Raw genomic sequence first — 57,671 nt, forward strand, 5'->3', positions numbered from 1 at the left:
CACTGTCAACGAAATGACCAAGATCGCTTAGTTAAAAATTAACGTATTTAAACATTCAATTATCAAAATAGATTTGAAAGTATTTACAATATAAGTCAGTAATTGAGTGTAGTACCTGTACTACATTTAGTGAGTAACTCAATATGACATGACGAGTTGCCCTATCACTAAAACATTAAAGACATCAAAATTACCGACGATTTCGGTATCAAATTTAAAAGGAACATCCCATGACTACATTAACGATTGTTGCAAACATCAAAGCTAATGACGACAAAATTGAACTGGTGAAAGCCGAGCTACTAAAGCTTATCGACATTACTCGCGCTGAAGAAGGTTGCATCAACTATGACCTTCATCAAGACAACGAAAACCCAGCGCATTTTACTTTTTATGAAAACTGGGTATCACGTGAACTTTGGCAGGCTCATATGGGCAACCAGCACCTTGCGGACTACATGACAGCAACGGAAGGCTCTGTCGCAAGCTTCACAGTCAACGAAATGACTAAGATCGCGTAACGACAACATAAAACAAGCTTGTTATAGCACTATGCCCTGACTAAAACGGTTTGGGGCATCAAAGAACACCAATGAGGCTCGACATGAAAAATATGAAAATCTTACTAACACTTGCGACTGCGATGATAGTTAACACAGCGCAAGCGGCTGATATCGAAGTGGTTGCCAAGCTTGATGGCACACGACCAGGGAACATTACAGTAACGAAGCAGGGGCGTACTTTCCTTTCTATGCAACCCCTTGATGCACCTGAACTTCGTGTTGTTGAATTGATGAAGGATGGCTCAACCAAAGCATTTCCAACCCAAGACTGGGCAGATGGTCCAGATAAAGGTGAGGTTGGTTTGGCTTCAGTAATCGGTATTGATAGTACCGATGATGGTGTTGTGTGGGTGTTAGATATGGGCAGTGAAACTTCGCCTTCGCAAATTGTTGCATGGGATACCGTCAACGATAAGCTATTTAAACGCATTGAAATTGGAAAAGACGTACAGGTCGGTAACTCTTTTTTACAGGATTTTGCATTAGATACACTGCGTAACCAGATGTACATTGCCGATACGAGTTTAGGTAATCTGTATGGCGAAGCTGCGCCTGCCTTTGTTGTTGTAGATTTAAATACAGGTAAATCTCGCCGCGTTTTGCAATCAAATAAAGCACTGCTTTCACCTGAGCATGAAGTTGTGATTGATAGTTCTCGTATGGCGACAAAGCGTGAAGATGGTAGCGTTGATGCGATTTATCTTGGTGTGAATCCAATCACTATTGATGCAAATAATGAATGGCTATATTTTGGTACAGTCAATGGTAGTGCTATCTACCGTATTCCTGCCGCTGCTCTTGCTAACACAGCGCTTAGTGAAGATGCATTGGCCGAGCAGATTGAATTTTTCAGTGAAAAACGTCCAAGTGATGGCATGATTATCGCAGATAACGGTGATATCTATGTCGGTGATATTGAGAAAAATGCTGTTGGTGTGGTGAATAAAGACGGCTACAAAATCTTTGCACAAGATGACAAGTTATTGTCATGGGCAGATGGTTTCTCTATCCAGGGTGATTACTTGTACGTCACTCAAAACTCTCTTCACTTCCACCCTGCTTTCAACGAAGGCGAAGAAGGTTCAACCAAGCCATACCATGTGCTTCGAATCAAACTTAACTAATTGATGGTCTTTATGGCGGGAGTCATTCTCTCCTGTCCTTATTTTTCAATTCAATAGCGAGCCCATCATGAAAAATTCACGATAAAACCGAGTCGAGACCTTATCCAGATGTCTGAATTTGCCTCATCTGCTGTTGGCGGAGGTGATGTGATTGCTGACGGTAGCAAGGTTACACATCTTCAGGTTGGAACCGCGTGGTTGGTCTGTTTTTTCCGACTTGGGACACTGTCGCGATCAATCAAGGTAGCAACGATGTGGCCAGAGGCGGAGGCAGTACTGATGGTATGTTAGCTCAGGAAGTGGTTGGTCATGAAGATCGCTTTATAACTTTTCCAGATCACCTTTCTTACGAAGAAGCATCAACTGTAGTGGATCAGTAAATTTGGCCACATAGTCAGAACTCTAGACATAAGGAAAAGTAAGTCTAATCGCGTGTCTTGAAATTAGCCTCAATCCTGCTCTAGCTTGTTTTGGGGCAAAAATGAGTTATGTCACTACTCATTTTTGCCTTTTTCATTAGCATTAAAACTCAATCTATCGACCGTATTGCTCAATAATAAAGTGCTCAAAATCATCACACATTTGGTCATTCGACTTTGCATTATTCGCTAATTCAGTTGCTCCATCAACGATCGATACCTTCGCATTCAAATCCGCGACTGGTGCACGTTCTCTTGTCGACAGCTGTTTGATTTTTTGCTCCTCAATCGCCCAAGCCTCCTCTGGCGATAAGTTACACTCGTCAGCGAGATATTTGGCATTAAAACCTTCCCCAGTCAGGCTTTCGATTGTACCGTTATGGTTCACGCTATTGCCTTTATGCCAATAGTGTTTCGCCAACAAAGGCCCGATCTCTGGGTTATCTGTTAAGTAACCAAACTTGTCGGTGAAATAAGCTCGTGTTTGATACACCGCCATATGAGCCAATAGATAACCTTGGTATGAGCAAGATGCTTCATCAGACAATAAGTGAGGGATCGCCATCAGTGGACGAGGGCTGCAAGACAATCCAAGAATTGCCTTTTCACTGCTACGAGCAAGTGTCGTGATTTTTTCAGGCGTGAGGTCTTCATCAGCTAATTCGTACAGGGCTCGCTCGAAATATGGAACCACAAGAATGCTGCGTTCTTGGTAAGCTCGGAAGGGCTGTTTATTGTCGATGATGGCTTTAATTAGATCATCTGGCACAGGTTGCCCGTCCGCATTTAGAGCGTACTGTTTTAGCCAGTCAGCGTCATTTAACAAGCTGTCGCAGAACATGGATTGTGTTTCAGCATAAGCCATCGAAGTCGGCGCAAACTCTTGAGAGAAACAAGGGGCGTTCATTTTTACATTAGCAAAATGCGCCGCGTGACCACCTTCGTGAAATAGTGTGTTAATCCCATCATAGCCACTGCCTATTTGATCGGGCTTAGCGTTGCTAGTGAAATTAACTTGGGCCGCAACCCAAGCATCTTGGTCATAGAAAGAAGGGATAGGGCCATGGCAGAAGCCATTAGGGTACTTACCTTTACGATCAAGCAGATCCAATTTTAATGTCGCTTGAGAGTATTCGATGTTGAGGCGACCAAAAGATTCAATCCAGCGTCGAAGTGACTTTGAGAACGGAACATAAGGATCAAGATCATTCATAACGTCACCTGCAAAAGAGTAGGTAAAGTTATGGGCTTGAAGTGCATTCTCGCCTTTCTGCTCTGCCAAATTGGCTAGGCTTTGCTGATGGCTATCACGCGTGCGTGCTTCGAAGTCATCCAGAATCGTAAACAGTTGTTCTGTCGTCATCTGTTCGGTTTTTACCACCGAGTAATCAAAGAAGGTTTTAAACCCCAGTGATTGAGCAAATTGGTTACGTTTTTTGATCAGCTCAATAAAGCCGTTAGCCAGCAGCCATTGCTCTAAATCTAATAATGCTTGATGTGCAGAAAGCCTAACTTGTTCATTACCATTACTTCTAACGGCTGAACCTAAAACAGGCAGTGACCCTTCCGTTTCATCGCCTGTTTCATTTACGTAAGTCATCGCATGATTCTGCTTTTTCTCAAACAGTTCAGCCTCAAACTTTATGAGATCGGCTTTGAGCTTCTGAGACTGCTCAGACTCAATAGCGTGAGATCTAAAGGTCGCTAACCAACCATTCAAGCCTGTTAGTGTACTCTCTTTTTCGAGAGGATCTTGAATTTTATCGATAGCAGCAAGTTGCGTTTCGATAGCAGTAATCTGTTCGGCAGCGCTTAGAAATTCCGTCCACTGAGTCTGTGCGAGTGTCGAACCATCGTGGTCGTCACTGATACCCATATATGTATCCCAAAAGAAGTCTTCTTTCGCTTTATGAGTCGCAAGATACTTTTGATTCAATTGGTTGAGATAGTTCGTTGCAGTCATGACATTCCTTGAAATTTAACCAGTAATTTCAACATTATGACACATTCATTGAATGTATTTTGTGACGTTAAGTATAACGGCATAGAAGTTACCTTTTCATCAAGGCGTGTTGAACCAATACGGCTTCATCAGTTTACCGCCAGAAGCTATTCAACGTAACAAAGTGAGATTGTCGCTTGAAGAGCCTGCGATTGAAGGTGGCTATAATTAATTAGTACGGCGTGTTGCAACTGTTGTGGGAGAGTGATATTCTCTCTTTCGTAATGGTTCTCAACGTGACGGATTACGTTATTCGGTGATGAATTTATCTAGCGGGCATGTATGCCCAGGGCAAGATCATGAAAAACCCATATGGAATAAGGGGTAGCGTGAAGTGATGTTTCCACTAATTTGTACACTGAAGTCACAACAAATTCAATACATTCAAGATCGATTTGATGATCAGATTTAGGTGTGATCATATACTGTTTTTTAACAGCAGATATTTAGCCATAATGAATGGATTAAGCCTTTTGGACCATATTTCAGTTATTCGAGACCCTCGCCAAGCTTGGAAAATAGAGCACACGCTAACCGACATTATCTTCTTAACAATTGCAGCAGTGATTGCTGGTGCTGAAGGTTGGGAGGATATTGAAGATTTTGGTGAAGATAACTTGGAATGGCTTAGGCAGTATGGTGATTTCAAACAAGGCATACCAGTACACGATACCATTGCCCGAGTTATCAATCTTATTTCCGCCAAGCAACTGCAACGATGCTTTACTGCGTGGATGAAAGACTGTCATGAGACGACAGAGGGTGAAGTGATTGCTATCGACGGCAAAACTCTCAGAGGCACATACAACAAAGACAAGCGTTGTGGTGCAATCCATATGGTTAGTGCCTTTAGTGCAGCAAACCAAGTTGTACTAGGACAAGTGAAGACTGCGGATAAAAGCAATGAAATAAAAGCGATCCCTGAACTGCTTGAAATGCTTTCCTTGCGAGGTTGTTTAGTGACTATTGATGCTATGGGATGCCAGAAGGATATAGCTGAAAAGATAGTCGCTCAAGATGCAGATTATCTCTTAGCGGTAAAAGGTAATCAAAAACGATTGGAGCAAGCGATTAGCCAAGTGTTTAATTCTAGTATGATTAATAGTTTTGAAGGTGATAAATACGTCACTCAAGAGAAAGGGCATGGTCGTACAGAAACGCGTTTGAGTATGGTTGTTCACAATACAGATTTCTTAGGCTAAAGCTTTACTAGAGAGCACGCGAGCACATTGGAGCATTGAAAATCAGATGCACTGGCGATTAGACGTTGGTTTTAAAGAAGATGAATGTCGGATACGTCGAGAGCAAGCCGGTGAGAATTTAGCAGTTATAAGACATATAGCTTTAAATCTGCTGACGGAAGAAATCAGCTTCAAAGCAGGGATCAAAAGAAAGCAGAAAAAAGCGAACCGCAATAACGCTTACCTTTCGCAAGTCCTTGCAGGGCAAGGGGCTTCGTAATCTTGCCCTGCATGTATGCCCGTTTTTTTTCGCCTAAAATTTGCGACTCGAGCAGTTGTTTGTCGTTTGGTCACGTATAATGGACACTTCATATAGCGCTAAATAAGCCCAGTCGATGAAAATCTTTCAAGTTCTAATCTTGCCTCTAATGCTGTCCCTCAATGCTATTTCATTTTCAGCGCAAGCAACCGAAAGCTGGTGGCTAAGAACAGTATTTAACAGCAACCCAAGTCTGCCGAATTCTCAAAACTATATTAATGATATCGAGTTGATGGATTGTGGTGAGATCGAAGGTACTTTGTTGTGCAGTGACTTAACCCAATATTACGACCTGGATGTGTATGTTGAACTGGAGTTGGGGGACTCAAGTGTCGAAACGGTTCGCTTAAACCTGCCATATTCGGACCTAAGTTACACAAAGCTTCAGGCATACCTTCGCCAAGATGGCTTTGCTCTCAGTTCAATTCGTATTGGTGAAGATGAATTCGATGTTACAGCTCAACTCGAACAAGCTCGAAATGAAGGTGTTGGTTTCGATAAGGTGGATAAACAGCTGGTCGAATTCATCAACGCGCCTCACGGTTCAGCAGAGCAACTGAGTGTGTGGAATGTGCCTAGCTTATCTTCTTCTAGCTCTACTTCTCCTTGGATTCAGTTACAGAGTGATGGTGACAACTTAACGGTTGAACTTAATCGTTTTTAATTGCTCAAATTTATAGATAGTTTCGTTATTTATTAGGCTAAACAAGCCTTTCAGGAGAACGGCTCGCGGGCAGACAGCAAGTTATAATTCATTTAAGTGTTCGTTTTTCTGCGGCTCTCACATTTTTAATAAGCGTTTAGCTTTGCCATTTGTTATACGTTGAGCCTTCGGTAAAACGAGATTAGGATACGTTCAGTATTGATAAAGGAGACAACCCATGGTTGCAAGAGTAACGATAGCGCCACAAGGCCCAGAACTTTCTGAGCTGGTGCAAGGATACTGGCGTACAGCAGAGTGGGGCATGACCCCGCAACAACGCCTGACTTTCCTGAAGCAACATATTGATCTTGGCATCACAACTGTTGATCACGCGGATATTTACGGTAACTACCAATGTGAAAAGTTGTTTGGTGAGGCTTTAGCGCTTGAACCAAGCCTTCGTGATGATATTCAAATCGTCACCAAGTGCGATATCAACCTATGTGGTGACCACACTCCAGATCGTAAGATCAATCACTATGACACCAGCGCGCAGCATATTTACCAATCAGTAAATAACTCATTAGAGCACTTAGGTGTTAACGATATCGATGTATTGTTGATTCACCGCCCAGACGTTTTAATGGATGCCGATGAAGTAGCAGAAGCGTTCGCAGAGCTACACAAAGTAGGTAAAGTTAAGCACTTCGGTGTTTCTAACTTTTCACCGCGTCAGTTCGAACTGCTTCAATCTCGACTCGGTAAGCCGTTAGTGACCAACCAAGTTGAAATCAACCCATTGAACTTCGAAGTGGCTCATGATGGCACGCTAGATCAACTGCAGATGAACCGCATTCGCCCGATGGCGTGGTCTTGTCTCGGTGGTGGTAGCATCTTCAGTGGTGATTCAGCGCAAGCGGTTCGCGTTCGTGATGAGCTAGAGGCGATTCGTCAAGAAGTCGGTGCAGACAGCATTGATCAAGTGATTTACGCTTGGGTTCGTCGTTTACCATCTAGTCCAATTGCAATTATTGGTTCTGGTAAGATTGAGCGTGTGAAGACGGCCGTTGATGCACTGAAAATCGAGCTGACGCGCGAACAGTGGTATCGCGTATGGGTGGCATCTAAAGGTCACGGTGTGCCATAGAAAGCAATTCGTATAGAAGTTAAAGCCAGCTAACAAAGCTGGCTTTTTTGTGTTCGCCTAACATGTTTCTCCAAAACTGTGATTAAGGTGGAATAATTTTCAAAAACACTCATAATGCACTCTGTTTTTCACCAGTTGGATATTTCCATTGAGCACTTCAAAATTCTCTTCAATCGCCCTTAAACCAGAGCTTCTAAACACGTTAGATTCTCTTGGTTATACTGAAATGACGCCTATCCAAGCGTTAAGTCTTCCTACTATCCTAAATGGCAAGGACGTTATCGGTCAGGGTAAAACGGGTTCAGGTAAAACAGCTGCTTTCGGTTTAGGCGTGCTGCAGAACCTACGCGTTAAGCGTTTCCGTGTTCAGTCTTTAGTGTTATGTCCGACTCGTGAGCTTGCAGACCAAGTAGCAAAAGAGATTCGTACTCTTGCTCGTGGTATTCACAACATTAAAGTGCTGACACTATGTGGCGGTATGCCAATGGGCCCACAGATTGGTTCACTAGAGCATGGCGCACACATTCTTGTAGGCACACCTGGTCGTATTCTTGATCACCTAGAGAAAGGCCGCATTGACCTGTCTGAGCTGAACACACTTGTGTTAGATGAAGCGGATCGCATGCTAGAGATGGGTTTCCAAGACGCTTTGGATGCTGTGATTGAAGCGGCGCCAAAAGAACGCCAAACTCTGCTATTCAGTGCGACTTTCCCTAAACAGATCAAATCTGTTGCAGACCGCATTATGCGCAATCCAGAAATGGTGAAGGTTGAATCAACACACGATCACTCAAGCATCCAACAACACTTCTACAAGTTAGAAGGTTCTGAAGCTCGTGATGACGCTCTAGAGCTGCTGTTGTTGCATCACCAACCGGAGTCTGCGGTTGTGTTCTGTAACACTAAGAAAGAAGTGCAGAACGTAAACGATGAGCTAAGCCACCGCGGTTTCAGTGTTATCGAACTTCATGGTGACATGGAACAGCGTGAACGTGACCAAGCTTTGGTTCAGTTCTCAAACAAAACCATCTCGATTCTAGTGGCGACAGACGTTGCGGCTCGCGGTCTTGATGTTGATAACCTAGATGCTGTGTTCAACTTTGAATTGTCTCGCGACCCTGAAGTTCACGTACACCGTATTGGTCGTACTGGCCGTGCAGGAAGCAAAGGCGTAGCGATCAGCTTTTTTAGTGAAAAAGAGATGTACCGTGTTGCTCAAATTGATGAGTACATGGACATGCCAATCGAGCCATCTGAACTGCCAGCAAAACCAATTGCTAAGCCGTACTACTCAAACATGGTTACCATCCAAATTGATGGCGGTAAGAAAGCTAAGCTTCGTGCTGGTGATATTCTTGGCGCACTGACGGGCCAAGGCGGCATTGATGGTAAATCAGTAGGTAAGATCAATCTGTTTGCAATGCGTGCTTACGTAGCGGTAGAAAGATCTGTGGCTAAAAAAGCACTGAACAAAATCGAATCAGGTAAAATGAAGGGTCGTCAATTCCGCGCCCGAATCCTGAAGTAATTCGAGACTGAATCCCTTTGCTGCGATATGTCTAATTAACGACATTGCTAATTAATGGCATTGCAGTAAAGGGTGTTCCACAAAATGCCACTTAAGTTTCTTATCTTAGGTTTATCGACCTAGTCCTCTATACCAAAGCATTATTCATCGGGTCTTATCGAATAAAGATCGTTGATATGTTTTCCTTCGCTAAGATACCAAGTCATCGCTTCCTGTCGATTGTCAACCAATATCGTGATTGTGGTTATTGAACCATCATCAAAATAACAAAGCTCATATTCTAAATCGCTTGGATGATCAGGAATAGCGGCCATAGCTTCCCTCCCAAATATCAATCATTTTAAATACGTCAACCCAACTCATTTATAGGGCTCGTATCACGTCAAATGAGTAATAAAATCAAGTTACATCACTGCCATTAATTATTTTTAGTTTAATCATTTGCCTAAATAGCTAGATTAGCAAGTTTGGGTCTCAATTTATCTCAAAGTTTTTACGACCACTGTTTATTAAGACTACTTTTATAAGAGCTAGAATTAGCGTTATAAAAACTGGGCTAACCTTAAAGGGATGAGTTAATCGGTTTGTGGCTTTGTTGAATGTCGTGAGAGGGTAGAATGAGAAAGTGCCGGTGGTTAGTTTTAGTGATCTGTTTTCTATTTACTGGGTGCGGGACCAAGTTCGCCTATAACAATATAGGTTGGTTTGTCGTTAGCTATATAGAAGATTTTGTTTCCCTCTCAAATAGCCAAGAATCAGAGCTTGAAGAGCGATTAGATATATTACAAAAATGGCATAAAGAAACTCAGCTACCTCTGTACATCTCGCAATTAGAAGCGATTCAAAACGTAGATCGGTCGGATATGAATCCCGCTTTTATTGTGGGCCAAAGTGAACAAACGAAAGAGCATATTCGCACAATCGTCAATAAGTTCGCTCCAGATATTTACGCCTTGAGTATGCAGCTTAGCCCTAAGCAAGACAGGGAGTTTTTAAAGAACTTTCGTGAAAAGCAGCAAGACTATTATGAAGAAAGGTTGTCGTTGAACGATGCCGATTCGAGAGAGCGATACCGAAGCAGAATAGAAGAGCGCGCAGAACGGTGGTTAGGTTCAGTATCGAAAGAACAAAAACAGATTATTTTGGCTTGGTCTAAAGAGTGGGTAAATACCAATAGCAGTTGGCGACAATATCAAAACAACACCTATCAAGAGCTAACGACGCTGATGGCAAAGAAGAGCGATCTGCATATTGCTCAGCCGATTATCATGAAGTTGCTTTTAAACAATGAAGCTTATTATCCTGATGAACTTGAGTCACAACTCAACCAAAATATGGAAACATCAGCCAAGTTTTTAGTAGATATCGCCGCGACCAGCAGTAACAAGCAGTGGGCGTATTTTATGAATGAATTAGAAAGCCTCAAAGGAACGTTGAAGTCATTGCAAGAGTAGAGCGTCCCTTTTAAAGGCTAGCGGTTATTGTCGAGCTAGCCTTTCATCCCACTTTAAGGTGAATTTCGGAACCTAACCCCTGTTGCTCATCAGTAGTTTTGGAATCGAACCTTTGGCTGTCTTCGATATTTTCTGCATCAATTGGAAGCTCGGCTGTTGAATACCGTGGTCACTCTGCAGCTCATCGATCATTAATAACCACAACCTTGCTGTCATTTCTGAATCGGCTAACGCTCTGTGGAAAGTACCGTCGTTGTCGATATTTTTGAAACGCACAAGGTCGCCTAGCTTATGAGTTGGTGCGTCTTGGATTAGACGACGAGCTATCAACATTGAGCAAGCGAACTGTCCATTGTAATCGCGACCAATATTATCTAATTCCGCATCAAGAAAGCGCTTATCAAATGAGGCATTGTGAGCGACAAGTTGGCTGTCTTGAATGAAGTCTGCAAACTCATCCATCACTTCACTACAACTGGCCGCTGTGCTTAACATACGGTTACTGATTCCGGTATAACCTTCAATGAATCCACTCACACGAAATCCCGGGTTCATGAGCTGCTGGAAGGTGTCGACGACTTCGCCGTTAACGAGTTTAACCGCACCGATCTCAATCGCTCGGTCGCCCATATTTGGTGATAAGCCTGTGGTCTCGAAATCGAGAACGATAACGGAATCTGCGGAGTTTGGAGCCATCGTGTTTCCTAATTGCTGTTTGGTAGTATCGCTTTGTATGGGGCGTTTGGTGTTGCTATGGGTAAATCAGTTATTTGCTATTGCTGATAGTAAGTTCAGTGTAACCCGTCGAATCGTCATGCTCTCTGTTGAAGGTCAAGGTATCGTAGCGGTGAACAATCAATTCAGCCGTGGTCGCGATAATCGTCCCTTCAAGCAAATGCCCACCAATTACATTGCCATTCTCATCAGCAACGGAGATATGAATATGCTGGTGGTTTGGGGTTAGCGTTGCCATCACCGAGACTATTTCGAACGGAGCTGTGATTAGCTTGGTGTTGTTGGCATTAGCTAAGCGAATATTGAGTTGAGAAACACATCCGACACAAGACGCAATAGAGCCCGCGGAGATATTGTGCGCTGTCACTAGCCTCTGGATCTCTAGCTTTAGGTCTTGGCCGCGGGTTAATCTCGTTGCGATAGGAGTGATCATCTTATTGCCTCAACGTTATATGTATTTCAAAGAACAAAACGAAGCCACATAGGGCTTCGTTTTATTTTCATTTTGGCTAACGCGACTTTTCTTTTGGTTAATGCAACTTTGCATTTTCTGTCGCTGAAATTACTTAGTCTTGTTGCTGTTCTCTTTTCTTCTTAGGAACGAAGTTCAATACTGAAATGGGTACTTCTTTGCGTGGTTCGAAACCTTCAACAACGCGACGTTCAATCAAGTGACCAAGACGCTTTTCAATAATGCACAGGTTTTTGAAGTTATCTTTTGATAGGAAAGAGATCGCTTCGCCAGATGCATCAGCACGGCCTGTACGACCAATACGGTGAACATAATCATCTGCTGGGAATGGCATGTCGTAGTTTACTACGCGGCTTAGGTTGTCGATATCGATACCACGAGCAGCAACACCCGTCGCGACTAAGTATTTTAGGCGACCTTTCTTAAAGTCAGCCAAGATCTTTTCACGAATCGCTTGGCTACGTCCACTGTGGAAAGCTTCCGCTTGAATACCACGTTTCTCAAGTTGAGCAACCAACTTAGCCGCGCCGTGCTTGGTTTCGATAAAGATAAGCGCTTGGTCCCAGTTACCTTCGGTAATCATGTGGCTCAATAGTGCTGACTTACGGTCTTTATCTACCGTTACCAACCATTGCTCAATGTTCGCTTTAGACGCATCAGTCTTGGCAATCGAAATCTCTTCCGCTTCACTGATTGCACTTTTCGCTAGTGCACGCACTGGCGTTGAAAGCGTTGCCGAGAACAGCAGGTTTTGGATGTCTTGTGGTAGACGCGCGATGATCTTGTTGATGTCTTCAATGAAACCCATGTCTAGCATGCGGTCAGCTTCATCTAGAACCAGTACTTCCACTTCATCAAAGTGAACGGCACGTTGTCCGTACATGTCGATCAAACGACCTGGTGTTGCCACAAGAATATCCACGCCTTCAATAAGACGATCTTTCTGGTGTTGGTAAGACACGCCACCGTACATCGCTAGTGATGTTAGGTTTAGGAACTTCGCGTACTTAGTGATGTTCTGTTCAACCTGAACTGCCAGCTCACGCGTTGGTGTCAGGATAACTGCGCGGATACGTTTTTTACGCTGCGTTTCACCTTTGCTTAGCATTTCTAAGATAGGGAGAACAAAGCTCGCAGTTTTACCTGTACCTGTTTGTGCTGCAGCAATAAGGTTCTTACCAGAAAGAACAATCGGAATTGCTTTTTCTTGAATAGAGGTTGGCTTTTCATAGCCTTGTTTTGCAACGGCTTTAACAATAGGTGAGCTTAATCCAAGCTTGGAAAATGGCATAAGTTTCTCGGTATGATTTGGCTAAATAGCGATGGAAAGGTTTAACAATCTTATACAAGGATAAGATTAATGGCGGCATTCTACCATGTTGCTTGTGTACCGCTAGTAACATAGACACTTTAGTTGGATAATACTGGCTCAATAGCACAACGATAAGGCAGGAATGTAGAGCAAATAGCAAATCCGGTGGAGGATTAATCTCCCACTTATTTTTGCCACTGAATATGCACGATCAGTGATTATTTTGTTTGCTAAAAGAGGTGTTTATAAATTAAGTTGGATCTTGATATTATTTATATCAACAGTTTCATACAGCATATTCCAACTTGAATGAGTAAATAGACCTCCCATTTGGGTTACAGCTATTCTCGTTCCACTAGACGCTTGATTCGGATATCCATTGAACGACGCTAACTTACGTAGACTTCAGCAGCTTATTGCAAAGTATGAATTAGGTGAAGAGTATCACCTAACGATCGATGATCTTGAACACTCGCTATCGACCTCTCGCAGAAACACTTCGATCATTCTTAAATGCTTATCGGAATATCGCTGGATTTGTTGGATTCCGTCCAAAGGAAGAGGGAAGCTTAGCCAGTTTAGAATTTTGGTCAGCTTTCCCGAAGCATTAGAACAAGTGTTAGCGCTTCAGTTAGAGCAAGGGTGTTTTAACGTTATTCCCCGCCTTCTAGAAAGCTATGGTGATGCTGCAATAAAGGCACTGACGCTAGCGACTGAAAAACATAGTCTGTTCAATCAACAACATGACCATTTACTGATCACTCAATATCCGTGGGTTGATAACCTTGATCCAGCAAAAACATACCGAACCGCAGAACATCACATCTTAAGAAGTCTATACAATACGTTACTCGTCCAAGACCATGAGGGAAATCCCCAAGCGAGCCTCGCGCACCATTGGAAGGTGGAAGGGCGATTTCTGCATTTTTGGTTGAGACCGAATGTGTTATTCCATGACGGTGAAACTTTAACGGCCAAAGATGTTGCTCAATGTTTGTTGCAGCTAAAAAATATCGAAGGGCCAGTACAGTCTTTATTTGATCAGGTCAGTGATGTTCAAGTGGTGGGTGATAAACAACTGACTATTGAGCTGACACACGCAAACCCAATGTTTCTCTATGCTTTGACTAGCCCACACGCGTCTATTTACCGCTGCAAGCGTACTTATTTTTCGAGCGGGCGCAGTGCCTATATCGGAACCGGACCTTTCTCATTAGACGATTGGAGCGAAGAGTGCTTGGTTCTTAAACGTCACCGAGGTTACTTTGCTCAAAATGCCTTGTTAGAACAGATAACGCTCACCGACATAGAAGGTTTGAATGATCACACCCTGAGTTTTAATCAATCTGGCGTAGCAGAAGAAACCACAATCAATGCACTTTCGTATCTTGCGGTTAATCGTAGAGAAAACTCGGGCATAACCCCTGAAGAACTCGACAGGTTGGTATCGTTTATCAAGTCCAGCAGTAAAGAGTTTGATGCTGATATGGTGACGGATGATCTGTCTTTCTCGCCGAGTAAATTAACATCCAGCAATCCCATTCCTATTTTGACGGGCACGGTTGTATTAACACGACCTAGAATGACGATTCCTTTACTTCAAGATATGGCGGACTGGCTGCAACAAACGATTGTAAAAACGGGTGTCGCTATTGAAGTTGTTGAGCTTACCAATATCAGTGACCCTAGCTCCATGAGTGAGTCGGCAGACTTGTTATTCATTGAAGAAGTTATCGAACAGCCAGCCGATTATGGCCTTTACGATTGGCTACTTGCTTCCTCTGGGCTCAGATTCATTTTCAACAATTCTGAGATGAAGGCGCATTGCGAGAGAGTTAGAGCTGCTGTCAGTGGCGAGGACCCAATGCGCGAGTTGAAAGAGATTGAAGGTTCGCTTTATCAACAGAAGTTACTTTGTCCGTTATTTCACGGCAAAGAGAAGGTTTTTAATAGTGTTGAGGTTCATGGGGTAGAGATTAACCAAACCGGTTATAGTGATTTTTATAAGCTTTGGATAGCTTCGAACGAGAAGTAATTAGTCCATTTTTAACCCCATTTCCCTATCTTTTAGTTTCTGTTCAAAATGAAAACATGCACGAATCGGCTATCACCCTTTCGTGTTTCTTTCTAATGCCAATCGCTATTATGGCTGGCTATGACTATCACAGTCATTTCCGGTCATCCCCCCAATGACAATTCCATTGATAATGTATTTCATTAGGATCTAATCGAATGAAACTTAAGCTTATTTCTATCGCACTTATAGCTGTTGGCCTTACGGCTTGTGGCGGAGGAGGCGGTGGTAGCAACACAAGTGCTCCTGCTCCTCAAACGAGAACCTTACAAGGTGTCGCCATTGACGGGTATATTTCCGGGGCGACCGCGTTTCTAGATATCAATTATAATGGCGTATTAGATGAAGGTGAGCCTAGCAGTGTCACGGACGATGAGGGCAGCTATGAGCTATCTTTGACGGGCTCTAACTCAGACTGTATGGACTACGCTCCAATCGTAGTGAACGTGCCAGTAGGCGCTATTGATGCAGACAGCCCAAACACACCGATTACTGAACCTTATCAGTTAATCTTTCCGCCAGTCATGACGGTGAGTTCTGAGCAAGAAATTAAGTCGACTACGCCACTGACAACTGTTTTATGGAATCAGATCCAAGCCGACTTGTATAAAGGTGGTTTAAACAGTTGCTCTGCTTTGAAGCAAGCCGTGAACACCCAAAATAGCATTATCCAAAATGTGAAAGAGCATGACTTCCGAATTGCGAACCGATACAACATCGCAGTAGAGGACTTGTATGGTGATTTCGTTAAAGATCAAAATACTGAGCTCTACGATTTAGCGCAGAAGATGATGCCTGCCATTAAAAAGTCGTATCAAGAGACCAAAGAGATTCAAAAAGAGAACCCGACAGCCCAGCAAGCTTATGTTGACTATTACTGGCAGCATTGGGATTACTCCAAGAAGAACGAAATTAATAAGTGGTATAAAGTTAAAACAGTGATGACTGCGGATAAGCTGATTGTCATTGAACATGAAGTTTCAGCCGACCTGCAGACAGAACTGGCGTTAAGTGAACATTTTGAGCGTAATGGTCAGAAGAAAGATGGCTTAGAGTATGACAGAGCAGCTTGGTTCTCATTGAATAGTGATGGAACGGAATATTCATGTTCAGTGCAAGAGACCATCAAGCAGCAGGTTCTGCCTAACTCATTGACTACTTTTGGTGTGATTAACCGTAGCGGGTCTCAACAACCTGATTGGGACAGCTGTTCTCGTCAAGAGGTGGGTGCGGGCTTCATGCAAACCTTGTCGGCTGATGTTGTCGGTGACTACAAAGATCAGTTTACTCAGGTACAAGCGAAATTTAATTTTGAGAATAATGCACCACATCCAGAGTGGGTGAATTTGGGTGATTCATTGGGTAGCGTTTCACGCAGCGACTTTGATGCACTCAGCTATCTCTCGGTAGACTTTGATGACAATAGTTCTTATGGCTCTGATAGTTGGAACAGACATAAGTATGCGTACATTGAGAATACACCGTTTGATTACACTCAAACGATAACGTCTAAATACTCTCAAGGTAACTGGACCAAAGGTTATTATTACCAGAATGGAACAAGTCGAATGGAATGTTCAGATGATGGTGTGAATTGGTCAAAAGATACTTGTAAGTAACGCTGACGAAGTCGTTACTCAATAACTATAAATAGCTTTACGCAATAAAAAAATCCAGTGCCATCAGACACTGGATTTTTAGCTTTAGATAATATTAAAACGCGTTGTTAAGCGATCTCAATCTTCTCTGCTTGGTTCTGTTCTACCATTGACAGTGCAAGTGCTTCCGCAACCTTAATACCATCGATACCAGCAGACAGGATGCCGCCTGCGTAGCCTGCGCCTTCACCTGCAGGGAAGAAGCCCTTAAGGTTGATGCTTTGGTAGTCTTTACCACGCTTGATACATACAGGAGAAGACGTACGAGTCTCAACACCTGTTAGTAGGCCGTCTGGTGTAGAGAAACCTTTGATTTTCTTCTCGAACGCTGGGATTGCTTCACGAATCGCTTCGATAGCAAAATCAGGCAGCGCTTTTGAAATGTCTGTTAGATGGATACCCGGTGTGAAAGACGGTTGTACTTCACCGATTGCACTTGGATCGCGACCTTTCAGGAAGTCACCGATTTTCTGTGCAGGTGCATCGTAGTTTTCACCACCAAGAACATAAGCGCCACTTTCAAGTTCACGTTGTAAACGGATACCAGCCAGTGCGTCACCTGGGTAATCACGCTCTGGGTCGATACCTACAACGATCGCGCTGTTTGCGTTACGTTCTGCACGAGAGTATTGGCTCATGCCGTTCGTTACTACGCGGCCTTCTTCAGACGTTGCAGCAACCACAGTACCACCTGGGCACATACAGAAGCTGTATACAGTGCGGCCATTCTTACAGTGGTGAACCAGCTTGTAGTCCGCCGCACCTAGAATTGGGTTGCCTGCGTTTTTACCGAAGCGAGCTTCATCAATCATTGATTGCTTGTGTTCGATACGGAAACCAACAGAGAAAGGCTTCGCTTCCATGTAAACGCCACGGTCGTGTAGCATTTCGAATGTGTCACGAGCACTGTGACCAACAGCCAGTACTACGTGGCGAGATTTGATCTCTTCGCCGTTAGAAAGTGTTAGACCAGTGATTTGGCCATCTTCCATGTGAACGTCGTCTACGCGAGTGCTGAAACGGATTTCGCCACCGAGTTCAATGATAGAAGCACGCATTTTCTCGATCATGGTAACCAGTTTAAAGGTACCGATGTGCGGCTTACTTACGTATAGAATTTCTTCTGGTGCACCCGCAGCAACGAACTCTTCAATTACTTTACGGCCGTAGTGCTTTGGATCTTTAACTTGGCTGTACAGCTTACCGTCAGAGAAAGTACCTGCGCCGCCTTCACCAAACTGTACGTTTGATTCTGTGTTCAGCGTACGCTTACGCCAGAAACCAAAGGTATCTTTCGTACGCTCACGAACTTCTTTACCACGCTCAACGATGATTGGGTTGAAACCCATTTGAGCAAGCACTAGGCCAGCGAATAGACCACATGGGCCAAAACCGATAACCACAGGGCGCTCAGTTTGGTTCTCAACCGCTTTAGCAACAAACTTGTACTCCATATCAGGAGTCACTTTTACGTGCGGGTCGCTAATGAATTGTTCTAACAACTCAGCTTCGTTTTCAACGAGAACGTCAAGCGTGTAGATAAGTAAGATCTTTGATTTCTTACGAGCATCGTAGCCACGTTTAAAGATATTAAAAGAGAGTACCTGATCAGAGTTAATACCAAGTTTCGCTTCAATAGCGTCTTGAATAGCAGACTCTTCATGGTCTAGTGGGAGTTTAATTTCGGTTAAACGTATCATTTCGATGTCTCGTTTTTATAGGTGTCTTAGCTAGATCGTTTCTTAATACAGAGTTTGATGGAAACGCTTATGTTCAAAGAAGCGATAAGCTCACAATGGCGCGCATTTTACGAGAAATTGATTTATCTGTCATACTAATTTGGAAACATGGAGCAAATAGACACGATATTAGAGCCGTATGATGTTGAATTTTGCTTTGGGATGAGTATTATCCCCATTCTTCAATTTTGACTAACTTATAGAGCAGAGCATCATGGCATTTGTCGTAGGCGATAATTGTATTCAATGTAAATACACAGACTGTGTGGCAGTGTGTCCCGCAGATGCGTTCCATGAAGGCCCAAACTTCATGGTAATTAACCCGATCGAATGTATCGATTGTGGTTTATGTGTACCTGAATGTGATGCTCAAGCGATCTTCCAAGAAGATGAACTGCCTGAAGATCAAAAGATTTTCATTGAAGTGAACGCAGAACTTGCTGAGATTTGGCCTGTGCAAACAGAAGTAAAACCAGCGATGGATGATGCGGAAAAGTGGAATGGTGTGCCTGATAAGTTGGCAATGCTAGAAAAGTAATTGTTGAAAAGAACTCAAATAAAAAGGCGTACTGATTTAATCAATACGCCTTTTTTAATATCTGAACACTGTCGATTGGCTAGTTAGCTTAGAGGTCTAGCAGTGCTGACGACGCATGTTGTCGAGAATAATGCCTGTCGCCATTGCCACGTTCAAAGACTCTGCGCCACCGAATGCTGGAATCGTAATCTTATCAGTCACGTATTTAGCCGCGTGTTCACGGATGCCGTGAGACTCACTGCCCATCAATAAAATGCCGTTAGCAGTAAACTCAGTCTTATGAACACTTTCGCCTTCTAAGAAAGCACCGTAAACCGGTAGGTTCGCTTGCTCTAAGTAAGCTGGTAAGTCTGTTTGGCTTACGTGTACGCGGCCAAAGCTGCCCATAGTCGCGCTGATCGTTTTAGGGTTGTATGGGTCTGCGCAATCGCTGCTCGCAACGATATGCTTGATGCCGTACCAGTCTGCTACGCGAATAATCGTACCTAGGTTGCCAGGGTCTGAAACGCCATCAAGCGCAATCATCAGTCCTGTCGCTTCTGGTAGTTCAAACGTTGGGATCTCAACAACTGCAATCGCGGCATTGTTACTCACCAAAGTACTTGCTTTGGTTAGATCATCCAGCGAGGCTTCAACACAATCAAACTCAATCAGTGAAGCATGATTTTCAGATAAGAAATCAGCGGTAGCAAAGACGTTCTTCACGACTAAGTCACTATTGAACAGCTCAAGAACGTTCTTTTCACCTTGAACTAGAAACAGGCCGTGGGCTTTACGTTGTTTCTTTTGGCCCAAAGCACGAAGGAGTTTTAATTGGTTTTTTGAAATCATGTTTTTATCCTAGATATAAGCCCGCGCATTATAGAGCAAAGGTTAGCGAACCAAAAGCGTGATGACTCAATGCGATCTACATAAAAAGCAAAAGCAACTCACTTAAAAAAGAAAAGCGCACTAAATAGCGCGCTCTTATGGGATTTACTCACCTAAGTTAAGCTGAACTGACAGCCTAATACGGAGCAGGATAGCGTTTAAATACTGTGTTGATATCAGTCAGGATTTCTTCTGATAGCGGTTTACTGAAAGCGGCTACGTTCTCTTTTAATTGCTCCATGGTCGTTGCACCGATGATGGTGGACGTCACCCCATCAACTTGATTACACCATGCCAATGCCAGTTGGCTCGGAGTAAATCCATGAGCGTTTGCTACTTCAACATAGCCTTTAACCGCTTCGTTGGCAGATTCAGTGTCACGGAAAATGCCTTTACGTTGCATGTAAGTCCAACGGCTGCCTTCCGGTCTTGCGCCATCAATGTACTTTCCACTCAACATGCCTGCAGCTAAAGGTGACCATGGCAGGTAAGCTACATCTTCATGCACACAGTTCTCAATCAGATATGGCCAGTCTTTTGCGTGCAGTAGGCTAAATTCATTCTGAATCGAAACCATACGTGGCAAATCGTGTTTTTCACTCAGCTTGAGGTAAGTGTTAATGCCCCAAGTAGAATCATCTGAAAGCCCGACATGGCGAATTTTCCCCGCCTTAATGCAGCTTGCCAGTGCTTGTAGGATTTCCAACATCTCAGCTTCATGCTGCTTTCGGTCAATATCACTGAATCGAATGTGATTCGGGAAATGCTTACCAAAGTGAGGCGTTGTACGATTTGGCCAATGAAGTTGGTAAAGGTCGATATAGTCTGTTTGTAGGCGTTTTAATGATGCGTCAACGGCTGCGATCACCGCTTCACCCGTTATCGGGCCGCCATCTCGAACCCAAGGAAGCCCTGGCCCGGCAATTTTGCTCGCAATGATCAACTCTTGTCGACGCTGTGGGTTACGCGATAACCAGTTACCAATGATCGCTTCTGTTTTTCCGTAGGTATCTGGAGAAGGTGGAACCGCGTACATCTCTGCAGTATCGATAAAGTTAATACCTTGGCTTAATGCGTATTCGATCTGTTGGTCGGCTTGCTGCTGCGTATTTTGTAGCCCCCAAGTCATGCTGCCAAGACAGATACGGGAAACGGGAATTTGACTACTTCCTAGCTTTGAATATTCCATTGAATTCGGGGTTCCTGTGGTTAGGTTCTCTGGTACTCGCATTATAGTTTTGAAAAGAGGGCGAGTGAGGAATGAAAACGAATATGAATTATTAGCACAAAATGACACGACAAGGTATGGCATCGGGGAGTTTAGTGAGTCATTTCTCAGCGCTGCAAGCTAGTGTGTGCAATGCGTGAAAATACATTCGCGAGAAACTATGAGCCAATTGGTGATCGAGAAGTGAAGAACAACAAGCAATGAGCGAAGGTTTAATGTTCAGCTTGTTTGGGAGTGGGGGAGAGGAGAACAGATCAAAAATAAAAAAAGCTCTACCGGATAGAGCGTAGAGCTTTTTTATAGGGGTCTTAATAGTGCTAGGTATTCATTGAGTTACGAGGTCGCGTTTGTGTCTAATCCACCCTGGATCTGCGCCTGTCTTAGAGCTTCCTGCCTTTGAACTTCTTTCTCAGTTAATACTGGTCGAAGCGTTTCCTCAGAGGCTTGAGGAGAGAAAATGAAATATTTATTAATCGTCATAACTGTGTCTCCGTGTAACGTATGACAGATTCTGCATCAAGGATAAATTGTGATCATCATCCACTTTGTACTTTTGTTAGGCTGAGAGCGGAGGGCGTAGAATGCGTACAAAGCGATCTCTTATCATCCGTATGCAATGTTGAACTGACGAAACCCTCTGTTTTCAAGTATAGGAAGCGCATCTAATTTCGCACAATAATGATTTAGAGCAATTACATACATGGTCAGGGGCGTAAGATGAAAACCCTCGCTACTGACTCTGTGCTCGTATTTATTTAACGATGTATCACTTATCGAAATAATAATTAAGTCAGTAAATCAATTACTTAATCCATGGTGAGATGAATTATGGAAAAGCTTGTAGAACGTTTTCTGAATTACGTTACTTTTGATACCAAATCCGATCCTTCTAATCAGCAATGCCCAAGTTCACCGGGTCAAATTACCTTTGCTGAAGCCTTAAAGTTAGAATTGGTGGCATTAGACTTAGTTGATGTGTCTTTAGATGACAATGGATACTTGATGGCGAAACTGCCGTCGAATGTCGATTACGATGTGCCTGCGATTGGCTTTGTGGCGCACATGGATACCGCTCCTGACGCATCAGGCGCCAACGTGAAACCACAAGTGATTAAAGATTACCGAGGTGGAACGATTGAATTAGGGGAAAGTGGCGAGAGTTTGAACCCAAGCCAGTATCCAGATCTTGATTCTTTACATGGTCACGACCTGATTACGACTGACGGCACAACTCTGCTTGGTGCCGACAACAAAGCGGGCATCGCTGAAATCATCAGTGCAATTGCTTACCTGAAAGCGAATCCAGACATCAAACACGGCGACATCTGCATTGGTTTCACGCCGGATGAAGAGATTGGTCGCGGTGCGAACCTGTTTGACGTTGAAAAATTTGGCGCCGAGTGGGCGTACACCATCGATGGTGGCCCAGTAGGGGAGTTGGAATTTGAGAACTTCAATGCCACGAGCGCCGATGTTATCTGTCATGGCGTGAACGTTCACCCGGGCACCGCAAAAGATAAAATGGTGAACTCGATGAACATTGCAGCGCAATTCCAATTGATGATGCCTGCGCAAGAAACACCAGAGTGCACAGAAGGTTATGAAGGCTTCTACCACCTGAAATCGGCGGAAATGGGTGTGGCTCGCTCTGAACTGGGATACATCATCCGTGATTTTGAACGTGAGGGTGTAGAAGCGCGTAAAGCATTCATGCAGCAGAAAGTCGATGAGCTGAATGAGCGCCTTGAGAAAGGCCGTGTTGAGCTGGTGCTAACCGATAGCTACTTCAACATGAAAGAGATGGTTGAACCGCATCAACATATTATCGAATTGGCGAAGCAAGCGATGATTAAGTGCGATGTTGAGCCAATGATCAAGCCTATCCGAGGTGGTACAGACGGTGCTCGCTTATCTTTCATGGGGCTACCATGTCCGAATATCTTTACTGGCGGTTACAACTTCCACGGTATTCATGAGTTCATTACCATTCAAGGCATGGAGCAAGCGGTAAAAGTGATTGTCGAATTGTCTCAACGTACAGCAACGCATTACCAAAAATAGAACATCAGAGCGTTATATCTCTTTGTATTTTTGAGAGTATTCAATAATACTCTCTTTAAGCATAAGGGAGTACGCGATGAAAAAGTTAGTTTTACTTTGCACCCACTTAGCCGTGGGTGCTGTTGGTTTTGGGCTAGGTGTTTACGCATTGCCTATCTTGATTGAGCCTGATTCTCCTTCCTCAAGTTCTGTTGAAGCGATCAGTGAGCAGGCTATCTACACGGGCGAGTTCACTAAAGATCGACAAGACAGTGACTTCTTGCACTGGGGAGAAGGCATCGTCTCAGTATCCGAAAGTGCGATCGCTTTTGAAGGTGAATTGGCGCCGGGACCTGATTACAAGATCTACCTCTCGCCTAAGTTCATTGAAACCGAGCACGCTTTCAATGACAGCAAGAACGAGTTATTGAGAGTCGGAGATGTGAAAACATTCGACCGCTTTATGGTTGAGCTTCCCGAAGGTACTGATCTTAATCGATTTAATACGGTTGTGATTTGGTGTGAAACTTTTGGCCAATTTATTACTTCTGCCAAGATAAAATGATAGCCTTACCAATAGCTGATTTAGGCACGTAAAAAAGCGCTCTATTTTTGAGCGCTTTTTCATAGCGAAGTCTCCGCTAATCGTTGTAAAGCTCGTCGTTGTAATGCTAAGGAATAAGTAATGGAAAAAGTGTGGCAAGTAATTGATTTTCTACTCGCTCATAAGTTTATTTTTAGTGCGTTGATTATCACTATTATTTTAATCATTCGCCGAATCACCTTATCTCAAATAAGAGGTGATGTTGCTTTCCTTAGTGAAGACCAACGTAACTGGATGTCACGAACCAAAAACGGCACATTCGCGATTATTGTTGTGACGTTATTTGTGTTGTGGAAATCCGAAATCAGTGAGTTTGCACTGTCAGTTACGGCCATAGCGGTTGCTATAGTCGTCGCATCTAAAGAGATCATATTGTGCTTCACAGGTTCTATTCAGCGTGCGAGTTCTCGTTCATTTAGAATTGGTGACTGGATTGAGGTGGGTAAAATCAGCGGTGAGGTGATTGAGCACAATTTGATGGCGACTGTGATTCAAGAAATAGATTTGTATCATGGGCAATATCATTTCACTGGCAAGACTGCCACGCTACCCAATAGCATGTTCTTCACTTATCCGGTAAAGAACCTCAACTTCATGAAGCGCTATGTTTACCATAACTTTGTTGTGACGGTGAAAGACTTTGTAAACCTATACCCTATGCTGTCGGGTCTTATTGTGAAAATTGAAGAGCATTGCGAAGAGTTTATCGATGTTGCCCGCCGTTATAACGGAGTGATCGAAAAGCACGCTGGTGTTGACCTTCCTGGTTCTGAGCCTCACATCCATATCACGAGCAGTTCGACGGGTGAGCAAGAAGTACATTTTATGATCTTCTGCCCGACCGAAAAAGCGATTCATTTAGAGCAAGACATTCGCAAGGACTTTATGGAAGCGTACGCGGAGGAGTTTCCAACGAGCGCTTAATTTGCTCATCGGTCTATTGCGACTAAGCTACAGCGTCCAAACTATAAGTCCAAAAAAGAAAGCCGAGAGCGATAATATCGACTCTCGGCTTTTTTGTTCTTGCTATCTAATAGCTTAATCTAGGTCAGCGAGTGGCAGCCAATCGACTTGCACGCCAGCTTGCTCAAACATATCTTGGCTAACTTTGATTTTATCACCCCAGCGAGAAAGGAAATCTTCACTTTGCTCTGGGCAATGTACTGCTGAAATTCCTGTTTGAATGATTTTTGCTGCACAGTTCGGACAAGGGAAGTGGGTTACCCATATTTCACAACTGTCCAAATCACGCTTAGCGAATAGAATCGCATTTTCTTCAGCGTGAAGTGTCTTTAGGTACTTCATCTCTCTGTCATCAGTATCCGCACTATCAGACACGCCATGTGGGTAGCCATTAAAGCCAACGGAAACAATACGGTTGTGCTTAGTGATTACGGCGCCGACTTGAGTTGAAGGATCTTTACTCCAAGAACCGACCAATTCCGCCATTTGATAGAAACGTTTAGCCCATTTTGAAATCATGAGAATTCCTTAACAATTAAATGTGAATGCTTATCTGTCTGACAATACATTATGTTAGACAATATCCATAGAGAACAAAAGCTGAGAGATTGATTTACTTAGGAATTGTAGCGTGTTTGTAATCACTTTATAAGCACTTGGTTTCAATTAACATATTGATACACTTTGGCCAGTTATAATTGATATTCCTCGGACAATGGTAACAGAGGTGTTACGTAAATTTTATGCTGTTCAAATACTAATAAGTGACGGTATAACCATGCGTAAAAAGTTGATCCTTACTGCTCTTGCAAGCTCTCTTATTCTTGCTGGGTGTGGGCAAGATGCTCAAAATGCCAAGCAAGCACCTTTACCTCTCGTAGCTGTACAGGATGTTAGCGTTGTTTCTCACCAGCAAAGTAAGTCGTATATCGGTCGTATAGAAGCCGTTGAAGACACGGCTATTACAGCGCAGGTTTCTGGCTACCTACAAAGCCGTCATTTTAATGAAGGCCAAATGGTTGAAAAGGGTCAATTGCTTTATTCGATTGAACCTTCTTCGTTTGAAGCCGAAGTAGCAAGCGCAAAAGCGTCTGTTGCTCAAGCGAACGCGAACCTTAAAAAAGCTGAGCTTGATTTTAATCGTGGTAAAAATCTACTTCCGAAAGGCAGTATCTCTCAATCTGAATTTGATGCATTAACCGCAAACTTGTTAGGCTCTCAAGCACAGCTTGAAGCCAGCCAAGCTCAGTTAAACGCCGCGAATGTCCAACTTTCTCATACCAAAATTATCGCGCCTTTCTCTGGAAGAATCAGTGACACTAAAGTAAGTAAAGGTGATCTGGTTTCACCGTCTTCAGGTGTATTGACGACTTTGGTTAGCCTAGATCCAATTCATGCATCGTTCAGCATTAGTGAGCGTGAGCGTATTGAGCTGGGTATGGACCGTATTGAAGGTGACGGCAGCAGCGACTCTGCAGGTGTTGAAGTTCAGATTATGCTTGAGAATGGTGAAGCGTTCGAACATCTAGGTCAGCTTGACTTCTTGGGCAACCGTATCAACCTTAATACTGGTACGATCGCGATGCGTGCGATTGCTGATAACCCGAATCAGCAACTACTTCCAGGCCAACACGTTCGCGTTGATCTACGTGAAAAACAACCTATTGATGTTGTGACTATTCCTCGTCGTGCAGTGCAAACCGACCTCGAAGGCGACTTCGTGATGGTATTAGTTGAAGGAGAAGCCGAACCCGTTGCTGAGCGCAGAAACATCGAGATGGGTCGTCAGGTTGAAGGTGGTGTGATTGTTCATTCCGGTCTGGAGAAGAATGACACAGTGATCACTCAAGGCTTACAGCGTGTCCGTAATGGTATGTCCGTTCGCATTCAACCTTCTGCTGAACAAGCTGAGTAAGGGGGCTATTTATGTTGAGTCGTTTCTTTATTCAAAGGCCTAAGTTTGCCCTTGTTATATCCATCATATTAACGCTGGCGGGTGCGATTTCTCTCGCTATCTTGCCGGTGGCTGAATATCCAAAAATTAGCCCACCGTCGGTCAGTGTGTCTGCATTCTATACGGGCGCAAGTGCTGAAGTGGTGGAGCAGGCGATAGCCGACCCCATAGAAACGTCGGTTAACGGCGTAGAAGATATGATCTACATGTCCTCTAAAAGTGCTAACGATGGTTCATACAACCTTAACGTGACCTTTGATGTCGGTACTGATGCTGATATGGCTCAGGTCAACGTGCAGAACCGTGTTGCTCAGATCGAATCGAAACTTCCACAAGAAGTAAGAATGGTGGGTGTCACCGTTAAAAAGCGTTCACCAGACCTTTTGATGGTATTGAACTTCTATTCGCCAAACGGTGAGTACGACGATCAATTCTTGATCAACTACCTTAACCTAAACATTAAAGACCAACTGGCTCGTGTGAAGGGCATCAGTGAAGTTAACGTGTTGGGTGGTGGTGAATACGCGATGCGTGTTTGGTTAGATCCTGAGAAAATGGCTAACCTCAATATCACCACTTCAGACGTGAATCGCGCGTTGGCAGAGCAGAACGTTCAAGTTGCTGCAGGCCGTATTGGTGCTGCACCTTATAACAACGCACAAGAAGTGCAGTTCAACTTGGTAACAAAAGGTCGATTAGAAACAGCTGATGAGTTTGAAAATGTTGTTCTTCGTGCAACTCAAGACGGTTCAACGGTTTACTTAAAAGACATTGCACGTGTTGAGCTTGGTAAAAAGTTCTACGACGGTAATGGTAAATACCGTGGTCAAGATGCGTCGATCGTAACGCTGTCACTTCAATCAGACGCTAACGCGCTGGAAAGTGGCAAAGCTGTGATGGCGATGCTGGAAAACTTAAGCAAGAACTTCCCAGAAGGCGTGGCGTATGAAGCAAGTTACGACACTACACTGTTTGTTGCTGAGTCGATCAAAGGGGTAGTAAAGACCTTAATCGAAGCCATCTTGCTGGTTATTGCGGTAACGTACCTGTTCTTGGGTAGTGCGCGTGCAACCTTGATTCCTGTAGTTGCGATTCCGGTATCTTTGATTGGTACGTTTGCCATCATGCAGATGACGGGTTTCACCATCAACACGGTAACCCTGTTTGGTTTGATACTAGCGATTGGTATCGTAGTAGATGATGCGATCTTGGTTATCGAGAACGTTGATACCACAATGGCTAAAGACCCAACCATTTCACCGCGTAAAGCCACGCTTATTGCGATGAAAGAAGTAACGGGGCCGATCATTACGTCGACCTTGGTTCTACTTGCGGTATTCATCCCTGTTGCAATGCTTCCTGGTATTACTGGCATCATGTACCGTCAGTTCGCTCTGACTATCTGTATCGCGGTTGTTATCTCTTCAATTAACGCATTAACGCTATCACCTGCATTGTGTTCACTGGTTCTTAAGCAGGGTGGTGGTAACACGGCGCGTTGGTACCAAGCATTTAACCGTGGTCTAGAGTCTGTTACTAACAAATACGGTCAAGTGGCTGGCTTCTTAGTTAAGAAAGGCGTTCTGCTGTTCACTTTCTTCTTTGTGGCTTTGGCGGCTGTGACTTATTTTGCGAAGACAACGTCTACGGCGTTTGTACCTCAAGAAGATAAAGGCATTTTGCTGGTTAACGTTCAGCTTCCTGACGCGGCATCCTTGTCTCGAACCGAAGAAGTGACTAAGCAGCTGCTTGAAATGGTTGAACAAGAGCCGGGTGTTGATGGCGTAACACTGGTTAACGGCTACGCATTTATGACGGGCGCTTCTGCGTCGAATGGTGCGTCAATGTTCATCAAGCTTCACGATTGGGACATGCGTAATGCACTGGATGGTCAACACTCTGCTCAGGCTATCTCACAGCGTATTAATGGTCGTGCTGCGACTGAACTTCCTCAAGCTGTCGTGTTTGCGATGGGGCCTCCAGCAGTACCGGGTATGGGTGCAGCGTCTGGTTTTGAATTCGTTCTTGAAGATACATTAGGTCGTAGCCGAACTGATCTAGCGATGGTGATGAATGACGTGATAGCTGAGGCGAGCAAACAGCCTGAGATTTCACACACATTCAGTACTTTCCGTGCGAACGTACCTCACTACTATGTCGATATTGACCGTGAGAAAGCGCAGCAATTAGGTATTCCGTTGTCGGAAATTTTCCAAACACTACAAGGTAACCTTGGTTCGTTGTACGTGAACGACTTCACCATGTTTGGTAAGAACTTCCGCGTAACCATGCAAGCTGACAGTGAACACCGTAGCAGCATGGACGACCTACAACGATTCCACGTTCGTTCGTCTAATGGCGAGATGATCCCGTTAAGCACATTGGTGACTTACGATCAGATCTTCGAACCAGATGTAGCATGGCGTTACAACATGTACCGCAGTGCCGTGATTCAAGGTCAACCTGCAGAAGGTTACTCAAGTGGTGATGCGATTGCGGCAATGGAACGCGTAGCTGCAGAAGTATTGCCTCAGGGGTATCAGTACGAATGGACAGGCATGGCTTACCAAGAAGTACTAGCAGGTAACCAAGCGATCTTTGCTTTCGCACTGGCTCTGATCTTCATCTACCTGTTTATGGTGGCTCAATACGAGAGTTGGACAATTCCGATTGCGATTATCCTCGTGGTACCTGTCGCAACCTTAGGCTCCTTCTTGGCATTGAATCTAACGGGCACTCCGCTGAACCTTTATGCACAAATAGGTTTGGTTCTCTTGATAGCCTTGGCCGCGAAGAACGCAATCTTGATTGTGGAATTCGCAAAGGTAGAGCGTGAAGAGAAAGACGCACCGATTGAAGATGCAGCGGTGAAGGGCGGTACACTGCGTTTCCGTGCTGTGAACATGACGTCTTGGTCGTTCATCTTAGGTATCTTCCCGCTTATCTTCGCTGCGGGCGCAGGTCACGTGAGTCAGAACTCTCTGGGTATTTCACTGATCGGCGGCCTGTTATGTGTATTACTGGCGGGTACGTTCCTAATCCCTGGCTTCTACGCATTCGTGCAACGTAAGCGTGAGAAAGCACACGGTGGTAATACCAAGCTGGTTCCGCTTGATGACGAATAGGGGATTGAGTGTCTTGTAAGATTCGTCTCTTACAAGACCAACCCTCGGAAAACTAATTCCTTGTAAAAACTAAGGTTTAGCATTGCGCTAAGCCTTTTTTTATTCCACTTATGAATAAAAACGCCTTTTATATAAACAAATGTTTGTCATGTGATAGAGCTAACACTCTAATTTGGGTTTTGTAATAAAATGATGTTTTATTGGTAAGTATATGTTTAATATGATTTTAACAAGGTTCAGCTAACGGTTGTATGCTCGAAAACATTTGCACAATAGTGTGAAGTGTTTCAAAATTACGAAGTTATATTGAAATTTTTTGTGCATTGAGGTTCTTATGAAAGTCATTGATTTATTTAAACACCGAGGCGATAGCATGTCTTCGCAACACTCAGAGTTTATGCAATGGATGTCTCCAGCTCTTAGAGATTACTGGGGCGACTTTCTTAATCGTACGCAAAATAGCCATTTCTTTGCGTGGGTTCGTGATCACCACAAACCTGCTGTCAATGAAGATGCACCAGAGATGCCGGTGGAACAGCCGATCGTACTTAAGCCTGAAGCACAACTTGTGTTTGATGAGCTTAATCAGCAGATCGGTGAAGTCATCCATACTGGCGACTGGATCAATGTAAGTCAAGACCGTATTAACCAGTTCGGCCTTGTTACTGAAGATATGCAGTGGATTCACACTGAACCTGAAAAAGCGGAAACAGACTCTCCGTTCAAAACAACCATCGCACATGGTTTTTTAACTTTATCTCTGCTTCCTCGATTGACTGACAGTGTTGACCCTGACAAGTCTCAATTCCCAACAGCGAAGATGGTCGTAAACATTGGTCTTAACCAAGTACGTTTCCCATACCCTGTAAAATCGGGCAGTAACGTTCGTGCTAAAAGTACGCTAACAAAAGTAACGCCAATTAAGAAAGGCCTAGAGATTGAACGCGAAATCCGCGTAGAAATCGAAGGTATTCGTCGTCCTGGCGCTGTGATCGTTTCAGTGATTCAACTTCACTTCTAAACGAACCATATAGATTCCAAAAAAAGAGAGAGCTTAATGCTCTCTCTTTTTTTTCATAAGATAAAACTCACTCACTTATTTAATGCGAGTGTAGCCGTACTCTTCGATAAGGTCTTGCCCTTGCTTTGACTTCACGAACTTGATGAAGTCTTTGCTCTCGTCAGAAACTGAGTCTGTCTTGTGCAGCAACAAGAATGGGCGAGCCAATTCATAGCTGTGGTTAGCAATGTTCTTAGATGTTGGCTCTACGCCTTCAAATGTAATTGCTTTAATCGAACGGTCGATTGAACCAACAGAGATAAAACCAATCGCGTGTGGGTTATGGTTAACAATCGTTTTAACCATGCTGTTGCTGTTTACAACCAAGTTATTTGGGTTGATGTCAGACACTAGACGGTCATTAATGATCTTCGTTAAACCAAGCAAGCTTTCGAAGCTATAGCGTGAGCCAGAAGACGCTTCGCGAGTGACAACTGCGATAGGCTGATCTGCGCCACCCACAGCTTTCCAGTTCGTGATTTTGCCTTTGTAGATATCGAACAGCTGCTCACGTGTAACGTTGCTTACAGCGTTTGAGCGGTTAGTTACTACAGCTAGGCCGTCAAAGGCAATTGGAAATACCTTCAACTTCTCGTCTTGTTCGCGGTCGGTTAAATAACGCGAGCTCATACCGATGTCAGAGACACCTTTATTAACCATGGTAATACCTGCTGTAGAACCAATGCCCTGAACCGCAATATAGTTATCAGGGTGAGTCTTGTTGTACTCCTCAGCTAATACATCCATCACTCGTGATACTGAAGTGGAGCCCGAAATAGTGGTTTCTTGTGCTAAAGCAGCATGAGAAGACAGGGCTAAGGATAAAAGAGAGGCAAGCGCGACTCGTAACATAAACAACTCCTAGTTAATAACATTTGTCGCATATGATAGGTCGGTTATATGACACTTTTGTGAAATTCCATACTCTCGATGTATAGCTGTTCGCTTGATGAGTCGTAGCTTTCTGGGTTTCCGAAAGCAAGATTCGTTTCTGGGAGCAGGGCCGGTATTTTGATTACGCTTGTTCGCTAAAATGTTTGTTGAGTCCTAAGCTAAGTAGAGGAATTCACTACTTAGAAGTTTCTATGAAGTTACAAGGGGTGTTATGTCCGTCATTCATATCGAGCTGAATCGTCTTTTAATTGGGGCCGAGAGGCTCTGTACATCTCGAAATCGAAGTTTACCTGTCGAGCTAGGCAAATCCCTATATGAAGAGTGTGAGGGTGGTGTGCTGTTTTCTCAGGCGCATTATCTACTCGACTCATCTCACAGTGATTATACAAACGAGATCGTCTGCGTGACTTTTGATGAGTCGCTGTCTTGTTGGTTAGTGATGGTGCCGCTTGAAGGGGATGTCGAAACCGACTCTGTGAATTGGGGGCCGTATCCGTACCTTCCTAAATCGAAGGATCTTGATGCTATTTTGGCGGAAATAGAAAAAGACCCTAAATCGTACTTCTGGTCATAGTCACTCTGTTTTCACGTTTGCTGGTGGCCTGCTCGCAAAGCTGAATCAATGAGTATCAAAACTCAACCACTGAATCCCAAAGCCAAATCATCTCATCCCACACCCAAGTGGCTTAATATTGAAGCCACTTGGTTTACACCAGTTCCCAACTAAGACGTCCACATCAATCTATCGCTTTGTTTCTTTAAACTTGCGGCTTTACGCTCTGCAGTTGTGCTTGTGCCACTAGCGATCGGAAGTCTTTTGGTGTTTTTCCGTGATACGTTTTAAAGGCCGTGCTGAAGTGAGCGGCACTTTTAAAGCCTGACTCATACGCGATTTGAGTGATCGACTTATCCGATGCTCTTAGCTGAGTGGCTGCATGAGCAATACGTTTTATCTTTAATAAGTTTGAGAACGACAGATCTTCAGCCGATAAGCGACGTTTAAGCGTAGCCGGTGACATTCCCATGTAACTGGCGAGCGTATCCAAAGAGATATTGTTTTCAATGTTTTGCTCGATGTAATGAATGACTCTTTGGGTCACGGTTAACCTTGAAGCTCGAGCAATAATAGCCAATAGAGCTGGGTACTGTTCCACCATCAAAGACAGCAAACTTAAGCCTAATTGAGTGAGTGCGTAGTCATTCTGAGAAGAAGAGTTGGCCAGTGACATGATGAGATCTTTCAACTGACAGAGCTCAGTATCCGTTTGATTGAACTTAATGTACTTGTCTGGGATTCGAGCGGACTCTAAATCGCTGAACTGATTAATGAACTTTTGAAAGATAGCCAAATCAAAATCTAAGCAGGTTGCGCTGAATTCGCCATTTTCAGTGTTAACCGTGATGTCTTTAATCTGACCAGAATTGTAAAGGGTGAAATCTCCCGCTTGCAACGAGGCTTGAGTACCATTGGGCAACACAAAAGAAATGCTGCCTTTCGACACTATAAAGATACCGTTTTTAGAGGCAGGATAACGTTCTCGTCTCCTGGGAATGAAGTTTCTGAACTGAGTAACTGTGATTGATGACATAGTGAGCTTCTTTGACGTTGTAAATTGATTGCTTATTGATTGTTTTTTTTAAGTATTGTTTAAGCATGAGACATTTACAAAAAAGGCGCTAATAATTAGCGCCTTTAGAAGTGAACCTTTGAAGCTTTTGACCTTGATAGCTTTGACCTTGAAAGCCGAAACCTTGAAAGCTGTAGCTGTTAACGCCTTTAAGCTTCGGTTTCGTTTGTCGTTTCAGGCTCGCTAGGCAAGTCCGCAAATACTTGAGTAGGTTTTGCTACTAAGTTACGGTTTTCCTGATTAACTTCAGAGAGAACTACTTCTAAAACGTCTCCCAGTTTGTATACCATTTCTTTATCGATAGATACAGTACCCATATCACCGTTGCACTCTATTCTTTCTTTATTATTAAGAATGAGAGATCCAGGGATAAATGCAGCAGCACCATTTTCAAGTAAACGTACACGCATACCTGCACGGTTAATATCGAAAATCTCAGCTTGGAAACGAGTTTCTTCTGCTGGAGCATTGGCTAGAGTGCGAGCATACAACCAATCGCCAACATTACGCTCAGCCATGCCGTGGTGACGGCGGTGCAGGGCAAGTTCATCACCGATAGTTTCATCTGGTGTTTGAATTGGCGCTTTACCTAAGATGTGTGCTTTAAGCATACGGTGGTTAATCATGTCGCCATATTTACGAATTGGAGAAGTCCAAGTTGCGTAAATATCTAATCCCATCGCGTAGTGCGGTGCAGGCTCATTGCTGATCTCGCTATACGCTTGGAATTTACGAATACGGTTGTCGTAGTAGCTGTTATCTAAAGAACCTAACCAACGACGTAGAGTAGCAAAACCTTCTAGAGAAATGATTTGCTCTTCAGTGAACGGCGTTTCCGCTTGCGGGTTTACCAGTTCAAGAACGTCGGAGATTTTCTCAGCCTTGAAACCAGAATGGCAGTTAAACACACCTTGGTTGAAGCTCTCTTTTAGTACTCGGCCCGCACAGATGTTCGCGCTGATCATTGATTCTTCAACCAGCTTGTTTGCGCTACGACGCATGTCAGCGTGGATAGCGACAACATCGTTATCTTCGCTCAGTTCAAAGCGGTAGTCAGGGCGATCTGGGAACACAACAGCGTTTGCTGAGCGCCATGCTGAACGTGCTTGAGCAAATTGGTGAAGATCAGAAACAATTGCAGCAATCTCTTCTGATGGTTGCCATTTCTCTGATGCACCTGTTTCTAGCCAGTCTGATACGTTGTCGTAAGCAAGACGAGCATGAGATTTGATGTTTGCAGCGAAGAAGTTAATGTCATCACCGATAACGCCATCTTTAGATACCGTTACTGTGCAGCAAAGTGCAGGACGAACTTCGTTCTCGATCAGTGAACATAGGTTGTCAGCAAGATCACGAGGCAACATTGGGATGTTGCGACCAGGAAGGTAGATAGTGAAACCGCGCTCGCGTGCCACTTTATCCATCGCATCATCTGGAGAGATGTAAGCCGTTGGATCAGCAATTGCGATAGTCAGTTCAAAATCACCGTTCTCTTTCTTCTTCGCGTAAAGCGCGTCATCCATATCTTTTGTGCTTTCGCCATCGATAGTCACAAAAGGGACGTGCGTCATGTCTACACGTTCAAGATCGGCGTCATCGTTGATTAGCCAGTTGTCGATGCCTTCAGGCTCGCTGTTTGGTAGATCGTTTTGTGCCAGCGTTACCCACCAAGGTGCAATCTTGTCGTCAGCGTCTGTGATTTTCTCAGAGATCTGAGCCAAGAAACCATTGTCACCTTTTAATGGGTGTTGAACGATATGAGCAACAACCCAGTCACCTTCTTTAAGCGTTTCAGGGTTTAGACCCTTCATTGCTTTCGCTTTAAGTTGCAGTTTTTTGAGCTGCGGGTGATCAGGAACAACGTTCAATCGGCCTTTGAAAAGCTTAACTCGTGCAATAAAGCGAGTAAGACCTTGTTCAACCAATTCCTCAGGCTCTGCTACTTCGCGCTCTTTCTCTGTGCGAATGATGGCAATCACCTTGTCACCGTGCACACATTTCTTCATGTACGGAGGCGGGATAAAGAAGCTTGTTTTGCTATCAACTTCGAGAAAACCAAAACCTTTTTCAGTGGCTTTGATGGTACCTTCCTTTTTAGGGAGGGTTTCTTGGATTTGCTGCTTGAGCTGAGCGAGTAGAGGATTATCTTGAAACATTTTGACTTTTATCTATCGAGGACAATTGAGCACACTATAATCATTGCGAGGCTTGATTACTACTTAAAGGCGAAGTGAGCGTTAATTAATTGCCCTCTTATTTAACTAGGTCAATTTGCTAGGAGATGGGTGCTGTGACGAGATATTCATCAAGTTTTGACGATATGATAACCAGTATTGATGTAAAAGCGAAAAATATGTGATGTATTTCAATTTTTTCTGGATTTTTTTATGCATTTAGGGAATAATCCGCCTCCCTTAGACGTCCCTAATGGCTTGAAGTGTTTTATTACTGCTTCGTAACTCTGAATGGAATCAGTATCTGATTGGATCAGTATTGGAATTGATAGAGCTCCCGGGACCTTTTGTTTACTTATATATAGTGGGATCCCAATGTCCGAATCTGTAATTCAATTTAATGAATTAGCCCTAAACGATAACATTCTTTCAGCTCTTGATAGCATGGGTTTCGTTTCTCCGACTCCAATCCAAGCAGCAGCTATTCCTCTTCTTCTTGAAGGCCGTGACGCACTAGGTAAAGCACAGACTGGTACTGGTAAAACAGCAGCATTCTCTCTGCCTTTACTTAACAAAATCAACCTGAACCAACACAAACCACAAGCAATCATCATGGCTCCTACTCGTGAGCTAGCGATTCAAGTTGCTGCGGAAATCAAAAACCTTGGCCGTGATATCAAAGGTCTTAAAGTTATTGAAATCTACGGTGGTGCTTCAATTGTTGACCAAATGCGTGCTCTAAGCCGCGGTGCTCACATTGTTGTTGGTACTCCAGGTCGTGTTAAAGACTTACTAACTCGTGACCGTCTACACCTAGATGAAGCACACACATTTGTTCTTGATGAAGCAGATGAAATGCTGAAAATGGGCTTCGTAGATGACGTTACTTGGATCCTAGAGCAAGCTCCAGAATCTGCACAACGTGTACTTTTCTCTGCAACTATGCCTCCAATGGTTAAGACTATTGTTGACCGTTACCTACGTAACCCGGCTAAAGTTGACGTTGCTGGTACTAACCACACAGTTGATAAAGTAGCGCAGAACTTCTGGGTTGTTAAAGGCGTAGAAAAAGACGAAGCAATGTCTCGTCTTCTAGAAACTGAAGAAACTGACGCGTCAATCGTATTCGTACGTACTCGTCAAGACACTGAGCGTCTAGCTGATTGGCTATCTGCACGTGGCTTCAAAGCTGCTGCACTGCACGGTGATATTCCTCAGTCTCTACGTGAGCGTACTGTTGATCACATCAAACAAGGTGTTATCGACATCCTAGTTGCAACTGACGTTGTAGCTCGTGGTCTTGATGTTCCACGTATCACTCACGTATTCAACTACGACATCCCATTCGATGTTGAATCTTACATCCACCGTATTGGTCGTACTGGCCGTGCTGGACGTAAAGGTAAAGCGATCCTACTAGTTCGCACTAACCAAATTCGCATGCTTCGCACAATCGAGCGTGTAACTAAGTCTCAAATGGAAGAAATCCAACTTCCTCTACGTGACCAAGTTGCTGCTGCACGTGTTGCTAAGCTTGGCGCTGAACTTGAAACTGAGAAAGAAAGCAAAGCACTAGAAAACTTTGCAGGTCTTATCTCTACTCTTCAAGAGTCTCTAGAAGTTGATGCTGCTACTCTAGCTGCAATGCTTCTTAAGCGTCAGCAAGGTAAGAGCCCACTATTCTACGTTGGCGAAGACCCAATGATCGCTGCTATTGAGCGTGATAAGAACCGTCGCAAAGAGCGTCGTGAAGATCGTGACAACGGCCGTGACGGTGGTGGTCGCAACTTCAATACTCAAGATTGGGATACTTACCAACTACAAGTTGGCCGTGAGCAAGGCGTTCAGGTTAAAGACATCGTTGGCGCACTAGCAAACGAACTTGGCCTAACTAAAGGTTCTATCGGTGCTATCAAGCTAGACCAAGGTTCTACTTACGTTCAACTGCCAAAAGCAATGAACTCTGAAACTGCTGGTAAGCTAAGCAAACTTCGCATTCGTCAAAAAGAAGCTGGCGCTGTAGTTGTTGATTTCAATGACTTCCGTGAGCCTCGTCGTGGCGGCGGCGGTCGTGATGGCAACCGTGGTGGCAACCGTGGCGGTCGTGATGGTGGCGGCTACCGTGGTAACCGTGAAGGCGGCAACCGCGAAGGTGGTAACCGTGAAGGCGGTCGTGGTGGATACCGTGGCAACCGTGATGGTGCTCGCGATGGTAACTCTGCTGGCGGACGTGATGGCGAACGTCGTTTCGACCGTAACCGTGGTGGCGATCACCGTGGTAACTTCCGTGGCGAACGTGGCCATGGTAACGGCAATGGCGGTGGTAACCGTGGTCGTCGTCCAGAGCGCAACGAAGGTTAATCAACCTGTCGCTTAGACGCTTTAGGTCTAGACACTGAATTTAAAAGCCGAGCGTAATGCTCGGCTTTTTTGTGCCTGCTATTTGAACTTAAGCTTTGGTTGGCTCGATATTCGTAGCTAACTTACTTTAATCAAGCTTCGTTCCTGTAACTATGCTTCGTCCATGAAACTAAGCATCGCGCCTAGAACGAATGTTAGTGCCAAAACTTAGCTGTATCGCGTTCTAAGCCTATACCAAAAGAGCGTGCTACAAGATGCTAAAACAAAGAGTGAAGGCTATCTAAGCGTCGTTACAGTGCATCTATTCGTAGAGTTGTGCTCGAAGGCAATCAAAATAAGATCAGATCACTATTCTCAACTTCAGTGAGCTTTTTGATGCAAACACTGAGCAATTGAGAAATCGAGCAAAAAGTTATCGGTAATGATAAGCAGACGAAAGGGAAGGGTGGTTGTTTTTCAAGCGGATCACCTGCATTTGTTCGAGTCGCTTTAATTAACTGAATCAAGTTAAAAATAACGTGAGCACTCGTTTGCGTCACCTGTTCATTAATTTTCTTATTCAACTATTTTTTAATTCCGCTCTCGAAATAAATAATTTAATGACCAAGATCAACTTAATTGTGTTCATTTAGTGATTTTTTCAAAACAAAAGTTGAAAGATTCAAAAATTATTGAATAATGGACTTAACTAAAATTGAAGTAAACACTTCATCCAATTCGTACTGAAACAGGATCCATATCCAATGTCTAATTCGTTTGTTCTGGTTATTAACTCGGGTAGTTCATCCCTAAAATTTGCTGTAATCGATTCTGTTTCTGGTGAAGCAGTATTAAGTGGCCTAGGGGAGTGTTTTGGTCTTGAAGATGCTCGTATGAGCTGGAAATTCCAAGGCGAGAAAACTGAAATTGCCATTCAAGGTGAAGATAACCACCACAAAATTGCCATTGGCAAATTGGTTGGCCTGATGGAAGACCTAGGCTTCACGGCTGATATCGTGGCTATCGGTCACCGTATCGTTCACGGCGGTGAGAAGTTCACTCAAACGGTTCGCATTACTGAAGAAGTAACGAACGAAATTGAAAGCCTATCTGACCTAGCTCCACTTCATAACCCAGCAGGTGCTATCGGTATCCGTGCTGCAATTGAAGCTTTCCCTTCTCTACCTCAGTTCGCTGTATTTGATACTGCTTTCCACCAAACAATGCCTCAACGTGCATTCACTGGTGCAATCGCAAAAGAGCTATACACAGACTTCGGCGTACGTCGCTACGGTTTCCACGGCACTAGCCACTACTTCGTTAGCCGTGAAGCTGCGAAGATGGTTAACAAGCCAATCGAAAAATCGAGCTTCATCTCTGTTCACCTAGGTAACGGCGCATCTGTATGTGCTATTAAAGATGGTAACAGTGTTGATACTTCTATGGGCTTCACACCACTTTCAGGCCTAATGATGGGCACACGTTGTGGTGACCTAGACCCAGGCATCATCGAATACCTACTTAAGAAAGGCTGGTCACAAGAGCAAGTATTTAACTCTCTAAACAAGGAGTCTGGCTTCCTTGGCGTGTCTGGTCTTACGAGCGATGCTCGTGGCATCTTAGAAGCAATGGAAGAGGGCCACGAAGGCGCTAAGCTTGCGTTTGAGGTGTTTACTTACCGCGTAGCGAAATACGTTGCTTCTTACCTAGCAACGCTAGATTCTTTAGACGGTATCATCTTCACTGGTGGTATCGGTGAGAACTCTCTACCAATTCGTCGTGAGATCTTAAACAACCTTAAGATTCTAGGTTTCGTTGAAGATGTAGCAGGTAACGAATCTGCTCGCTTTGGTGCTGAAGGGATCATCGCTAAGTCTGAAATGTTAGACGCAGTAGCAATGGTTATCCCAACCAACGAAGAATTCGTGATTGCTCAACAGTCGGTAGAACTTCTGTAATCTGAACTGAAGTCTAAGCAAGAAAAAGACAATCAAAAGCGAGCCCAAGTGGCTCGCTTTTTGTGTCTAGTAAAGATGCGTCTGAATGTTTTAACAGGGGGATAGCCTACAAGGCGATCGTGAAACAGTTTTAGAACAGAGCTTAAATTGCGACTCATCGGGTGCTCTGGAAGCGCTAAGGTTATTTAGTCCCTGAGCGGTAGTTTGGATCTGTCCAGCATCGAGGTAACTCTTCCCCTGACATAAACATCAGTTCGGACTTTTTAAACATCTCAGGGTCTTGCTGTTCTTCGCCTGCTTGAAACCGACCTTCGATACTGTCTTGAAATAAGTTGGTTAATTTGGTCATTTCAGTTACATCAACGAGGTCACTGGTTTTTTCTCTTTTAGAAACATTTTACCACACGGCTAAGCGGATTGGTGTCGAAAATGAGAGTTATTGGTGGGCAGATCAGTTTGAAAATCTCAGTAATTATCGAGCGCACTATTTAAATACTGGACCTGAGATCTGGCAGCAAACACAGGGGAATATTGATGCTCTAGTTTCAGTGGTGGGGACGGGTGGAACCATTGCCGGAAACTCACACTATCTATCTGAGCAGCAACCCAATCTCGAAACTTGGTTAGTTGACCCAAATGGGTCCGGCATTTATTCGTTTCTACGTAATGGACACTATCAATCAACGGGAAGTTCGTTCACGGAAGGCATAGGGATCATGCGAACGGTTGAAAATTTCAGGCAGGCAAAAATCAATCGTGCAATCACGCTTCCCGATCAGGATTTGGTGACGATATCCCGCCTTGTTGCGGAACATGACGGTATTCTTCTAGGAAGCAGTTCGTCGTTAAACGTAGCAGGCGCGCTATACGCTGCGGCTAGAATGGGGAAAGGGAAAACCATCGTTACATTTAGCTGTGACCTTGCTGAGCGCTCGTATTCGAAGCTGCACAACGAAACGTTTCTGAAAGAAAAAGAGATACAGCTTAATAAAGAAAACCTCTCTCAACTATGGGCTCGTTATCAAGCCGAAGATGGCAGCATGGTCGTCAACGTATAGTCGCTTTAAGTTAGTAACAGCCAGTGGTCTGCCAGCTCTTTCGTTAGCGCTGAATATCCGTTAGCGTTAAGCATCCGGTTAGAGCTAAACATCTGTTAGCGCCAGAACCGGCACTATTGCTTGTTATTAGGGTAGTGAATCACATTATGAAATACGGCGTTTCCTTCACCGATATTTTTGTAGGCATGGGTCTGGTTAGCATTAAAGCGAACAGCTTGTCCTGCGCGTAACGTATGCCACTCATCATCAAACATCACGGCCATCTCTCCTGAAATGCATAAGATGTGCTCAGTGACGCCTGCGTTATGTGGGGCGGATTCATGCTGGTAATCGGGTGCTAGGGTGAGTTCGAATATTTCAAATCCTAGTGCTTCCTCAAAAGGAAACAACAAACTGACGAAAAAGCCAATGTTGTATTCCTCATGTCTTAGTTCGTTTGCGTCTCTGAATAAACTCGTCAGTTCACTGTTTGGGCTAGCCGCGATAAAATTCGAAAGTGACACCTCGAACCCAGAAGCTATCTGCCAAAGCTTAGCGACTGTCGGGCTGGATTCTCCACGTTCAATTTGTCCTAGCATTGCTTTGCTCACGCCAGTTTCTTTCGCTGTTTTGTCTAAGCTCCAGCCTTTTTCTTGGCGAAGGCGTTTCAAGTTAACGCCAACTTTAATTTCTGTTTGCATATTTTCTCTACAAGTTTTTACAAATAAGTTGTGCGTTATAGCGCACGGTGCTAGGTTTGGTCTATGGACGTTATAACGCACGCAGGAAGAGATTAACATGACTAAGCTAAAATTTTCTCACGTCAGTACCGGCTTTATCGCTGTTTTCATTGGTTATGCGAGCGCCGCGGCGATTATTTTCCAAGCGGCAATGAGTGCTGGAGCAACTGAAGAGCAAGTGGCGTCATGGTTTTGGGCGTTGGGAATTGGCATGGGCGTAACCACAATACTGCTTTCGTTTCATTACAAGAAGCCTGTGGTTACAGCGTGGTCGACGCCTGGAGCGGCGTTGTTAATCACATCTCTTGAAGGGCTGACAATGAATCAGGCTGTGGCCGTGTTTTAGTTCAGTTCGATGTTGATCACGTTAGTTGGATTGGCGGGGATATTTGAGAAAGTCCTAAAACAGATCCCAACATCGATTGCCTCTGCGATGCTCGCGGGGATTCTATTGCAATTCGGTTTGGGTTTGTTCACGTCGTTAATGGAAGAGGCACAAGTCGTAACGGTCATGCTCGCTGTATTTATTCTGGCGAAAGCGCGGTTAGGAAATTTACTGATCCCAAGCATTTTTATTATCGCACTGGTCATGTGTGTGGGTTTTGGCAAACTCGATGTCAGTCAGGTGACTATGGGATTAACGACCCCGGTGTTCATTACGCCCGATTTTGAGTTCTTTTCGTTGTTCAGTGTCGGAATCCCATTGTTTATAGTGACGATGGCTTCACAGAACTTACCGGGATTTGCGGTTCTAAAAGCGAACGGATACCAAGTCGATTCATCGAAGATCATTACCACCACAGGGGTGACAGGTTTGATTTTCGCGTCGTTTGGTGGCTTTGCGTATAACCTTGCTGCGATTACGGGCGCTATTTGCATGGGCCCGAATGCGGATAGTAATCCAAAGACACGTTATATCGCGGGGATTTGTATGGGCGGGTTTTACTTGTTAGCTGGCGTGATGGGGATGTCATTTGTGTCGCTGTTTAGCGCCGTGCCCTCCGCGATTGTCATTGCGGTTGCTGGCTTAGCGGTGATGCCGACCTTGATGAATTGTTTAGCTGTTTCGATGGAAGACAACCACTATCGAGAGCCTGCGCTGCTTACTTTCTTATTCACTGCTTCTGGTACTAATTTACTGGGAATCGGCAGTGCATTTTGGGGTTTGTGCATCGGGTTGTTTTGTTGCTGGTTACACAATGACAAAGCTAGGTCACGTGGATCAAGCGAGGCTTCGCAAACTTTTCCGTAATCAAACGACTCAAGATTATGATCAGGTTCGCTGTGAATTAGAAACACCAGCAAGTTGTTTGAGTAGTAAGCCCAGTCATACTCGTGACTGGGCTTGCTTACAAAGGAATAACGCTACTTAACTTCGTATCTCAGTAGCACTTCATTATCGAGAACGACATTTGTCGACCAGATAAAGCTTGCGCCAGCACCACTGAATTTTTCGATAAAGTTCATGTACGCTTTTTTATTGTTCACGCCAATATCGTCTTCTGAATATACCGATGCTTGAGGCCAAGATGTTGAATCGAACTCTTGGTTCATCCAGTTGTTTGGTGTTTCCCAATGAGCAGCATAGGCATCTTGACCTTGGTCAGTTCCTTCCGTGGTGCAGCTTTCAGAAAGACGCTTCCCGTCGACTTCACTCAAACAAGTCAGGTCATAAATCGGTGAGGTATAAAAAGTTTGTGCTTGCCATTCTGGTCCTGTCACGGTTCCGTCACTAAAGCTCGCGATAAAGCCACCATCGCCAGCGTGGTATGCCTTTCCGCGGTTATCTTCGCTGCCAAGACCTAGGTTTTCTTCCCAATCAATCACTTTCACCGCAATCGTGTAAGGCTTCTTCACCTTAAATTTGACGATGTTTGAGTTAAACGGTGTGAAAGGAACAGTGTCTACTGCGATTAACTTGCCGTTGATATAAAGTTCGAAATAGTTATCGGCAAAAATATAGCCTGTTATTTCTTCTCCGTCTTGATCCACAATCGCCACAGGTACCGCGCTTTGATCGACCTCCGCTAGGCTGCTTGGAGTAGTGTTTGAGCACTCTTCATAAAGATCGAAGGCTTTCGGCCCTGTTGAAAAGTTGTTTTTGGCTGGAACCGTCCAAACCTTTCCTTCTGAGTCCGTAATTTCCCCGACGCCCGCCACTCGGCTACGTCCGTTTGCACACTCAAAGAGATTCGATTCAACAGTGGTCGCCACACCTTGAGTAATACTCGCTGAGCCTTGGTAATCACTGATGTTGCTGACCGAAGGCGTATCTGATGATGGTGAGCAGCCTGTAGCGAGCAAAGCAACCGATGAAAGGGTAAGGGCTTGATATTTTGTGATGATCATTGATTGGGTATCCGAGACGGGGTGATTTAAATAAGCGTGGTTCAAAATAAGCCAAGTGCAAGTAAGTTAATTGAAAACAAAGCTATTTCAAACAAATCCTAGCTAAGTAGCTAAGTAGCTAAGTAGCTAAGTAGCTAAGTAAGCCGTGAACTCATAGCTAATAGCTGGAGCGACGAAGCTAAGCAATGACCAAAGTATTTGTGAGGTGCCACGCTTGTTATCTGATAAGGCATATATTACCCGTACAAATGTAAACAAGCGTAAAGCTGAGTAAGCATGCGCAAAACAGCGCTTTTATAGGATGATCACATCAGCTTGCGCGGAGCTTGAAAAAATACTTAGAACGAAGCGGTTTCAGGTTGTGATTGAGATAGTATTTTGCTACAAAACGCGCATAATCTCGCTATACAACATTTAAAGAAGAATTTACCTATGACTACCTTTCAATACTACTTTCACCAACTGCCTTGCTTCGACTGTAAAAAAACGACAGTAAGTACTGATCTTGGTTGGTTAACGCCTGCGATGAAAGACGATGCTATCGCACAAGTGACAGCGACACTTGCACAAGGCGAGGTTACTCCTGATCTTTCAGCAGACGTGGTTTGTACGAAAGATGAAGCGCGTGAGTATTTACTACTGAACTTCTTCGGTTATTCAGAAGAAGAATTAGAAAGCGGAATCGAAGCGGATGATGAAAAAGAAGTGGCAGACGAAATTGCAGAGCTAGTAGAAGAAGGTAAAGACACCATCACCTTCGAACATGAGATTGCTCTTCAGTGCTGTGCTGACTGCGATGTTGAAGACGAGTCAAACTAAGCTCTTGTATTAAGAGTATTAAACTAAGTACTCTTATTAAGGTTCATCATGCAGCTATGATGTTCTAATGATGAAAGGCGTTAGCGAATTGAAGTTCGCTAACGCCTTTTTTGTCTCTCTGTTTCTTATCTTTAAGCGGCATTCAATCTTAAGATGTTGTGCTTTCTATGATGCCTTGTTTGCTCAGTTGCGAAAGGATCTCAGCGGTCTTCTCTCTGAATAAATCTCTCAGTAGACGCACAGTCGGGGTGATGGATTGACGACTTGGACACACTAACCACAGCTCGGTAGGGGTCGGCTTAAATTCAGGCATAACTTTAACCACTTCGCTTGAAAGCAGATGAGGTGACATGTCTAAACAAGATTTTATTGCCACCCCTTTACCCGCGATACACCAACGCCTTACAAGGTCTGCGTCGTTCGAAGCGCGATTTCCTTTTAGTTTCACTTTATGATCTTGAGTACCATCGTTAAACACCCACTCGTCTTGCAACATGTCATGGAGTTGGTAAAGCAACCCATTGTGCTGCGCTAAGTCACTCGGGTGCTTTGGTGCGCCCATTTCAGCCAAGTATTCAGGAGCCGCACACAATATCCTCGGCACATCGCATATCTTGAAACCATACATGTTCGCATCGGTCGGAGAGCCGTAACGCAGCGCCATATCGACGGAATCTCGGTAGAAGTCGATATTGCTATCGCTGATGCTAGTGCGAAGCGTCGCCTTTGGGTATTCAAGCAAGAACTCATCTAACCAAGGTGTGATTAGGTTGCGTCCTAGATCTGATGAAAGCGCTATGCGAATTTCACCGTCAAGAATACCAAGCTCTTCGCGCATGTTGAGCTTCGCTTGCTCCAACATCTTTAAGGCTTGTTCGCATTCCGGTAAATAACGCTCGCCAGCTGAAGAGAGCCTTAGGTGGCGCGTGGTTCTTACAAATAACTCCGCACCTAGTGCCGCTTCAACACGTTTTACCGCTGCACTTGCTGTGGCAGTGCGCATATCAAGGTTGGTGGCTGCAGCGGTGATACTGCGAAACTCCGCCACTTTCAAAATGACCTGTAAATCTTCAAGAAGCATGTTATCTACCTGTATTGAATTATGTTCTAAACATGGCGTTGGGATATTTCCCCATCACAATCTGCAAATGGGTTATCTCTACTTATCGCTTCTAAGTTAGCTTCAAATACTTAATTGTCAAAACTAATTTGATAATAATTCAAATATGAGGCTGTTTTTCATTAGTAATTTTCTCACTATCATTTCCCCATATCGACAACGTAGCGCAGTACACATCGTATGGACGAAACCTACGATCTAGGGGGATAAGATGACTAAGAAAATCACAATGGGTGTAACGGATTTGTCGTTCCACCGTACGACCGCATCATTGGTTGCCAATGTATTGAAATCCATGGGTTTTGAGGTAGAGCGTATTTTCTCTCCACATCAGGAGAACTTTGAAAAGCTGAAAGCAGGCCAAGTGGATATGCTTTCTTCTGCGTGGTTGCCATCAAGTCACGGTATCTACAAAGCGGGCGTTGAAGAAGTTGAGCCACTTATCGAGCTTGGGCTTCATTATGAACCTTATGCTTTGTGGGGCGTACCAGACTATGTGCCTGAAGAGGCGGTTTCTGAAGTCTCTGATTTATTAAAAGCTGAAGTGATCGAGAAAATGAACTCGACCATTCAAGGCATCAACCCCGGCGCTGGTATCACACGCTTCTCTATCCAGATGATGAAAGATTATGGCCTGAGAGATGCCGGCTACGAGTTCTTTCCTGGCAGTGAAGACGATTGTTTCAGTGCCTTTGAAAGTGCAGTCGCAAACAAAGAGTGGGTGGTAGTGCCACTGTGGAAACCTCAGTTTTTGCACTATCGTTACGATATTCGTGAGCTCAAAGAGCCAAAAGGCCTACTCGGAATAGTGGACAGAGCAGTGCTTCTTTTAAGAGACGACAAGAAGCATCTGTTCAGCGAACAACAGATTCAGAAGTTGGATTCCCTATGCTTCTCGAATGACATCATCGCAGAGCTGGATTACAAAGTTTGCCGTGAAGGTAAACCACAAGATCAAGTCACACATGATTGGTTGATTGAGAAAGGCCTGATTTAGCCTTTAAGCCGTTGGCAATGCAGTGAGACGTCTGCGTTACTCAGATAACGGCAATACCACTATCAAAAATTATTTGAGAATTATTCAAATATTAGGCGGTTTATCTAGAGTGAGAATTGACTAAGATTAACTCGTCTAATTCAAGGAGAAAGCACAATGTCAGTACCATCAAAAATGAAAGCTATCGGATTTACTCAATCACTTGCGATTACAGAGCAAGACAGTTTATTTGAGTTTGAAACGAGTCTGCCAGAACTAAAAAATAATGACTTGCTGGTAAAAGTGAGCGCGACTTCTATCAATCCTGCTGACGCTAAAATTCGTATTCGTAATGCCAAAGACAAAACTCTTGAGCAGCCAAAAGTGCTGGGCTATGACGCAGTCGGTGAAGTTGTTGGTAAAGGTGCTGACGTTGAAGGCTTCGAAGTCGGTGACCGTGTGTACTATGCGGGTGACGTAACACGCATGGGGGCTAACGCAGAATACCAAGCTGTGGACTACCGTATTACCGCTAAAGCGCCTAAGAGCCTTTCTGATGAAGCTGCAGCCGTTATGCCACTAGCGACGCTTACAGCATGGGAAGCGTTGTTTGACCGCTTGCGTGTTCGTCCTGAAGAGAAAAAGTCTATCCTGATCATTGGTGGAGCGGGCGGCGTTGGTTCAATTACGATTCAACTGGCTAAGCAACTGACCAACCTAAATGTTATCGCAACAGCTTCAAGACCTGAAACGGAGCAGTGGGTAAGAGATATGGGAGCGGACTATGTGGTGAACCACCGTAACCTTGTCGAGTCTGTGCGAGAGCAAGGCATTCAACATGTCGACTACATTTTCAATGTTGCAGACACAAAAGGGCACTGGGATGCGATGGTTGAATTGATCGCACCGCAAGGCATGATCAGTTCGATTGTTGAATTTGATGGTGGCATTGACTTGTCAGCGCTGCAAGGCAAATCAGCAGGCTTTGTTTGGGAGCTGATGTTTACACGTTCACTGTTTAACACCGAAGATATCCAGAAGCAGCAAGACATCCTATTCCAAGCCGCGAATCTGATTGATGCGGGCCGTATTAAATCGACGCTAACCTCGACCCTAAATGGCTTTAGTGTGGAAACACTTAAAGATGCACACCAACGTATTGAAAGCAGTGCCTCGATTGGTAAAACAGCTATCAAATACTAATTGCTGATGTTTTAATCCGCCGTTGTTTTGAATTGTTGACGGTTTAAATAGAAGAAGCCCCTGATATCTGATTGCTAGTCAAAAGGTTTCAGGGGCTTTTGTTTGTTTTCAGTTTAGTCAGTTTAGTCAGCTTCTGGTGATGTGATAGGTTTCGATGTTCTGAAGTGAAGCTGTATTAGGTCTAGCTCAAAAGACGAGGGCTGTTTGTCTGCAATCAAAAAGCCGATTTGTTTGATGTCTCGTGACTTAAGTTCCGGCGCATCGCTCAGTAGCCGACCTCTGAACACCGCTTGAAAATCGTTGAATTGGAACGCCTTGCTAAACTGTTCTCCCTTTATCGTATCGAAATCGTGTTTGTATTGAATTCGATTGCCGTCCTTCGATGTTGTGAACCTCAGTTGGTAAGTGCGACCATCACCAACGAATACTAGCTCTGCACTGTCTATTTCATGGGCAGGTGATTCAATGGAGCGCTTTACAGAACTGAAACCACCATTATTTTCTAACGATAGCTCGCCCCTAAATCGACTCATATCATCAAGATAAATGAGCTCGCCTGTAGAGATGCCACCCATTACATCGTCGTTGGTCACTGTCCAATTCTTGTGTTCGTTCGGTTGTATAAAATCAATCATACCTATGCCTGCTACAGATACTTGAGACCATAAAAAGGAGAGGCTGATTACTAGCCACAAAGGGTGTCTTCGCTTAAGCAATGAAGCCGTTTCGTTCATGATTGTCTCCGTTAGCCGTTAGCCGTTAGTCTGTTCGCGTTTTATGGAGAAGGTTCAGTGGCAAGCATACCCAGACAACGCTCAATAAATTCAGAATAATTTGAAGCATTGTCGTACTCGATTTTCAATGAACCATGAAACATCAGCGTCACTGTTACGTCTTTATAGCTTAGCCAACAGGTATAACCATCATAATCATGCCAAGCCGCCATTTCGCCCACTTGATATTTATTGTCCAGTTGCTCGCCAGAGGTGCGAATGCACTCAAACACTCTGAGAAACTCAATAATGGTGATTCTGTTGTCCATGTTTTGCTCCCGCTGAGTAGTTATTGGTAATAGGCTGAATATTGGTATCTAAATTTGTTACTGTTTGATTGCTGTCCCTACGGCTTGCCTTTGTGTTCCGATCACTGAAAGTGATCTTATCTTCTCGATAAACCTCTGTTTTCTAATATTTTCATCGTCATTCCATACATCCGATTAATCCTGAGCAAAACGGGTGTAACAAACTTAATAACGATGTTAACCCTCAAGATAAAGACAAGCTTAATTTACGTTTATGGTGGTTAATTAAAATTAGAGTCGATAGGATAAATAGCGTCGGAGCCTTGTTATTGGCTGAAATGGAATCTACAGAAAGTGCGTGTCAACATGATAGAAAAACTGAAAAAGGAATGGTTTCTTGTAGGGATGGTGGTGGCTATGGTCGTTGCTGTTTTTACGCCGGATTGGGGCAAATCGGGTGGGGTACTTCATCTCGATACGGTGACTGTTCTCGGCATCGCTTTGGTGTTTTTCTTACACGGTTTGGGTTTGTCTCCCAAAGCCATTCTTGAGGGGCTTTCGAATTTGAAGCTGCATGTTTTTGTACAAAGCGCGACATTCTTAGTTTACCCACTGCTTTGGGTGATATTCGGGCAAGGCTTTGTCGCTTATATGCCAGCAGCTCTGGCCTTTGGTTTCTGTTACCTCTTCGTATTACCGAGTACGATTTCGTCTTCGGTCGCGATGACGGTGATTGGAAAAGGAAACCTACCGGGTGCGATATTCAATGCATCACTTTCTAGTATTTTAGGCGTGTTCATTACGCCTCTACTGATCCAGCTCTTTATGGGATTGGAAGGTGCAGAGCTAAACCTGATGGAATCGGTGATCTCTATATCTAAAATGCTGCTATTGCCAATGATTGTCGGCCAGTTGATGCGCCCGTTACTGTTTGAATGGACTCAGAAACACAAGTCAGTGGTCAATAAGTTAGATAAATACGTGATACTTCTGATCGTCTACAGTGCTTTCTGTGACTCTATTGAACACGGTATTTGGAGCGACTTTTCACCAATGCTGTTGTTGCTGTCAGCGGTGATTTGTTTAGTGGTATTGATGGTGATGGTACACGGCATTCAATGGAGTGCCCGAAAGGTTGGATTCAATCATCAAGATGAAGTCGCGGCAGTATTCTGTGGTACTAAGAAGACCTTAGCGGCAGGTATTCCTATGGCTAAGGTGATCTTTGCTCACAACCCTAATCTAGGGATGATATTACTGCCAATCATGCTTTATCACCCGATTCAGATCTTTTACTGTGCAGTGCTAGCCAACCGTTACGCCAAGGTTGATACACAATCTAGTTAAACTTGTTTGTTGTTACAAGTACAACAGAAAAACGCCTTTCACTTCGCTGTGAAAGGCGTTTGTATTTGAATCTACTTCACTTTAACTAGAGTGCTTGAATCTGTATGAGCAAATGCGTTGTCGTAGATCTCTAAGCCTGTTGTTTGAGAGTACGTCAGCGTATCGTCTGAAATGCTAATGTTCATCGTGAAGCCTGTGGTGGTTGCGTTGTCCGTCATGTATTCAGACTCAGCGATGCCACGCTTTGACGCAACTAACGTCATTGTATCGCCAGCAGGGCCTTCTGCGGTGACACATGTGGTGCGTGGTACACAGTAAGAGTTGTAGACGATCTGATTTTTTTGATCGTAGATGAAGTAGCCACGTTGATCGTGGAATTTAGAGTCGTCGGCCTTTCTGAATACTTCTTGCTTGTAGTACAGAGCAACCAGATATTGATCGCTGGCGTTGGTTGCATCTGCCGCAACCTCAAATGTCATCACTTCATAAAATGGTGTGACCGCGGGGCCACCTTTGCCCACTTCTGTGCCTTCTTGACCTGGAGAAATATCAACGCCGCCAGTTTCGACTGATTTCCATGTGCCGACTAACTTTGCGAGTGGACCAAAATCCATACCATTGATTGTGCTGTGGTCGGCTACTGCTGGAGCCGAGATTACCGCTGCGATACCAAGTGCTAATAATTTTTTCACTTTAACTTCCTTTTTATTAATTATCTGACCCCAATAAAAATAAGGTTATTGTGAAACCAGTTTATTAACCCAGATCAGTGTTGTTGGCTAATATGAAATCGAATTGTAACTTGATGTATCAGTCAATAAGAGAATATTAATGCGGCTAAATATTGAACGAATAGCTGTGATTTGTTCATCGAGGTTTAATTCAAAATTGCATTAGTCTGAGCCTTATTAATTTTGCTATTACACATTTCAAATTCTCATGTATGATGTGCGCCCATAATTGTATGACAAATGTGTAATCTTACTTCTGTATGAATAAAGCTGTTAACCACGCCATTTTGCTTTTGGTGCTCGCAAACCTACTTGCGTCTTTTTCAGACGTATCATTGAAGATACTGAATGGCGAAGTCCCTACGTTCCAGTACGTGTTTATCCGTCAGCTATTGAGCGTGATCTTGTTGCTTCCATTTTGGTTAAAGTTACCGAGAGAGACGCGTATGAAAGGCGGTTGCCGAATCAACTTCTTAAGGGCTCAATTTATCTTAGTGGGGAGTGGCTGCGCGATGATCGCCATTACACACCTTACTTTGGCGACAGCAAACGCGATGTTCTACGTTGGACCAATCCTTATGCTGCCTTTGTCGATCGTGCTGTTGAAAGAAAGGCCGACATCTTCAAAAGTGATCGCGACCCTGATTGGTTTTGTGGGCGTATTAATCGTGTTACGCCCTGAACAATTTCATTGGGCGGCGATTGCTGGGCTAGGCAGTGCGCTTGCGATGGGCGTGGGTAATATCTTGATTAAACGCTTGAATGCAGAGCAACACATCATCTCAACTCTGTTCTGGACCAGCATTATGACTCTGCCACTTGCACTGGCATTAGCGCTGCCAACTTGGTCTGCGCTCGAATGGCGTCATGTTGGTTGGATCATGGCAATCAACTTGTTCGTACTTGGATACCATGCGCTTGTGGTGGTGGCTTACAAAAAAGCACCGGCCAACCAGATTGCGCTCGCCGAATATTCTGGGTTGGTGTTCGTAACATTGTTTGGTGTTATGTGGTTCGATGAGATTCCAGACATCCTGACGCTGGTGGGCATTAGTCTCATCGTTATTCCAATGATGCCGATTAAATGGAAGAAGGTTTTCAAGTGGAGAGACCGAGCCGCTTTAGAAGTTGAGGTTACTCCGCCTAAACCATAGCGGCTTGTCTCTCAGTCATTCTGGATTCCAAATAAACCACATCAGGGAAGGTCGTCTAAACTTAGGGTTTGTATCGCTTCAAAATACGACAATTTGGGCTCTAAAAACGTTCTCGAAATAAATGCAAATTAGTGCTTTACCTCAACTTAACTTGAGGTATTAGGATGTGCAACGTTGCTTACGAGAATACTTTAAGGAGAGAAGAATGATCCAACTTGAACATGTGAATTTAGTCGTCAAGGACATCCCTGAAATGCTGACTTTCTATAAAGCGGCGTTTCCACACTGGTACGTTCGTGATGAAGGAAAAGGCGAATGGTCAGGCAAGCCACGTAACTGGCTGCATTTTGGCGACGAGTACCAATACATAGCAATAAGTGATCACGGTGAAGGTGAAAATAGAGATTTGGCTGGGCATTCTGTTGGTCTCGCACACTTCGCTTATGTGACCAATAATATCGAAAGTGTCACTCAACGCCTTGTTGATGCGGGCTTTCCAATTGCCAAACCCGGTGCCGAAGAACCTTATCGAAAAAATGTCTACTTTGTGGATCCTGCAGGCTTTGAAATCGAGTTTGTTGAGTATTTGAGTGATGATCCTAAGTTACGAAATGCCACGAGTTAGTTACGTAATACGCCGCTTTGTTAAAGTTGGTTAGCTGAATGAAAGCGCGCTAGAGAGCATTTATAGAAAAGGGCATCGTGGAATAATCCGCAATGCCCTTTTTAGATTCTATTTATCAGCTGATATTGAGTGGGTTACTTATTTAGCCTTGAACGGCACCAATAGCTGTTTACCAAACACGTTAATGAGTGCACCAGTGACAATCAGGCCACCACCTAGATAAGTCCAAACCGATGGAATCTCATTGAAGATCCACACACCTAATAGCGCTGAGAAGACGATCTGCACGTATGAGTAAGCTGAAGCTTTACCTGCTGCCTGGGTTTGCATTGCTTTGGTTAAACCGTATTGTCCTATTTGTGTGAAAATCCCGACGAGCACAAGCATCATGGTTAGGAATAGGCTAGGCCATACAAAGTCGTTCCAGATAAGAGCTGTTGAGATTGGTAGCGCAACCAATGGGAAGTAGAAGATGATGACTGAGCTATCTTCCGTTTGGCTAAGTTTTCTCACAATCACATAAGCAATTGAGCTACCAAATGCGCCACATAACGCCACCATAATGCTGAATAGCGGTAACTCGCTGCTCGCGCCACTGTTCATACTTGGTTGTACCATCACTAATAGCCCAGCTAGGCAGAACGCAATGCAGATCATGGTCGATTTTTGGACGCGTTCTTTCAGAAATAACACGCCAAGTAGGGCGGTAAATACAGGATGAACGTATTGTAGAATGGTCGCTTCGGCTAATGGCAAAGTGGTCACAGCGTAGTAAACACACATCAAGGCTGCTGTACCAACTGCGCCTCGAACAAACAACAAAGGTTTGTTATTTCCCCAGATCGAAATGCCTTTTCGCTTAACGTCGATATAACTGATGATCAAAGACACCAAAGCCCTTGCTGCAACAATTTCGAATACAGGAATGCCATAATTGCTGATGTATTTCACACAAGCTGACATCAGTGCGAATCCAAAAGCGGAGAGGATCATGAATCGAACCCCAACAGGGATTTGTGAAAAAGAGAAAGAAGACATAAAAATATCAATCGGTTGAGGGAACAGGAATCATAACTTAGTTTAGAAGAGCCGACCAAAGTCTTTGTCCTGTTCTATTACACCAAACCATTGATATTGCTGTGCGAGTACTTTCAGCAACTCGATCTCTTTTGTTGTCTCTTCTCTAAGCCATTCAATAAGGTCGTTGATGATAGGCGTGTGACTACGCTGGTGCATGAAGTAAGTCCAAGCACTGTGTTGGATTTTTGCATTTCTAGGGCAGTACAAGAAGCCTCGTTGGAGATCTTGTTGAACTAACAACAGATCCGTGACCGTAACCCCTTCACCGGATAGACAGGCACTGAGCGCCATATCTAAAGACAAGAAGCTGGTATTTCTGACAGGTTTCTTTGGTGGGAATTCAACATCGGCCAGCCACACTTTCCAGTCGTGATGATCTAAGGTTGGATGCAGCCTTGGCAAGGTTAAGATTGAATCAAGGTCGGTGTCTTTGGTGGTTAAACTAGTAGAGCAAACCGGCGCCATGAACTCTTCACGCAAGAAGGTAATGTCAGGTGCCTTGTCATAGCGTTTTTTGAAACGCGTGTGGAAGATCAGTAGATCATACTCACTACTATTAATCGATTCGTCTTCCTCAATCACAGGAACAATGACGATCTCATGATCTTGATAACGCTCGTTTAATTCCCGAACTTTGGAGATCAATACTCGCGTCGCGAAACTCAGAGTCGCTTTGATCACGATACGCTTCTGCTTGGGCTCACTCCAAGAGGCGATAACAGCTTCGATATTACCGTAGCTTTCTCGCAAAGCCACATACAAATCATGACCTTGTACCGTTAATTCTATGGCTCGATGCTTACGAATAACCAGTGATGCGTTTAACTCATCTTCAAGCTGTTTGATCTGTCGGCTGATCGCACTTTGTGTCACATGCAGCTCTTCGGCAGCCAGCGTAAAGCTCATCAGCCTTGCGGCAGCTTCAAAGGCTTTTAAGCCATTATGTGATGATGGCAAGCTAGGATATGGGGTCATAATTCGTTCGCATGAGTTTATGGAATGTTAGAGTCGCAAATTTATCAATTGAACGCCAGCCTCATCGATCGTATTTTGGGCGAAATTAACTGAGGCGCTCATGAAAAAAATACTCACTCTTGCATTCCCTTTGATCATTTCACAGCTGATCTCTATGGCTTTAGTCCTTACTGATGTTTGGATGATGTCGCGTATCAGTGTGTCAGCCCTTGCGGCTGGTGGCTTAGGTGCCTCAATCTACTTTTTCATTTTCATTATTGCGAGCAGCACCGTGGGTTGTGTCGCGAACTTGATTGCGATTGCTTATGGTCAGCGCGTAGCTCGCCCTGAGTTTGGTAATACACAAATCAGATTGGCGGTGAAAGGTGCAACCATGTTGGCATTCGTGCTCAGCGTGACCTTAATGGTGAGTTTCTGGTTTGCTCCGCTGGTATTAGAAGCAGCCAAACAGCCACCAGAAGTGATCACTTTAGCCATGGAATATGTCCATGCTTTGAAGTGGGTAATGTTGCCTTCGCTTATCTTGTTGGTACTTCGTGGCTTAACCAGTGCGTTTGGCAACGTGCGCTCCATTCTTGTGATGTCGATTATCACCGTAATTCTGAATGTGCCAGTGAGCTACTTTCTCACCTTCCAATTAGACATGGGCTTAACAGGTTTAGGGCTTGGTACGGCTATCGCGGCATTTATCGTGATGGTTGGATATACGGTTTGGGTATTTAAGCGTGACGAGTTTAAGCAGTTCGCCCCTTGGCTAAATACAGAAGAGTATTCAATCAAGTTGATGAGCCCATTGTTGTTGATGGGTCTACCTATCGGCTTGGCTGCTTTACTTGAGCATGGCTTGATTTACGGTGGCACCTTGATGGCGGGCACGATCAGTATTGCTTCGTTAGCCTTGCACCAAATCTTGCTGCAATGTTTAAGCTTTACTTGGAACTTCAATTTTGGTTTCTCACAAGCTGCGGCGATTTTGGTTGGCCGTGATTTCGGTGCGGGTAACTACGAAGGAATAAAAAGAACCTCGATTCAAAGCTTCATATTGGTGTCGGTGTTGAGTGTGGCGTTGTCGGCCGTGTTCATTATATGGCCTGAGATGATCGCTTCTATCTTCAAGTTAGACGATGGCACGGGTGCAATGACTTCACTACTGGCTTCTGTGATTTGGGTCGTTGCTTTGTGCTTTATTGTTGATGCTTGGCAGCTACTGGCGATTAACCTGCTAAGAGGCATGAAGATTGTCTCTATGCCAACCGTGATGACTGCCATCGGTTACTGGGTATTTGGCTTGCCTGCGGCTTGGTATTTGATGCCTAAGTTCGAATTGGCAGGGATTTGGGGCGGAATCGGTGTTGGCTTAGGCGTGACAGGTATTCTGCTGCTTATCCAATTGATGCGTGTCATTCAAAAGAACAACCAATCTCCAGATTTGTCGAATCATGCTTATACGTGATTTGCTTGTGATGCTCGCCTTTACCATGGAACCTTGAACGATAAACGTTGTATTGCTGACCGAGAACTATCAATTACCAACAATGACCTATAAGCCCTGAATTGCGTACTTCGTAATTTAGACCTTGGTCTTACAGAAACCGAGCTAAAAGGTGACTAGAATGATTTGAGTTGCTCACCGTTTTATCAAGGAATACACAAATGGAAGTTGGATTGTTCTGGGCTGAAAAAGGAATGTTAGTGCTTGGCGCACTGTTTGTTTTGACGAGCATGATGCAGTACGGAAGACGCAGTAGCGATTGGAAAGGCGTGATTACGATGTTCTACAAGCGTATCCCAATGAACATCGCCGAATACAAATGGTATCGCCTGGGGATCGCGTTGTTGGTATTTGCTGTGATCATACGTTTCGCATTACTGATTTTATGGCCTTCATATCAGTTCTAGTTCTCTTACATTAGCTTTGTTGGATAGCTCTCTATCATGGCTACATAAAGCCGTTCAATGAATGAGTCAGTCGAGCCTTAATAAACCCGCTTGTTAAGGCTGCTGTTAAATATAATAGTGCTATTACTCAACAGCAAGGATTGGCTATTACCTTTGTAGCATATTGTTTTTCATGAAGAATAATGCGAAATAATAGCTTACCCACCTGTTTCATCATTCTTACTAATAATCTGCACATAAATCCATTCACCCCGTACCTGATACCATAATGTTCTGTTACACTCGGTCGAATTAGCTTTAATTTGTCAGTGGTGCATTTATGTCGTTCCCAGTTCTTATATGTGATGATTCTGCGTTAGCAAGGAAGCAGATGGCTCGGTCACTGCCTAGTTCTCTAAATGCAGATATAACTTTTGCTGTTCATGGGCTTAATGCACTTGAAGAGCTCGCTAAAAACCAATTCAAATTGATGTTCCTCGACCTAACCATGCCGGAATTAGACGGCTATGGCACATTGGAAGAGATGCAACGTTTAGGCGATACCACGCCAGTTGTCGTTGTTTCTGGTGACATACAACCAAAAGCACAACAGAAGGTGCTGGATCTTGGCGCCAAAGCATTTTTGCAAAAGCCGATCGATAAAGAAGCGCTAAAAGCCATTTTACGTGAGCATGTCGAGCCGCCAAAACAACCTCAAATAATTACCCCAACCGCTTTAGAACTGCCAATACTTCGCAGACGCGATATCTATATGGAAGTCGCGAACGTAGCGATAGGCCGTGCCGCTGATGCACTGGCTCGTCACTTTAATGTGTTTGTTCACCTACCGCTGCCGAACGTTAACATCTT

At 44.1% G+C, this 57,671-nt stretch carries 50 protein-coding genes and 4 pseudogenes (1 of these 54 running past the window's edge); 32 read left to right on the top strand and 22 right to left on the bottom strand.

Annotated elements, in window-relative coordinates:
• The first annotated feature begins 230 nt into the window (after window positions 1-230).
• The 3 genes from AB4493_RS00475 to AB4493_RS00485 all read left to right on the top strand — a co-directional run bounded on the left by AB4493_RS00475 (window position 231) and on the right by AB4493_RS00485 (window position 2,067).
• A complete protein-coding gene (locus AB4493_RS00475) occupies window positions 231-521 on the top strand; it encodes a putative quinol monooxygenase (RefSeq protein WP_055026561.1) in 291 nt (96 codons plus the stop codon).
• Window positions 522-604: 83 nt separating this feature from the next.
• Window positions 605-1,687: an L-dopachrome tautomerase-related protein gene (locus AB4493_RS00480; RefSeq protein ID WP_372154356.1), complete on the top strand. Its 1,083-nt coding sequence runs from the start codon at window positions 605-607 to the stop codon at window positions 1,685-1,687.
• Between the two features lie 194 nt (window positions 1,688-1,881).
• Complete coding sequence (locus AB4493_RS00485) at window positions 1,882-2,067, top strand: hypothetical protein (protein ID WP_102530869.1); 186 nt, start codon at window positions 1,882-1,884, stop codon at window positions 2,065-2,067.
• Between the two features lie 154 nt (window positions 2,068-2,221).
• Here the strand turns inward: AB4493_RS00485 and AB4493_RS00490 are convergent, their stop codons facing one another.
• The gene (locus AB4493_RS00490; protein WP_372154357.1) at window positions 2,222-4,069 is read right to left on the bottom strand and encodes a M3 family metallopeptidase; all 1,848 of its coding nucleotides are present in this window, start codon (window positions 4,067-4,069) and stop codon (window positions 2,222-2,224) included.
• A gap of 97 nt (window positions 4,070-4,166) precedes the next feature.
• Here AB4493_RS00490 and AB4493_RS00495 point away from each other — a divergent pair.
• The 5 genes and pseudogenes from AB4493_RS00495 to dbpA all read left to right on the top strand — a co-directional run.
• Window positions 4,167-4,280, top strand: a pseudogene (locus tag AB4493_RS00495) (phosphate ABC transporter substrate-binding protein); the annotation flags it as partial.
• A gap of 283 nt (window positions 4,281-4,563) precedes the next feature.
• A pseudogene (locus AB4493_RS00500) lies at window positions 4,564-5,569 on the top strand (ISAs1 family transposase).
• Window positions 5,570-5,684: 115 nt separating this feature from the next.
• Window positions 5,685-6,272, top strand: a complete 588-nt coding sequence (locus AB4493_RS00505; RefSeq protein WP_017059475.1) for a hypothetical protein — start codon at window positions 5,685-5,687, stop codon at window positions 6,270-6,272.
• Between the two features lie 217 nt (window positions 6,273-6,489).
• The gene (locus AB4493_RS00510; protein WP_017064347.1) at window positions 6,490-7,398 is read left to right on the top strand and encodes an aldo/keto reductase family oxidoreductase; all 909 of its coding nucleotides are present in this window, start codon (window positions 6,490-6,492) and stop codon (window positions 7,396-7,398) included.
• Window positions 7,399-7,546: 148 nt separating this feature from the next.
• Window positions 7,547-8,926 carry an ATP-dependent RNA helicase DbpA gene (gene dbpA / locus AB4493_RS00515; RefSeq protein ID WP_017064348.1) on the top strand — a complete coding sequence of 460 codons (1,380 nt, stop codon included), beginning with the start codon at window positions 7,547-7,549 and terminating at the stop codon, window positions 8,924-8,926.
• Between the two features lie 140 nt (window positions 8,927-9,066).
• On the opposite strand, the gene AB4493_RS00520 is transcribed toward dbpA, so the two are convergent.
• The gene (locus tag AB4493_RS00520) at window positions 9,067-9,240 is read right to left on the bottom strand and encodes a hypothetical protein (RefSeq protein ID WP_017059478.1); all 174 of its coding nucleotides are present in this window, start codon (window positions 9,238-9,240) and stop codon (window positions 9,067-9,069) included.
• A gap of 303 nt (window positions 9,241-9,543) precedes the next feature.
• Between AB4493_RS00520 and AB4493_RS00525 the strand changes: the two genes are divergently transcribed.
• Window positions 9,544-10,380 (top strand): DUF6279 family lipoprotein, encoded by an 837-nt coding sequence (locus AB4493_RS00525; RefSeq protein ID WP_017059479.1) that lies wholly within the window; start codon window positions 9,544-9,546, stop codon window positions 10,378-10,380.
• Window positions 10,381-10,452: 72 nt separating this feature from the next.
• On the opposite strand, the gene AB4493_RS00530 is transcribed toward AB4493_RS00525, so the two are convergent.
• From AB4493_RS00530 to AB4493_RS00540, 3 genes are all read right to left on the bottom strand, one after another.
• Window positions 10,453-11,076: a PolC-type DNA polymerase III gene (locus AB4493_RS00530; RefSeq protein WP_017059480.1), complete on the bottom strand. Its 624-nt coding sequence runs from the start codon at window positions 11,074-11,076 to the stop codon at window positions 10,453-10,455.
• 70 nt (window positions 11,077-11,146) lie between these two features.
• Entirely contained in the window at window positions 11,147-11,548 is a 402-nt protein-coding gene (locus AB4493_RS00535; protein WP_372154358.1) for a PPC domain-containing DNA-binding protein, read from the bottom strand.
• A 133-nt stretch (window positions 11,549-11,681) separates the two neighbouring features.
• Window positions 11,682-12,878 carry a DEAD/DEAH box helicase gene (locus AB4493_RS00540; RefSeq protein WP_017064352.1) on the bottom strand — a complete coding sequence of 399 codons (1,197 nt, stop codon included), beginning with the start codon at window positions 12,876-12,878 and terminating at the stop codon, window positions 11,682-11,684.
• A gap of 400 nt (window positions 12,879-13,278) precedes the next feature.
• Here AB4493_RS00540 and AB4493_RS00545 point away from each other — a divergent pair, with 400 nt between their 5' ends.
• Together AB4493_RS00545 and AB4493_RS00550 are read left to right on the top strand one after the other, a co-directional pair.
• Window positions 13,279-14,934 (top strand): ABC transporter substrate-binding protein, encoded by a 1,656-nt coding sequence (locus AB4493_RS00545; protein ID WP_017064353.1) that lies wholly within the window; start codon window positions 13,279-13,281, stop codon window positions 14,932-14,934.
• A gap of 197 nt (window positions 14,935-15,131) precedes the next feature.
• A complete protein-coding gene (locus tag AB4493_RS00550) occupies window positions 15,132-16,592 on the top strand; it encodes a hypothetical protein (protein WP_372154359.1) in 1,461 nt (486 codons plus the stop codon).
• A gap of 107 nt (window positions 16,593-16,699) precedes the next feature.
• Here the strand turns inward: AB4493_RS00550 and AB4493_RS00555 are convergent, their stop codons facing one another.
• Window positions 16,700-18,331, bottom strand: coding sequence for an NAD(P)/FAD-dependent oxidoreductase (locus AB4493_RS00555; protein ID WP_372154360.1), 1,632 nt, complete (start codon window positions 18,329-18,331; stop codon window positions 16,700-16,702).
• 253 nt (window positions 18,332-18,584) lie between these two features.
• Here AB4493_RS00555 and fdxA point away from each other — a divergent pair, with 253 nt between their 5' ends.
• Window positions 18,585-18,908 carry a ferredoxin FdxA gene (gene fdxA, locus AB4493_RS00560; protein ID WP_004737806.1) on the top strand — a complete coding sequence of 108 codons (324 nt, stop codon included), beginning with the start codon at window positions 18,585-18,587 and terminating at the stop codon, window positions 18,906-18,908.
• 96 nt (window positions 18,909-19,004) lie between these two features.
• Here the strand turns inward: fdxA and AB4493_RS00565 are convergent, their stop codons facing one another.
• The 3 genes from AB4493_RS00565 to AB4493_RS00575 all read right to left on the bottom strand — a co-directional run bounded on the left by AB4493_RS00565 (window position 19,005) and on the right by AB4493_RS00575 (window position 21,486).
• Window positions 19,005-19,739 carry an RNA methyltransferase gene (locus AB4493_RS00565; protein WP_102320729.1) on the bottom strand — a complete coding sequence of 245 codons (735 nt, stop codon included), beginning with the start codon at window positions 19,737-19,739 and terminating at the stop codon, window positions 19,005-19,007.
• A 175-nt stretch (window positions 19,740-19,914) separates the two neighbouring features.
• Window positions 19,915-20,967 (bottom strand): aldo/keto reductase, encoded by a 1,053-nt coding sequence (locus tag AB4493_RS00570; RefSeq protein WP_032545660.1) that lies wholly within the window; start codon window positions 20,965-20,967, stop codon window positions 19,915-19,917.
• A gap of 372 nt (window positions 20,968-21,339) precedes the next feature.
• Window positions 21,340-21,486 (bottom strand): hypothetical protein, encoded by a 147-nt coding sequence (locus tag AB4493_RS00575; protein ID WP_017059486.1) that lies wholly within the window; start codon window positions 21,484-21,486, stop codon window positions 21,340-21,342.
• Window positions 21,487-21,834: 348 nt separating this feature from the next.
• On the opposite strand from AB4493_RS00575, the gene pepT reads away from it, so the two are divergent.
• The 3 genes from pepT (at window position 21,835) to AB4493_RS00590 (ending at window position 24,574) form a co-directional block, all read left to right on the top strand.
• Window positions 21,835-23,067 (top strand): peptidase T, encoded by a 1,233-nt coding sequence (pepT, locus tag AB4493_RS00580; RefSeq protein ID WP_372154361.1) that lies wholly within the window; start codon window positions 21,835-21,837, stop codon window positions 23,065-23,067.
• Window positions 23,068-23,143: 76 nt separating this feature from the next.
• Entirely contained in the window at window positions 23,144-23,611 is a 468-nt protein-coding gene (locus tag AB4493_RS00585; protein ID WP_372154362.1) for a DM13 domain-containing protein, read from the top strand.
• A 120-nt stretch (window positions 23,612-23,731) separates the two neighbouring features.
• Complete coding sequence (locus AB4493_RS00590) at window positions 23,732-24,574, top strand: mechanosensitive ion channel family protein (RefSeq protein WP_372154363.1); 843 nt, start codon at window positions 23,732-23,734, stop codon at window positions 24,572-24,574.
• A 114-nt stretch (window positions 24,575-24,688) separates the two neighbouring features.
• Here the strand turns inward: AB4493_RS00590 and AB4493_RS00595 are convergent, their stop codons facing one another.
• Window positions 24,689-25,132: a dCMP deaminase family protein gene (locus tag AB4493_RS00595; protein ID WP_004737813.1), complete on the bottom strand. Its 444-nt coding sequence runs from the start codon at window positions 25,130-25,132 to the stop codon at window positions 24,689-24,691.
• Between the two features lie 259 nt (window positions 25,133-25,391).
• Between AB4493_RS00595 and AB4493_RS00600 the strand changes: the two genes are divergently transcribed.
• The 3 genes from AB4493_RS00600 (at window position 25,392) to AB4493_RS00610 (ending at window position 30,713) form a co-directional block, all read left to right on the top strand.
• On the top strand, window positions 25,392-26,528 hold the full coding sequence (locus AB4493_RS00600) for an efflux RND transporter periplasmic adaptor subunit (protein WP_372154364.1): 1,137 nt from the start codon (window positions 25,392-25,394) through the stop codon (window positions 26,526-26,528).
• An 11-nt stretch (window positions 26,529-26,539) separates the two neighbouring features.
• On the top strand, window positions 26,540-29,692 hold the full coding sequence (locus AB4493_RS00605; RefSeq protein ID WP_372154365.1) for an efflux RND transporter permease subunit: 3,153 nt from the start codon (window positions 26,540-26,542) through the stop codon (window positions 29,690-29,692).
• 334 nt (window positions 29,693-30,026) lie between these two features.
• Complete coding sequence (locus AB4493_RS00610; protein WP_017059493.1) at window positions 30,027-30,713, top strand: MaoC family dehydratase; 687 nt, start codon at window positions 30,027-30,029, stop codon at window positions 30,711-30,713.
• 75 nt (window positions 30,714-30,788) lie between these two features.
• Here the strand turns inward: AB4493_RS00610 and AB4493_RS00615 are convergent, their stop codons facing one another.
• Window positions 30,789-31,604 carry a phosphate ABC transporter substrate-binding protein gene (locus AB4493_RS00615; protein ID WP_017064361.1) on the bottom strand — a complete coding sequence of 272 codons (816 nt, stop codon included), beginning with the start codon at window positions 31,602-31,604 and terminating at the stop codon, window positions 30,789-30,791.
• A gap of 253 nt (window positions 31,605-31,857) precedes the next feature.
• On the opposite strand from AB4493_RS00615, the gene AB4493_RS00620 reads away from it, so the two are divergent.
• Window positions 31,858-32,220 (top strand): DUF3024 domain-containing protein, encoded by a 363-nt coding sequence (locus AB4493_RS00620; protein ID WP_017059495.1) that lies wholly within the window; start codon window positions 31,858-31,860, stop codon window positions 32,218-32,220.
• A 184-nt stretch (window positions 32,221-32,404) separates the two neighbouring features.
• Here the strand turns inward: AB4493_RS00620 and AB4493_RS00625 are convergent, their stop codons facing one another.
• Window positions 32,405-33,235 carry an AraC family transcriptional regulator gene (locus AB4493_RS00625; protein WP_017059496.1) on the bottom strand — a complete coding sequence of 277 codons (831 nt, stop codon included), beginning with the start codon at window positions 33,233-33,235 and terminating at the stop codon, window positions 32,405-32,407.
• Window positions 33,236-33,423: 188 nt separating this feature from the next.
• Entirely contained in the window at window positions 33,424-35,430 is a 2,007-nt protein-coding gene (gene rnb / locus AB4493_RS00630) for an exoribonuclease II (RefSeq protein ID WP_017059497.1), read from the bottom strand.
• Window positions 35,431-35,739: 309 nt separating this feature from the next.
• Here rnb and AB4493_RS00635 point away from each other — a divergent pair, with 309 nt between their 5' ends.
• Window positions 35,740-37,809 (top strand): DEAD/DEAH box helicase, encoded by a 2,070-nt coding sequence (locus tag AB4493_RS00635; RefSeq protein WP_080582207.1) that lies wholly within the window; start codon window positions 35,740-35,742, stop codon window positions 37,807-37,809.
• 743 nt (window positions 37,810-38,552) lie between these two features.
• The gene (locus AB4493_RS00640; protein WP_017064366.1) at window positions 38,553-39,746 is read left to right on the top strand and encodes an acetate/propionate family kinase; all 1,194 of its coding nucleotides are present in this window, start codon (window positions 38,553-38,555) and stop codon (window positions 39,744-39,746) included.
• A gap of 181 nt (window positions 39,747-39,927) precedes the next feature.
• On the opposite strand, the gene AB4493_RS00645 is transcribed toward AB4493_RS00640, so the two are convergent.
• Window positions 39,928-40,095 carry a hypothetical protein gene (locus AB4493_RS00645; protein ID WP_017062447.1) on the bottom strand — a complete coding sequence of 56 codons (168 nt, stop codon included), beginning with the start codon at window positions 40,093-40,095 and terminating at the stop codon, window positions 39,928-39,930.
• 28 nt (window positions 40,096-40,123) lie between these two features.
• On the opposite strand from AB4493_RS00645, the pseudogene AB4493_RS00650 reads away from it, so the two are divergent.
• Window positions 40,124-40,804 (top strand): annotated as a pseudogene (locus AB4493_RS00650) (pyridoxal-phosphate dependent enzyme); the annotation flags it as partial.
• A 113-nt stretch (window positions 40,805-40,917) separates the two neighbouring features.
• Here AB4493_RS00650 and AB4493_RS00655 read toward each other — a convergent pair.
• Window positions 40,918-41,484, bottom strand: a complete 567-nt coding sequence (locus tag AB4493_RS00655; RefSeq protein ID WP_017064371.1) for a helix-turn-helix domain-containing protein — start codon at window positions 41,482-41,484, stop codon at window positions 40,918-40,920.
• Between the two features lie 97 nt (window positions 41,485-41,581).
• Between AB4493_RS00655 and AB4493_RS00660 the strand changes: the two are divergent.
• Window positions 41,582-42,775 (top strand): annotated as a pseudogene (locus AB4493_RS00660) (benzoate/H(+) symporter BenE family transporter).
• Window positions 42,776-42,888: 113 nt separating this feature from the next.
• Here the strand turns inward: AB4493_RS00660 and AB4493_RS00665 are convergent.
• Window positions 42,889-43,872 (bottom strand): hypothetical protein, encoded by a 984-nt coding sequence (locus AB4493_RS00665; protein WP_372154366.1) that lies wholly within the window; start codon window positions 43,870-43,872, stop codon window positions 42,889-42,891.
• A gap of 432 nt (window positions 43,873-44,304) precedes the next feature.
• Between AB4493_RS00665 and AB4493_RS00670 the strand changes: the two genes are divergently transcribed.
• Entirely contained in the window at window positions 44,305-44,691 is a 387-nt protein-coding gene (locus AB4493_RS00670; protein WP_372154367.1) for a hypothetical protein, read from the top strand.
• Between the two features lie 148 nt (window positions 44,692-44,839).
• Here the strand turns inward: AB4493_RS00670 and AB4493_RS00675 are convergent, their stop codons facing one another.
• Window positions 44,840-45,772, bottom strand: a complete 933-nt coding sequence (locus AB4493_RS00675; RefSeq protein WP_136978312.1) for a LysR family transcriptional regulator — start codon at window positions 45,770-45,772, stop codon at window positions 44,840-44,842.
• Window positions 45,773-46,040: 268 nt separating this feature from the next.
• On the opposite strand from AB4493_RS00675, the gene AB4493_RS00680 reads away from it, so the two are divergent.
• A complete protein-coding gene (locus AB4493_RS00680) occupies window positions 46,041-46,808 on the top strand; it encodes a glycine betaine ABC transporter substrate-binding protein (RefSeq protein WP_372154372.1) in 768 nt (255 codons plus the stop codon).
• A 156-nt stretch (window positions 46,809-46,964) separates the two neighbouring features.
• On the top strand, window positions 46,965-47,990 hold the full coding sequence (locus AB4493_RS00685) for a zinc-binding alcohol dehydrogenase family protein (protein ID WP_017072060.1): 1,026 nt from the start codon (window positions 46,965-46,967) through the stop codon (window positions 47,988-47,990).
• Between the two features lie 122 nt (window positions 47,991-48,112).
• Here AB4493_RS00685 and AB4493_RS00690 read toward each other — a convergent pair whose 3' ends face one another.
• Window positions 48,113-48,724 (bottom strand): CIA30 family protein, encoded by a 612-nt coding sequence (locus AB4493_RS00690; RefSeq protein WP_372154368.1) that lies wholly within the window; start codon window positions 48,722-48,724, stop codon window positions 48,113-48,115.
• 41 nt (window positions 48,725-48,765) lie between these two features.
• Window positions 48,766-49,032 carry a DUF3081 domain-containing protein gene (locus AB4493_RS00695; RefSeq protein WP_371724978.1) on the bottom strand — a complete coding sequence of 89 codons (267 nt, stop codon included), beginning with the start codon at window positions 49,030-49,032 and terminating at the stop codon, window positions 48,766-48,768.
• Window positions 49,033-49,377: 345 nt separating this feature from the next.
• Between AB4493_RS00695 and AB4493_RS00700 the strand changes: the two genes are divergently transcribed.
• On the top strand, window positions 49,378-50,358 hold the full coding sequence (locus AB4493_RS00700) for a bile acid:sodium symporter family protein (protein ID WP_372154369.1): 981 nt from the start codon (window positions 49,378-49,380) through the stop codon (window positions 50,356-50,358).
• Between the two features lie 71 nt (window positions 50,359-50,429).
• Here the strand turns inward: AB4493_RS00700 and AB4493_RS00705 are convergent, their stop codons facing one another.
• Window positions 50,430-51,050: a heme-binding beta-barrel domain-containing protein gene (locus AB4493_RS00705; RefSeq protein WP_372055985.1), complete on the bottom strand. Its 621-nt coding sequence runs from the start codon at window positions 51,048-51,050 to the stop codon at window positions 50,430-50,432.
• Window positions 51,051-51,349: 299 nt separating this feature from the next.
• Between AB4493_RS00705 and AB4493_RS00710 the strand changes: the two genes are divergently transcribed.
• Both AB4493_RS00710 and AB4493_RS00715 read left to right on the top strand, forming a co-directional pair.
• Window positions 51,350-52,243 carry a DMT family transporter gene (locus AB4493_RS00710; protein WP_017065985.1) on the top strand — a complete coding sequence of 298 codons (894 nt, stop codon included), beginning with the start codon at window positions 51,350-51,352 and terminating at the stop codon, window positions 52,241-52,243.
• 205 nt (window positions 52,244-52,448) lie between these two features.
• Window positions 52,449-52,868 carry a VOC family protein gene (locus tag AB4493_RS00715; RefSeq protein ID WP_137002417.1) on the top strand — a complete coding sequence of 140 codons (420 nt, stop codon included), beginning with the start codon at window positions 52,449-52,451 and terminating at the stop codon, window positions 52,866-52,868.
• A gap of 138 nt (window positions 52,869-53,006) precedes the next feature.
• On the opposite strand, the gene AB4493_RS00720 is transcribed toward AB4493_RS00715, so the two are convergent.
• Together AB4493_RS00720 and AB4493_RS00725 are read right to left on the bottom strand one after the other, a co-directional pair.
• Window positions 53,007-53,906, bottom strand: coding sequence for a DMT family transporter (locus AB4493_RS00720; RefSeq protein ID WP_102333930.1), 900 nt, complete (start codon window positions 53,904-53,906; stop codon window positions 53,007-53,009).
• A 42-nt stretch (window positions 53,907-53,948) separates the two neighbouring features.
• Window positions 53,949-54,923: a LysR family transcriptional regulator gene (locus AB4493_RS00725; protein ID WP_017068435.1), complete on the bottom strand. Its 975-nt coding sequence runs from the start codon at window positions 54,921-54,923 to the stop codon at window positions 53,949-53,951.
• Window positions 54,924-55,023: 100 nt separating this feature from the next.
• On the opposite strand from AB4493_RS00725, the gene AB4493_RS00730 reads away from it, so the two are divergent.
• The 3 genes from AB4493_RS00730 to AB4493_RS00740 all read left to right on the top strand — a co-directional run.
• Window positions 55,024-56,376, top strand: a complete 1,353-nt coding sequence (locus AB4493_RS00730; RefSeq protein ID WP_372154370.1) for an MATE family efflux transporter — start codon at window positions 55,024-55,026, stop codon at window positions 56,374-56,376.
• Between the two features lie 200 nt (window positions 56,377-56,576).
• Window positions 56,577-56,822 carry a hypothetical protein gene (locus AB4493_RS00735; RefSeq protein WP_010430578.1) on the top strand — a complete coding sequence of 82 codons (246 nt, stop codon included), beginning with the start codon at window positions 56,577-56,579 and terminating at the stop codon, window positions 56,820-56,822.
• A gap of 319 nt (window positions 56,823-57,141) precedes the next feature.
• Window positions 57,142-57,671, top strand: the 5' portion of a protein-coding gene (locus AB4493_RS00740; RefSeq protein WP_029236531.1) for a response regulator. It continues 475 nt past the right edge of the window; only the first 530 of its 1,005 coding nucleotides appear in the window; the start codon lies at window positions 57,142-57,144; the stop codon falls past the right edge of the window.

This window comes from Vibrio sp. 10N.222.55.A1 (assembly GCF_041473835.1).
Classification (GTDB): domain Bacteria; phylum Pseudomonadota; class Gammaproteobacteria; order Enterobacterales; family Vibrionaceae; genus Vibrio; species Vibrio crassostreae_C.

Excerpts from the sequence above, each read along its gene's own strand:
- AB4493_RS00475 (WP_055026561.1), top strand. The coding sequence starts at position 231 with ATGACTACATTAACGATTGTTGCAAACATCAAAGCTAATGACGACAAA.
- AB4493_RS00480 (WP_372154356.1), top strand. The coding sequence starts at position 605 with ATGAAAAATATGAAAATCTTACTAACACTTGCGACTGCGATGATAGTT.
- AB4493_RS00490 (WP_372154357.1), bottom strand. The coding sequence starts at position 4,069 with ATGACTGCAACGAACTATCTCAACCAATTGAATCAAAAGTATCTTGCG.
- AB4493_RS00505 (WP_017059475.1), top strand. The coding sequence starts at position 5,685 with ATGAAAATCTTTCAAGTTCTAATCTTGCCTCTAATGCTGTCCCTCAAT.
- AB4493_RS00510 (WP_017064347.1), top strand. The coding sequence starts at position 6,490 with ATGGTTGCAAGAGTAACGATAGCGCCACAAGGCCCAGAACTTTCTGAG.
- AB4493_RS00520 (WP_017059478.1), bottom strand. The coding sequence starts at position 9,240 with ATGGCCGCTATTCCTGATCATCCAAGCGATTTAGAATATGAGCTTTGT.
- AB4493_RS00525 (WP_017059479.1), top strand. The coding sequence starts at position 9,544 with ATGAGAAAGTGCCGGTGGTTAGTTTTAGTGATCTGTTTTCTATTTACT.
- AB4493_RS00530 (WP_017059480.1), bottom strand. The coding sequence starts at position 11,076 with ATGGCTCCAAACTCCGCAGATTCCGTTATCGTTCTCGATTTCGAGACC.
- AB4493_RS00535 (WP_372154358.1), bottom strand. The coding sequence starts at position 11,548 with ATGATCACTCCTATCGCAACGAGATTAACCCGCGGCCAAGACCTAAAG.
- AB4493_RS00540 (WP_017064352.1), bottom strand. The coding sequence starts at position 12,878 with ATGCCATTTTCCAAGCTTGGATTAAGCTCACCTATTGTTAAAGCCGTT.
- AB4493_RS00550 (WP_372154359.1), top strand. The coding sequence starts at position 15,132 with ATGAAACTTAAGCTTATTTCTATCGCACTTATAGCTGTTGGCCTTACG.
- AB4493_RS00555 (WP_372154360.1), bottom strand. The coding sequence starts at position 18,331 with ATGATACGTTTAACCGAAATTAAACTCCCACTAGACCATGAAGAGTCT.
- fdxA (WP_004737806.1), top strand. The coding sequence starts at position 18,585 with ATGGCATTTGTCGTAGGCGATAATTGTATTCAATGTAAATACACAGAC.
- AB4493_RS00565 (WP_102320729.1), bottom strand. The coding sequence starts at position 19,739 with ATGATTTCAAAAAACCAATTAAAACTCCTTCGTGCTTTGGGCCAAAAG.
- AB4493_RS00570 (WP_032545660.1), bottom strand. The coding sequence starts at position 20,967 with ATGGAATATTCAAAGCTAGGAAGTAGTCAAATTCCCGTTTCCCGTATC.
- AB4493_RS00575 (WP_017059486.1), bottom strand. The coding sequence starts at position 21,486 with ATGACGATTAATAAATATTTCATTTTCTCTCCTCAAGCCTCTGAGGAA.
- pepT (WP_372154361.1), top strand. The coding sequence starts at position 21,835 with ATGGAAAAGCTTGTAGAACGTTTTCTGAATTACGTTACTTTTGATACC.
- AB4493_RS00585 (WP_372154362.1), top strand. The coding sequence starts at position 23,144 with ATGAAAAAGTTAGTTTTACTTTGCACCCACTTAGCCGTGGGTGCTGTT.
- AB4493_RS00590 (WP_372154363.1), top strand. The coding sequence starts at position 23,732 with ATGGAAAAAGTGTGGCAAGTAATTGATTTTCTACTCGCTCATAAGTTT.
- AB4493_RS00595 (WP_004737813.1), bottom strand. The coding sequence starts at position 25,132 with ATGATTTCAAAATGGGCTAAACGTTTCTATCAAATGGCGGAATTGGTC.
- AB4493_RS00600 (WP_372154364.1), top strand. The coding sequence starts at position 25,392 with ATGCGTAAAAAGTTGATCCTTACTGCTCTTGCAAGCTCTCTTATTCTT.
- AB4493_RS00605 (WP_372154365.1), top strand. The coding sequence starts at position 26,540 with ATGTTGAGTCGTTTCTTTATTCAAAGGCCTAAGTTTGCCCTTGTTATA.
- AB4493_RS00610 (WP_017059493.1), top strand. The coding sequence starts at position 30,027 with ATGAAAGTCATTGATTTATTTAAACACCGAGGCGATAGCATGTCTTCG.
- AB4493_RS00615 (WP_017064361.1), bottom strand. The coding sequence starts at position 31,604 with ATGTTACGAGTCGCGCTTGCCTCTCTTTTATCCTTAGCCCTGTCTTCT.
- AB4493_RS00620 (WP_017059495.1), top strand. The coding sequence starts at position 31,858 with ATGTCCGTCATTCATATCGAGCTGAATCGTCTTTTAATTGGGGCCGAG.
- AB4493_RS00625 (WP_017059496.1), bottom strand. The coding sequence starts at position 33,235 with ATGTCATCAATCACAGTTACTCAGTTCAGAAACTTCATTCCCAGGAGA.
- rnb (WP_017059497.1), bottom strand. The coding sequence starts at position 35,430 with ATGTTTCAAGATAATCCTCTACTCGCTCAGCTCAAGCAGCAAATCCAA.
- AB4493_RS00635 (WP_080582207.1), top strand. The coding sequence starts at position 35,740 with ATGGAATCAGTATCTGATTGGATCAGTATTGGAATTGATAGAGCTCCC.
- AB4493_RS00640 (WP_017064366.1), top strand. The coding sequence starts at position 38,553 with ATGTCTAATTCGTTTGTTCTGGTTATTAACTCGGGTAGTTCATCCCTA.
- AB4493_RS00645 (WP_017062447.1), bottom strand. The coding sequence starts at position 40,095 with ATGACCAAATTAACCAACTTATTTCAAGACAGTATCGAAGGTCGGTTT.
- AB4493_RS00655 (WP_017064371.1), bottom strand. The coding sequence starts at position 41,484 with ATGCAAACAGAAATTAAAGTTGGCGTTAACTTGAAACGCCTTCGCCAA.
- AB4493_RS00665 (WP_372154366.1), bottom strand. The coding sequence starts at position 43,872 with ATGATCATCACAAAATATCAAGCCCTTACCCTTTCATCGGTTGCTTTG.
- AB4493_RS00670 (WP_372154367.1), top strand. The coding sequence starts at position 44,305 with ATGACTACCTTTCAATACTACTTTCACCAACTGCCTTGCTTCGACTGT.
- AB4493_RS00675 (WP_136978312.1), bottom strand. The coding sequence starts at position 45,772 with ATGCTTCTTGAAGATTTACAGGTCATTTTGAAAGTGGCGGAGTTTCGC.
- AB4493_RS00680 (WP_372154372.1), top strand. The coding sequence starts at position 46,041 with ATGGGTGTAACGGATTTGTCGTTCCACCGTACGACCGCATCATTGGTT.
- AB4493_RS00685 (WP_017072060.1), top strand. The coding sequence starts at position 46,965 with ATGTCAGTACCATCAAAAATGAAAGCTATCGGATTTACTCAATCACTT.
- AB4493_RS00690 (WP_372154368.1), bottom strand. The coding sequence starts at position 48,724 with ATGAACGAAACGGCTTCATTGCTTAAGCGAAGACACCCTTTGTGGCTA.
- AB4493_RS00695 (WP_371724978.1), bottom strand. The coding sequence starts at position 49,032 with ATGGACAACAGAATCACCATTATTGAGTTTCTCAGAGTGTTTGAGTGC.
- AB4493_RS00700 (WP_372154369.1), top strand. The coding sequence starts at position 49,378 with ATGATAGAAAAACTGAAAAAGGAATGGTTTCTTGTAGGGATGGTGGTG.
- AB4493_RS00710 (WP_017065985.1), top strand. The coding sequence starts at position 51,350 with ATGAATAAAGCTGTTAACCACGCCATTTTGCTTTTGGTGCTCGCAAAC.
- AB4493_RS00715 (WP_137002417.1), top strand. The coding sequence starts at position 52,449 with ATGATCCAACTTGAACATGTGAATTTAGTCGTCAAGGACATCCCTGAA.
- AB4493_RS00720 (WP_102333930.1), bottom strand. The coding sequence starts at position 53,906 with ATGTCTTCTTTCTCTTTTTCACAAATCCCTGTTGGGGTTCGATTCATG.
- AB4493_RS00725 (WP_017068435.1), bottom strand. The coding sequence starts at position 54,923 with ATGACCCCATATCCTAGCTTGCCATCATCACATAATGGCTTAAAAGCC.
- AB4493_RS00730 (WP_372154370.1), top strand. The coding sequence starts at position 55,024 with ATGAAAAAAATACTCACTCTTGCATTCCCTTTGATCATTTCACAGCTG.
- AB4493_RS00735 (WP_010430578.1), top strand. The coding sequence starts at position 56,577 with ATGGAAGTTGGATTGTTCTGGGCTGAAAAAGGAATGTTAGTGCTTGGC.